Source organism: Brenneria alni, assembly GCF_003666245.1.
Classification (GTDB): Bacteria; Pseudomonadota; Gammaproteobacteria; order Enterobacterales; family Enterobacteriaceae; genus Brenneria; species Brenneria alni.
This window is the reverse complement of record NZ_MJLZ01000001.1, coordinates 57,672-115,342: the sequence shown is the minus strand read 5'-3', so window position 1 is coordinate 115,342 and position 57,671 is coordinate 57,672. Positions and strand designations below refer to the sequence as shown.

Genomic DNA, 57,671 nt, shown 5'->3' with positions numbered 1-57,671 from the left:
GCACCATTGCCGTTGAAGTTCAGGCTCCCGGCGGCAGCAAGGATTTCAAAGCCCAACTCTCCACCATCAAAGCTAAAAATGTCGATATGATCTATATGCCGATCTACTACACCGAAGCGGCGCTGATCGCGGTACAGGCCAAACAATTGGGGCTGAAAGTGCCGGTCGTCGGCGGTGATGGTCTGGCGGCTGATCCTATCTTCTTTACGCTGGGGCAGGATGCGGTTGAAGGCTATATGACGACCGACTACTACTCGCCGGATGCCAAAGAACAGACGCCGGCAGGTGAGGAATTCATCAAAGCCTGGGAAGCGAAATATAAAGAACCGACCCATACCTGGGGGGCAATGACTGCTGATGCTTACAAAATGATCGTCAATGGGATGAATCAGTGCAGCGATCCGAAAGACCGCGTTTGCGTCAATGAAAAAATCCGCGCCACCAATAATTTTACCGGTATTACCGGCACGCTGACGCTGAAGGATGGTGATGCGATCCGCAGCGCCGTCATCAACGAAGTCAAAGATGGAAAAATGGCTTTCAAGACGGCGGTTAATCCTTAATTTATATCCTTTATCTTTCAAGTTGCGGTGATGTTGGCATCTTTAAATTATCCGGTTTCTCCATGGAGTCGGGTAAACCATACCGCATCTTGAAAAAACGCCGAGAGCATGGCCCCCGGAAGCGGGCAGGATAGCCCGCCATAAATTTATTGGGTATGTATGAAAGCAAATAAGGATTGAATTTATGGATGCTGCCATTTTCTTCCAGCAAGTGGTTAACGGTATGAGTCTGGGCAGTATGTATGCGCTGATTGCTATTGGTTACACCATGGTTTACGGCGTATTACGACTGATCAACTTCGCCCATGCCGATATTATGATGGTGGGGGCGTTTCTTGCCCTGTTTGGTTCAACCACCTTTGAACTGCCTTTCGGGGCGGCTATTTTATTTGCGGTTCTTTTTTCGGCGCTGCTGGGCGTGTGTATCGATCAGATTGCCTACCGTCCTTTGCGTCAGGCTTCTAAAATATCCATGCTGATTACCGCCATTGGCGTCAGCTTCTTTTTAGAGAATCTGTTTAATGTGCTGTTTGGCGGAAGCTCACGCTTTTTTGCCGCGCCGGATTTCTTTAATCGAACCGTTTCATTCTGGGGCGTCATTATTACCAATGTGGCCTGGCTGGTGCCGCTGGTGACGTTGGTTTTACTGGGCTGCATTCTTTTTATCCTCTACCGTACCCGGCAAGGGATGGCGATTCGCGCTGTGGCGTTTGACGTGAATACCGTTCGCTTAATGGGGATCGATGCCAATCATATTATTGCCTTTGTCTTTGCGCTCGGAAGTTCGCTGGCGGCGCTCGGCGGGATTTTTTATGCCACCAGCTATCCGACCATCGATCCATTAATGGGGGTATTGATTGGCCTGAAAGCGTTTGCCGCTGCCGTATTGGGTGGAATTGGCAGCGTCACGGGGGCGGTGATCGGCGGCTTTATTCTGGGCTTCACCGAAGTGGTCGCCGTCGCGGTATTTCCTGAATTGGGCGGATATAAAGACGCCTTTGCGTTTATGTTTCTGATTTTGGTTCTGTTATTCAGACCGGTAGGCATTATGGGCGATGAAAGACTGGAAAGGAGCCGTTTCTGATGAGAATGCCAACAAATTCATTTTCGCTGTTAATCGGCTATGTCGCGCTATTTGTGATAATGCTGCTACTTCTGTTTACCTTGCAGAGCGTATTTGACGATTACGTCATTCGTATTGTCAGTAATATTTTTATTTTTATGATTCTGGCGGTGAGTTATAACCTGATTAACGGAGTAACGGGGCAGTTATCCCTTGAACCCAACGGTTTTGTGGCCGTCGGCGCCTATATTACCGCCATCCTGCTATTAAGCGCGGACACTAAACTTGAGATGTATGAGATGGCGTCCCCCAGCGCCCTGGTGCTGGCGCTGCACACCTCCTTTTTGCCCGCACTGATTATCAGTGGCGTTTGTGCCTCAGTGCTTGCGGTGTGTCTGGCGTTTCCGGTCTTCCGGGTGCGCGGCGACTACCTGGCGATTGTGACGTTAGGGTTTGGTTTTATTATTAAAATCCTGGCGATTAATAATCCGCAAATCACCAATGGCGCTATTGGTCTGAATGAAATTCCCCAGGCCAGCTACATGCTGTACTGGTGTGGCTTTATCGCCTTGATCGCGGTGCTGCTGATTTTACAGATTGTGTATTCAAAATATGGTCGGGCGATGAAAGCCGTGCGTGATGATGAAGACGCCGCGATCGCCATGGGGATTAATACCTTCAAAATCAAAACCTGTGCCTTTGCCACCAGCGCCTTTCTGGAAGGAATCGGCGGCGGTTTACTCGCTTCGTTATTGACGATTATTTCCCCCGATCTGTTTGATTTTATGCTGACGTTCCAGTTGCTGATCATCATTGTATTGGGCGGATTAGGCAGCACCACAGGCGCGATTCTGGGCACCATTGTGGTGGTGGGCAGCGGCGAGTGGCTGCGTTTCCTTGACCAGCCGCTGAGTTTGTTCGGCGAAAATCTGGGGGCTTACCCCGGTTTACGCATGGTGGTTTTTTCATTGGCATTGCTGATCATTATGCTTTTTGCCCGTGAAGGGTTGCTGGGTAAGCAGGAAATCTGGGAAGTGAACAGGAAGCGCCATCATGGAAAATAAACCTATTCTCAGTGTTGATAATGTCATCATGCAATTTGGCGGCTTACGGGCCATTGACGATGTTAGCTTTACGCTTAATCAGGCGGAAATATTTGGTCTGATTGGCCCAAATGGCGCGGGGAAAACCACATTATTTAATGTTATTACCTCAAACTATAAACCGACCTCGGGAACGGTCATGTTGGGTAATGAAAAAATCACCGGATTAAAACCGAATCAGGTGGTCAATCGCGGCATTGCCCGTACTTTCCAGAATATTCGTTTGTTCAATTCAATGACGGTGCTGGAGAACGTATTAATCGGTTTTGATCGCTTCATTCATTATTCTTTTATTGAAGCAGCATTGCATATGGGGCGCTTTTTCTCGGCAGAAAAGCAGGCTAAAACGCGGGCGATGGAGATTCTTGAATATATCGGTATCGCGGAACATGCGCATTCGCTGGCAACCAATCTGAGTTACGGCAATCAGCGTAAAGTCGAGATTGCCAGGGCATTAGCCACGTCGCCCGCGTTACTCTTATTGGATGAACCGGCTGCGGGCATGAATCCAAGGGAAACTAACGAACTGGCGCAACTGATTTTTAAAATGCGTGAAGATTATAAATTAACGGTTCTACTGATTGAACATGATATGTCTTTTGTTAACACCCTGTGTGAACGGGTTCTGGTGCTGGATTATGGCAAACCGTTATTCAGCGGGACCATCCATGAGGCAATTAATAATAAAGAGGTGATTGCCGCCTATCTTGGAGATGTCGATTATGCTTAAGGCCGAGGAGCTACGGGTATTTTATGGGCTGATTCAGGGATTAAAAGGCATCGACATTGAGGTGAATAATAGCGAAATCGTCACGTTGATTGGCAGCAACGGGGCGGGGAAAACCTCAACGCTGAACGGCATTATTAATCTGGTGAAATCGACCGGCAAAGTCGATTTTCTTAATGAAGATATATCCAACAGCCTGACCCATCAGATTGTACGTAAAGGGCTGGCATTAGTACCGGAAGGACGCAAGGTTTTTACCAATTTGACCATTGAAGAAAACCTGCGCATGGGGGCGTATAACAATCCGATTAATTTCGAGCACCTGAAAGAAAAAATGTATGCGCTGTTTCCCCGGCTGAAAGAACGGCGCAGCCAGTTGGCAGGCACCATGAGTGGCGGTGAACAGCAGATGCTGGCGATTGCCAGGGCATTGATGAGCGAACCGGTGCTGTTGATGCTGGATGAGCCAAGCCTGGGACTGGCGCCAAAGATAGTGGGCGAAATGTTCAATATTATTAAACAGTTGCAGAGGGAGAATATTACCATCCTTTTGGTTGAACAAAATGCCACCGCCGCACTGAAGATTGCCGATCGCGCCTATGTGCTGGAGAACGGCAAGATCGTGCTGAAAGGGCCGGCGCAGGATATTCTGGCCAACCCGGAAGTGAAAAAGATGTATCTGGGGGGATAGAATAAAACCTGCTGTTTTGGTTTTCCCGGCGTAAGAAATTGTGCTGAGGTGGGTGTGGCCGTCGAATGAGCGGCAGGGAAGCCGCGAAAACGAGTGCCGCGTCTGGAACGCGTCACTCGTGGTTCGAATTAAGGTCACGAACACCGAAGATATCGCGTAGCGGCACGATTTCAGCCAAAAGCCAGGGTTCATAGGGCGGTGGCGTTTGAACCGCCCTATGTCGGGCGTGGTACTTTATTTATAGAGAAATGCGGATTTTCATCACGCGCGAAATAATCCCCTCAATTTACATATTAAGATGTTGCCAATCCCGCTGTATGAGTGGTTTTTTCAAAGAAAATGATTAGTTGACGGCTTCTGCTAAGATCCAGACAATCCCTTTTTTCATAAACAATGAGCACGAATCTATGGAAGCGTGGCTGGATCATCTGGTTACTCAATCATTAGCGTATTCGCTGATCGCCGTCATGCTGGTTGCCTTTCTGGAATCTCTGGCTCTGGTTGGCCTGTTACTGCCGGGAACGTTGATGATGGCGGCGCTGGGGGCGCTGATCGGCAGCGGCCAGATGGGGCTGTATCCGGCATGGGCGGCGGGTATTATCGGCTGTTTGCTGGGGGATTGGATTTCCTATTTCATTGGCAGAAGATTTAAACAACCGCTGCACCAATGGTCTTTCCTGAAAAAACATCAGACGCTGTTGCGTAAAACGGAACATGCGCTGCATCGGCACCATATTGCGACTGTGCTGGTCGGGCGCTTTGTCGGCCCGACGCGTCCGTTGATCCCGATGGTTGCCGGTATGCTGGAATTACCGCCCTATAAATTCGCGTTGCCAAACATAATTGGTTGCCTGCTATGGCCGCCGATTTATTTTTTACCTGGCATATTGGCGGGCGTCGCCATTGATATTCCTGCCGCAACCAATAGCAGCGGTTTTAAATGGCTGCTGCTGGCTACGGCTTTATTGGTGTGGAGCGCGGCATGGCTGAGTTGGCGCTGGTGGCGGGGAGATAAAGGGAAAAAGCGCGACTGGTTCAATCAGTGGTTGCCAATAAACCGTTTACGCTGGCTGGCGCCGTTGTCGCTGGCAGCCGCAGCGGGATGTCTGACGATACTGATTCAACATCCGTTAATGCCCGTCTATCGCCACCTGCTGTGGCAGGTGCTGCACGGGTAAACCTTGCAGCGTACGGAATAAGGGGGCGGCCATGCCCCGTTCCGTAGATAGACGATCGTAACATTAGCGATAAAACTCCGCCACCTGATCGAAAATACGCATTTCATCACTGTGGCGGCGTACCCGGAGGACATCCTCTAATTTTTCTACCTGGCTTACCATCTGTTGCAGTCGCTGATCGTCCTGTACCAGTAGCCAGATGCGACTTTCGTCGCCGCCTGCCAGCGGCATACACAAGATCCCTTCAACATTAAATGCCCGGCGGGCAAACAATCCGCACACGTGAGACATCACGCCGGGGTGGTTACGCACCGATAGCTCCAAAGTCACCTGATTTGAGGCAGATTTAGTCAGCATGGTATTAATCTCCAATCATATCGATGTTAGCGGCGCCCGGCGGCACCATCGGATAAACTTTTTCATTCACATCAATTAACACATGGATCAAGGCTGGCCCCGGACGATTCAGCGCGTCAGCCAATGCGGTACGGGGGTTCTCCGCCGCATTCAGATCGCAGGCGGCAAAACCGAAACCTGCGGCGATGGCCAGAAAGTTGGTACGGTAGCGGTAATCTGCGGCAAAGATACGTTGCTGGAAGAACAGATCCTGTTGCTGATGAACCAGACCAAGGGACTGGTTATTCATCAGAATAATTTTGACGTTCAGTCCTTCTTCTGCGGCAGTCGCCATTTCCTGAATATTCATCATCAGACTGCCGTCGCCGGAAAAGCAAATTACGGTGCGTTCCGGTTCGGCCAGCGCGGCGCCAATCGCGGCGGGCAGCCCAAAACCCATCGTCCCCAGCCCACCCGAGGTCAACCACTGGCGCGGCCTGCGCATCGTATAACGGCAGGGCAGCCCCGCCGGGAATGCCTGCCACTGTGGTGATGCCCTGCTGTTCGAGCAGTCTGACAATCAACTGAGCGCCTGTATAACGCATATTCATATCCTTTCATCAGGGCCGGTGCGGTATCGGAGCGGGGAGGGTAGAGACAAGAAACCCCGCTCGGCTTGCGCCGGCGGGGTTTGAGAATCTTTGCTTGATTCGGAACCCGTTACGGCGCGTTGCCGACCACCACCACGACTACCACGCGCACGACGACAACCGCATCAACATGTGCGGTGTGTAGTGGTGCTGAAGTAGAAGTAGCGTGTCTCACGGAGTACCTTCATTGCGTGTAGGTGTAAACAAAATTATCTAAGCACGTTTAGCCAAAAGAGAACAAGCCCCTCGTGGATAAAAATTTGCGGCAGCTCACATTGCTATTAAATAAGAAACTTATGGATTTGGCGACAGATAGGGGCTTATGCGGTGTTCCACATAAGCCCCTGGAAGGGTTAGTTCAGGAGATTAGCCATCACCCTTTCGCTTTTCCTTTTTTGTCATTGTTTGCTGCTTTAGGCTCTACAGCCTGTTTAGGCGAGGCGGGGTTATCGCTATAGGGACGACCGTAGTAGGTATCCAACAGAATCTGCTTCAGTTCGGCGATTAGCGGATAACGTGGGTTAGCACCGGTACATTGGTCATCGAACGCATCTTCGGACAGTTTATCCACCCTGGCCAGAAAATCCGCTTCCGGTACGCCAAAGTCACGAATGCTGGCTGGAACATCCAGCGCTGTCTTGGTTTCGTCCAGCCAGGTCAGCAGCTTGTCGATTTTCTGTCCCACATCGTCGCCAGGGGCGCTGAGGGCAAGATAATCGGCAATTTCCGCATAGCGTTTGCGGGCCTGCGGATAAGCGTATTGGCTGAAAGTCGCCTGCTTGGTCGGTTTATCGATCGCGTTATAGCGAATGACGTTACAGATCAGCATGGCGTTGGCCAGCCCGTGCGGAATATGGAATTCGGAACCCAGCTTATGCGCCATGGAATGGCACACGCCCAGGAAGGCGTTGGCAAAGGCGATACCGGCGATAGTCGCCGCGCTGTGCACCCGTTCGCGGGCAACCGGGTTTTTCGCCCCTTGCTGATAGCTGGCGACCAGATTACCGTGCAACAGTTTCAACGCCTGCAATGCCTGACCGTCGCTGAATTCATTGGCCAGCACCGATACATAGGCTTCCGTTGCGTGGGTGATGGCATCCAGGCCGCCGAAGGCGCATAGCGATTTCGGCATACTCATCACCAGATCGGCATCGACGATCGCCATATCCGGCGTCAATGCATAGTCCGCCAGCGGATATTTTATCCCGGCGGCATCATCGGTAACGACCGCAAACGGCGTAACCTCGGAACCGGTGCCGGATGTGGTGGGAATGCAGATCATCCGAGCCTTTACCCCCATTTTCGGAAAGGTGTGGATGCGCTTACGGATATCCATAAAGCGCAGCGCCAGATCTTCGAAACGGGTTTCCGGGTGCTCATACATGACCCACATCAGTTTGGCCGCGTCCATCGGCGAGCCGCCGCCCAGTGCAATGATCACATCCGGGTTGAATGCATTTACCTGCTCTGTTCCTTTGCGGACGATGCTCAGTGTCGGGTCCGCTTCTACCTCGAAGAATACTTCGGTGGCGACGCCATGCTGTTTCAGGCGCGATATCACCAGATCGGCATAACCGTTATTGAACAGGAAACGGTCGGTTACGATAAATACGCGTTTCGCGCCATCGTTGACGACTTCGTCCAGCGCAACGGGAAGCGAGCCGCGCCGGAAATAGATGGATTTGGGAAGTTTATGCCACAACATATTTTCCGCTCGCTTGGCTACGGTTTTTATATTGAGAAGATGCTTCGGCCCCACGTTTTCCGAAACGGAGTTGCCGCCCCAGGAGCCGCAGCCCAACGTCAGAGAGGGCACCAGCTTGAAGTTGTACAAGTCGCCGATGCCGCCGTAAGAGGTCGGTGAGTTGATCAATACACGGGAGGTTTTCATCCTTTCGCCGAAATAAAGTACCCGGTGGGCTTGGTTATCCTGATCGGTATACAGGCAACTGGTATGACCGATTCCTTCCATATTGAGCAATTTTTCGGCGATATCGACCGCTTCGCTGAAATTCTGCGCTTTGTATAGCGCCAGCGTGGGAGAGAGTTTTTCGTGTGCGAAAGGTTCGGATTCGTCGGCTCTGGAGACTTCGCCGATCAGCACTTTGGTATTCGGCGGGACGCTGATACCGGCCATTTCGGCAATTTTCACCGCCGACTGTCCGACGATAGCAGCATTTAACCCACCGTTCTTCCTCAATATACTCCCCACGGCGGAAAGCTCTTCGCCTTGCAGAATATAACCGCCTTGCGCGAGGAAATTCTCACGCACCTCGTCATAAACGCTCTTGACCACGATGGCGGACTGTTCGGATGAACAGATCATGCCGTTATCGAACGTTTTCGACATCAGAATGGAGGCGACGAATCGTTTAACGTCGGCGGTTTCATCCACCACGACCGGCGTGTTGCCGGGGCCTACGCCCAGAGCCGGTTTCCCGGAGCTGTAGGCTGCTTTTACCATTCCCGGCCCGCCGGTGGCGAGAACCAGATTGATATCCGGGTGGTGCATCAACTGGTTGGTCAACTCGATAGTCGGTTCGGTAATCCAGCCGATAATATCCGCCGGGGCGCCAGCGGCGACAGCCGCTTGCAGGACGATCTCCACCGCTCTGTTGGTGGCATTTTTCGCACGCGGATGCGGCGAGAAAATAATGCCATTACGCGTTTTCAGGCTGATGAGCGCTTTGAAAATCGCGGTAGAGGTTGGGTTAGTGGTGGGGACGATACCACAGATCAGACCGATGGGGGCAGCGATGGTGATCGTGCCGTAGGCGTCATCTTCTGACAGGATGCCGCAGGTCTTCTCGTTTTTATAGGCGTTGTAGATATATTCGGAGGCGAAGTGGTTCTTGGTCACTTTATCTTCCACTACGCCCATTCCCGATTCTTCCACCGCCATTTTCGCCAGCGGAATGCGGACGGCGGCGGCGGCAAGGGCAGCGGCGTGGAAGATGTTATCCACCTGTTCCTGCGTATAATCGGCGTAGATGCGTTGGGCCTTTTTCACCCGGGCAACCAAGGAGTCAAGATCATCAATTTGTGTAGCGGTCATGGTGGTCTCCATTTAAGCAGTATATCTGCCAGGGGTTTTCCCTGAGTAAGACGGCAAGAACTCACGAGGCTGGTAACGATGCGTCGTGTACTCTGGCCTGGGCTTTTGCTTCTTCCATCTCTACGGCATAGCTTTGGGAACCGCATGTCGAGAGAAATATATTCCGTATCAAATTGATGACTTTGATTGAGATTGATAACAAGCCGCATCGGTGCTGGACTCTGTTAACTGATTTATCTGTGACCTGGGCGGAGATTAATAATAGTCAGCTTATTGTTTCGCATTGATATTATTAATTGATATGACATCAGGGTACGAAAAATCGGGATATCTTTATTACCAATCTCTATCAAAGTATTTTGTTTCACTAATGTTAATTTAAATTGTTTAATTGTTATTAAACGCCATTCTCAGCCACTTAATTTATTTACTAAAGTCTGAAAATTTGTTAGATCGCTGTCTGACTGCACCTGTAAATATATTGGATATAATATTCTTACTATGGCTAATACTGCTGTCGGTATTGCTGAATCCAGCTATATGAAAATAGTATGAGTAATAAAAACAAGGCCAGAAAAAAGAGGTTTTGCGATAGATCAGCTATCCGGAAAATCAACGGAATAACTAATTAAATCAAAGGCATTATTATTTCTGCCGATAAAACGGCGATTTCGTTACGGTTAATGTGTGACTGTTGATATATGGTAATAGTCACGTTGCTCTATGTTTATTACCAGGTAGCATATTTTATTTTTTAGCGCGTTTCACGCATCAATGTAAGGTTTTTTCCAGAATAACCGGGTGGATCACAATATGGTGCGAAGACAGGTTGGTTTATGTCGAAAAAATAGCGATTTTTCCCTCATTTCATTAACATTTTCTCTCTTTAAGTGTGTTGTCATAAATAACGAAGCGTAAACGACGGTATTGGCGAGGCCTGATCAGGCTATTTGAGAGGGGCGTTGTCGATAATACGTCCGTCGGTAATGGTGACGGCCCGGCTGGCGATATATGCTGCATCATCCAGATTATGCGAAACCATCAGCAGCGTAAGCTGGCGTTCGCGGCAGACCTTCTCAACCAATTCCAGCATCTCCAGCCGTAAGGCGGGATCAAGTGCGGAGAATGGTTCATCCAATAGCAAGATGGGCTGGTGGCGCACAAGACAACGAGCCAGTGCCGCACGCTGTCTCTGCCCCCCGGAAACCTGTGAAGGCAGGCGACTGAATAACGCAGTTAACCCAACCTGATCCGCAATACGTTTTAGCGTTTCGTGTTGGGCGGCATTAAGCCGCAAGCCGGGATTCAGCCCCAACGCGATATTTTGCTCAATAGTCAGATGTGGAAAGAGATTATTTTCCTGAAACAGAATGGATATCGGACGTTTTGCGGGTGGGGTATGACGGTGATCTTCCCCATTCAGCAATAACGTACCGCTGTCGGCCATCAGAAAACCGGCGATCAGATTCAGCAGCGTACTTTTCCCCGCTCCGCTGGGGCCAAGAATAGCAATGCGTTCCCCTGCCTGGACGCTTAAGTCAAAGCGCATGGGAAAATCTTGATAGAGGTAGGTCAGTTTATCGAGAGAGATCATGACGATCCGCCAGTTTTTCAATTAGAGTGAACAACGTGAAGCACAGCAACATCAGCAACAATGCGGTAACCGCGCCATCGGCGCTGCGATAAGCGCCGATCTGCTGATACAGGTAAAAAGGTAAGGTGCGGAACTGCTCATTGCCGAATAGCGCGATAACGCCAAAATCACCGATGGAAAGCACACTGGCAAACGCTAATGCCTGAGTCAGCGGCTGTTTCAGCGCGGTTAATTCAACAATTTTCAACCGCCGCCAACCCCGGATGTCCAGTGACAGGCACAGTTGATTATAACGTTCGGCGGCATCAACCATTGGGTTTTCCAGCACTTTGATCGCATAGGGGATAGCCATCAGCGCGTTGGTCATCACCACCAGTCCATAAGGGGAGTCAGGCAATCCCACAGTATTGTTCAGCAACAGGAAAAAACCGGTTGCCAGCACAATACCGGGCATGGCGAGGATCACCATTCCGCTCAGATTCATCAACTGGCCATATAGCAGCTGTTGGCGCAGCTTAAGCTGCCGGCTGCTCCACAATAGCATCATGGTCAGGATGATGCAGATGACGCCAGCGGCCAACGCAATACGCAGTGAGGTGAACAGTGTTTTCCACAGTGCGGGCTGCTGCAATACCGTGAGCAGGGAGCGGTTGACGCCGTCTACCACCACCGCCAGCAGTGGCGGCACAATCAACAACAACGCCGCGCCAATCAGCAGGCTATCGCATACTCGGCTGAACAGGCTATCCTGTGGATTACGCCATGCCAACTGCCGGGTATTGCCAACGGGCAGGATTCTGCCTAAACGCTGACTCAGCAGAACCAACCCCAGACAGCACGTCATCTGAATCAGCGCCAGCAGTGCTGCGCGTGACGGATCGTAATTAAAACTCAGTGCCTGATAAATAGCCAGTTCGATAGTCGTGGCCTGCGGGCCGCCGCCCAGTGACAGCACGGTGGCAAAGCTGGCGAAGCAGAGCATGAAAATCAGTGCGGCGGTGGGCAGGATCTGCCGGCGTAGCCAGGGCCATTCGACAATCCGAAAATGCTGCCAGCCGTTCATTCCCAATTGGGCCGCTAACTGGCGCTGTTCGCTGGCGATATTCTCCAGTGACTGTAACAGCAGACGGGTCGCCAGCGGCAGATTGAAAAAAATATGCGCCAGCAGAATGCCTTGCAGCCCATACGGTGAGAAGCGATAGGGCAGGCCCGCAATTTCCAGCAGTTGCGCCAGCCAGCCCTGTCGGCCATACACGCTCAACAGACCAAAAACCGCCACCAGCACCGGTAGCACCAGGGTCATGGCACATAGCCGCAATAGCCAGCGATGGCCGGGAAAACGTCTGCGATACAAGGCCCTGGCGAGGAAGATCGCCGGCAGGGTAGACAGCAGGGCAGACAAAAAGGCCTGCCAGAAGGTGAAGCGAATGACATGCCATAAATAGCTGTCATGCCATAGGGCCTGCCACTGGTTTTCCGGCGCCTGTCGCCACAGCGCAGCGAAAGCCAGCGCCGCCAGCGAGATCAACAGTATGGCGGCCAGTAATCCCGGCCACAGACTCCCCGCGGTCAGTGGCTGACGGCGCGCTGCCATGCCTGAATCCAGTTATTTCGTTGCTCGGCAACGTCATGGGCGCTGTATTGCAATGCTTTCTCCGGTACGGTGAGGGTGGCGAACCCGGCGGGCAGATCGGTTTTGATTACCGGATACATCCAGTTGGTGGTTGGGATCGCCTGCTGGAAGGCTGGTGTCAGGATGAATTGCATAAAGCGTTTTGCCAGTTGTGGATTTTTGCTGGCGGCAAGTTGCCCGGCGACTTCAATTTGCAGGTAATGCCCTTCGCTGAAGTTTGCTGCGGCGTAATTGTCTTTTTTCTCTTCAATGATGTGATACGCCGGAGACGTGGTGTAGCTAAGTACCAAATCGGCCTCGCCTTTCAGGAACAATCCGTAGGCTTCGCTCCAGCCTTTGGTGACGGTAACCGTTTTTTTCGCCAGTTTTTGCCAGGCCTGTGGCGCTTGGTCGCCATACACTTTTTGCATCCACAGCAGCAGGCCCAACCCTGGCGTGCTGGTACGCGGATCCTGATAGATCACTTTCCACGGCGCGGCGCTGTCGACCAGTTCATGCAGGCTCTTCGGCGGGTTTTTTAATTGATCTTTATTGTAGACGAACGCGAAGTAGCCATAGTCATAGGGAACAAACGTCGTATTGTCCCAGCCGCCGGGGACATTAACGGCAGCCGCCGTGTCCAACTGATGTTTGGCAAATAATCCGGTCTGTTCCGCTGCCTGTAGCAGGTTGTTATCCAGCCCCAGAATGATATCCGCTTTACTGTTTTTTCCTTCCATGCGCAGGCGGTTCAGCAGTGAGGCGCCATCTTCCAGCGCCACAAAATTCAGGTCGCATTCACACTCTTTTTCAAAAGCTGTCTTGATCACCGGGCCGGGGCCCCATTCAGACGCGAAGGAGTCATAGGTGTAGACCGTGAGCGCCGGTTTGGCGAATGCTGGCGCCGACGCCAATAGCAGGCAGGGAAGGATTTTCTTCAACATGAAAACCGGGCGTTTTGATAATGATGTCATTAACACTTTGCACTCCTGTCATATGAGGGTGGCAAAGGTCTTTGAGTCAGCAGGAGCACTCTCAAATCCCTTCGCCGGTATTAACCGGATCAGGTTCGACGGGTATATTCTCAGCGAAAAAACCTGTTAAGCGTTTTCGCACCCCGTTGAGAACGGACGTATTGTAAAGACTTCAGGATAACAGGGAAAGCCGGGTTTTAGTTTTCCGGCGGGGCGAACCAGGCGGATTTGAAGTCAAACCAGCCTAAGGTGTTCATACGAATGCCGCGCATACTGCGTTGTCCCTGAAGTTGCAGCCAGTTGTGAAACAGCGGATGCAACTGACCACGGCTGACAAGTTTCTCGTTCCATTCAGCCATCGGCAGCGCCTTGTTACGCCATAGAACGGCATCCTGGTGCAGATCTTCATCAAGACAATGTTGTATCAGCGGTAGCTCGTAAAGCATGGCAAACAGTGAGAACTCCAATGGCAGATAGCAGTTGGCGCTGCATAACCAGATGTCGCTTTGTGTGTCCCCCTGATACCAGTCCTGATAGGTCACTGTCTGGATGATGAGTTTAACATTATGTTGTTTAAGTACTTTTTTCATTATTTCCCCGATCATTTGATATTCAGGATGATCCTGATAGAACGTCAGGGTGATTTGCTTTAGCTCTTCCGGCTTTATTTGCGGTTCGTCATGGTGCCGGTAATGCCAGCGGGGAAGCAAACTATAGGCTGGCGACCAGTCTCGCTGATGCGCGGTATCGGCATGGTTGAGCAGGGCGATCGGGTTGAGTATCTGGCAGAGCCAACGGCGTACTTCCGGTCTGCTTGTCGATGCCGAACGCTTGTCGAACAGCAGGAAATAGCAGCCTTCTTCCATCCGGCTTTCCAGTTCATCATCAGATGAATCATCCGATTCCAGATGCAGGGAGCAAGGCAATACTTCGGTTGCGTCGGGCAACACCCAGATGTTGACCTCGTCAATGAGCGCCCGATAGCCGAAATAGTCGTCAAATGCCTTTATTTTTAGCTGATTACTGTTGTTGCGTATCACGGAGTACGGGCCGGTGCCAATCGGGTGTTGGACAAAATCGGGCAGGGTTCGCCACTCCTCCGGCAAGATCATGGCTGGTACGCTGCCAAGCAACCAGGGTAGCCAGTCGTCGGGGCTGGTCAGCCGGACATCAATCACGAACGGCATCGGGGTGGTCACGCTGCCAATATGTGAGAACAAGGGGAGCGCATTGAGTCTGGTGAGTGAGGTGATGACGTCCGTCATGGTGAGCTCCCGTCCGTGGTGAAAACGGATCGAAGGACGCAGATAAAACCGCCAGTGCAGCGGGGACAACATTTGCCAGTGGTGCGCCAAATCGGGTTTCAGTTCTCCATTTTCCTCATTTATGTTGGTCAGACCGCTGAAAATTTGCCGGGCAATATGCATTTCTGAACGCCGAAGCGCCGAACCCGGCAACAAATTACGCAGCGGACGATAATAAAGAATACGCAGAATATGTTTGCCCTGCCGGAAACTGCGGCCAAGATGAGCAAGCAGCATTTGTCGCACGGTTGCTTTATCACCCACCAACTGAACCAGTTGATCGATGCGATCCTGCTCCAGCAAGTCCTCGGCCCGCTGCTGTTGCAGGGCCAGTCCGGTATAGATAAAGGTGAGTTGTGAGCGTTTTCCCCGTCCTGCTTCCGCCTGCCAGATAATCCAGCCTTGTTGTTGCATAGCGCCCAGCAGTGAACGGATATGGCGGCGTGAACAGCTCAGTATGCCCGCCAGTTCTTGCAGGGTTGTGTCGGTGGTTTGCCCCTGAAAGCGTTGCCACAGGCGTATGAATTGTTGTTGCAGACGAGACGAAGACATAAAAGAGGAACTCCCCGCGCTAAAGTCATCAATTTATCTTTCCCTATATTACGTTGATACTTTCTCATAATGAAAGCGTGGAGGTGGCTTATGACAATCTCAACACTGTATCGGTTCTACCAGCTCTATCTCTCAACCTGTAAGGCGAAATGGTTGTGCTGGCTGTCCGCACAACAACGAATAGTGTTATTGCAGCAGGCGACACAGTGGCATATCGGGGAGATGTCGGAAGAGGATTACCGTCACTGGATATAGCCGCAAAGCGCGGTAAAAAAATTTCTGAGTAATGGTGTATTTCACCAGCCAGCGAAACCTTCCGCTGGTTTTTTTTATGGCGGGCTATCCTTGCCCGCCACCCTGTGGGCCATTTCTGTGCAACGTTGAAAAACGCTAACAAAAAACAGGGCGTGTCAAAAGACGGCGGAATAGGTCAGGCCGAAAGTACGACCGCGTCCTTTATATTCATACAGCGACGCCGGGCCGTAGGTCGGGCTGTATTGCAGCGGCGCCCGTTGTCCCCAGGTGGTGGTGTACTGTTTGTCCAGCAGATTTTCCACGCTGAAGCTGATTTTTCCGACCGGCAGACGGTAGCTGCCGATAAAGTCGAGGGTATTATAGCCGTTGATTTTTCGCCCATCCGCGTCGGAAAGATCGAAAGATTGCTGGCTTTGCAGGCGCAGCGACCAGTCATCGGGCGCCCAGCTAACGTAAGCGACCGCTTTGGAGGCGCTGGCGTCGCGGACATCAAGTTTGTCCCACTTGCCGTCGGTTTTCAGCTCGGATTTCACCAGGTTGCCGCTGATCCCGGCGCTCCAGTCACTGTCGTCAAAGAAGTAGTCGACCGCGCCTTCCACACCGTAGATGCGACGTTCGTTCGGTTTGACATAAATGGTCATGTCGGCGCGGTTGACTTCGACAGAACGGTCGGAAATGGAGTAGTAGGCCGATACCTGGGTACGCAGGTTGTCGCCGGTGTAGCGCCAGCCCAGTTCATAGGCGTTGACCTTGATGCCTTCCAGTTTGGACTGGCTGACGTTGACGCTGTCAAGTAGCGGTAAGTGACCATTGACACGACTACCGTAATTGCCCAATCCGTAATATTTGCCCGGATCCGGCAACTCCACCCCTTGTGAGAAGTTAAACCACGTCTGCTGTTTTTCCGTCAGATGAGCCAGGATACCGGCATTAAACAGCACATTGCTGTAGTCGGTGCTGCCGCCGGGAATGGTATCCGCCGACGTGGCGGTGCCGTTGGCAATAGCCTGCTGCTGGCTATAGCCAATAAAATCTTTCACCTTGTTTTTGGTCCACTGGTAGCGCACCCCGCCGCTGAGGGTGAACATCGGCGTAATGTCGTAACTGGTTTGGAGGAACGGCGCCAGATTGGTGATGTTGTAGCCGGGATAGCGATCGACGCTGAAAATGCGCTGGTTATTCAGCCCGCCGGACTGGTTGGCGCGCGCCAGATCAAAGAACATCTGGTTGGCGTCGAAAGTTTCGTGATCGGCGTCGACGCCGTAGGTCAGCGTCAGGTTGTCAAGCGGCGTGCTGTTAAGGGTCAGCTTGGCGCCATACTGGCTGGTATTCTGCTCGGACGACGACAGACTCCTTACCGTGCCGCCGCTGAGTGTTGGGAAGGGATAGAAGGTCAGCGATTCATCACGGTAGTAAATCTGCGCCACCAGATCCTGTCCCCAGAAATCGGTGTTGCCGTATTGCAGGCTGATCAGATGACGCTCGGTGCCGGGGATACGGTCTGAATGCAGATTGCCGCTGTTGTAGGCCTGCCCGTTACCGGTGACTGCGGAGAAGTTTTCCCCCAGATACAGCCCATGCTTGCCGTCTCCCTCGCTTTTGTAATACTGGGTGACTAACTGAAATTGCTGATGTTCATCAATCTTCAGCGTACCGGTGCCCATCACGTCAAGGCGGTCGGAATATTGCAGGCCGGTCTGGCTGTTATCCAACTGCACTTGGTTGCCTTTGCCGTCGTACCAGCCGCCAAATTTCTGATAGGCCACGGATAGCCGACCGGCGATATTATCGTTACCGCCGCTGACCGCCGCCGCCACGCGATCGTCGTGATCCCGGCTACTGCCGAAACCGGTTTTGCTGCCCAGCTCCAGTTCCACCTGGCGATCCGTCTGGCCCTTTTTGGTGACAAAGTTGATCAATCCGCCGGTGCTGCCGCCGCCGTAAAGCGACGTTGCCCCGGAAATCACTTCGATGTGGGCAATATTGAATGGATCGATGGAATCAAGCTGGCGACTGTCGGAGCGTGAAGAGTTCAGCCGCACGCCGTCGACCATCACCACAATGCTGCGCCCGCGCATATTCATGCCGTAGTTGGTACGGCCCTGACTGCTGACGTCCAGACCGGGAATCAACTGGGCCAGCGCATCTTTCAGCTCTTTGCCGCCCTGAACCTGCTGCTCAATCTGGCTCCCTTCAATTACCCAGGTGGTTTGCGCCATTTGCTCGACGGTACGCAGCGTTCGGCTGGCGCTGACCACCATCTGGTCGTTACCGGTTTGCGCCTGCCCGGCAGCCGGAACGAAGGCGGCGAATAGCGATGGGGAGATTACCCAGAGTGCTTTTTTTGTCTTTATCATTGTCATAACCCTGCATCAAAAATCAAAAAGAGTGGTGAACATGCTTGGATCCTCGTTACTGCGTGTGGTGCTGGTTTATCCCACTGCGCCATTGAATCAACGACGGCGAAGTGCTGATATCGAAATGCTCTCGTCCCAGGGCCCGGTTGAGAATGCTGGCGGAACGCCAGGCCATCAGGCTCAGTTGGGGTTCGGCAATACCGTGCTGCTGCATACTGGAGTTAACGGCGAACAGGCGGTTTTCGCCGGGGCCTTGCCAGTCCAGGGTGAAGTCGGGATTGATTTGATATTGCCCATCGGCGGTAAGGGTCAGGCGCTGATGCAGTGGCGACAACACGGCGGGCTGGGCGGAGCGATAGCCGGTGGCGAAAATCACCACCTCGCTGTTCAGCAGGTCATGGCCTTCATCCAGCTTGTGATGGAGCCGCAATTGGTAGTGAGATCCCGACTTATCCAACGTGGTGAGGGAGCGGCTTGGCAGCAGTGTGGCATTGCGCGGCTGTCGCAGCACTTCAAAGCGGTGATACAGCTCGCGATAGATTGCCAGCAGCGACTCCGTAGTAATGCCGTCCGAGGTCATTTTCTGTTCGGCCAGCATGTTCTGCTTGGTGCGTTCGTCCAGTCCAAGAAAACTGGTGACATACTCCGGGGTAAAGTATTCGTTGGCGAACGGCGCTTCATCCAGTGCGTTAAAATTGTTGCGCCGTGATACCCAGTTAACGTGCGCCGGGTTTCCCCATTCGCCGCGAAAGACGTTCAGGAACAGATCGGCGCCGCTTTGCCCGCCGCCGACGATGGTGACGGTTTTCCCCGTCAGCGACGGCTTGCGCAGGTTCATTTCACTGGCGTGGAAGCAGTCGTCGCCCACGGTGCTCACGCACGTCGGCAGGTAAGGCTGCTTGCCAATCCCGACGCAGACATGGCGTGCATACCAGACGCCCTCCGGCGTTTCGACCACGAAGAGACGGCGTTGATCATCGAAGTCGACGGCCTGTACCGTCACGTTGAAAGACAGGTTATCCATTTTCTCCGCCGCCCAGCCCAGATAGTCCGAGAATTCATCCCGTGAGACGGTGCGCATTTCGGTGGTCAGGAAACGGTAGAATTTTTTGCTCTGCACCAGATAGTTGATAAAGCTGTAAGGACTGCAAGGCGCCACCGCGCTGACCAGATCCTTCAGAAACGAGGTCTGCATATGGCAGTCGGGCACCAACATGCCGGGGTGCCAGGCGAAATGGGATTTACGCTCGAAAAAGCGGGTTCGGAAGCCAGGCAGCAACTGTGCCAGGGCGGAAATACTAAGGTTGAAAGGGCCGATACCAATGCCGATGAAATCCAGCGGTTGTTTCATTGTGCAGACTCCTGGGTGACTAACCACAGTGGGTTTGGCAAATCCTGAAGATAGTTGGGTAACATGCGGCTACCGCCGTCATGTTCTGAGAAGGTCAGTTTCACCGGGTTGAGCACCACCCGGATGATCTCCGGCTTGAAGAGATCGAACAGGGCAAAACGCTCGCTCAGTTCCGGGTGGTCGGCCATGTAGGCCCGCAGTTCGTCGGCCAGCAGTCGGTAAAAGCGCGTTTCGCTGATCCCCAGCCGCTCGGTGAGCGGAGAGACAAAACGTAACACCGTTACAAAGTGGCCGGTCTGCAAGTCATGAATCAGATAGTCGGCGCTCAGGCGTACTGTCACCTGACTGACCGCCTCGGGCAGTGTGCGCTGCTCAGGGAAATCGTCCTGCACCAGCCGCATATCGCCCTGAAAATCTTTCAACAGCACCCGCTGCGGAGTACCGTTTTGCAGCGCCAGCGTAATGTTCTGGCCGTGAGCGATCAGTGAAACGCCATAGCAACACAGCAGGTGGTAGAGCGGCACCACCGTAACGCGGAACAACCGCTGCAACCATGCCTCGGCGGAAAGCCCCGATTGTTCTATATACGCGCCTATCAGCGGCTCTCCCTGCTCATCGCACTCCATCAGCGTGGCCATCAGAATCGGCTGTTCGTCCGGGTGCAGATAGCAGGAAGGATTTTCGCGCCAGATGACGCCCAGCATTTCCTGATAGCGATAGGGTGCCTGCGCCAGCGGCTGATAACCCGTATGCGCCAGATAACCGGCGGCAGGCTCACTGAGAATAACGGCGCCGCTGGCGTTAAGCGTCGGATCGCTGGCAAAGATCTGTTGCAGCCAGCGCGAGGCGAGTGGGCCGGCGGCAATATATTTGCCGGGAATGCCGCGATAGCACGAGGTGTTATAGATAGTTAACGGCAGTTTGATATCCAGCGGTGTGCGGCGGCTGGCATTGGTCAGCGTGCGCAGCGACTGCTGCGCCAGATAGCGATCGCCGAATTCGCCCAGCGCCACGATCTCGTTTTCCGCCAGTTGAGGCAGAAAGTGCAGAGCGATTTTTTGCCGCCATTGCCACGGATGCACCGGCATCGGCAACCATTCATCGGTCAGTTCCAGCACTTGCCAGCGCTGTTGGAAACGCTGTAGTTCGACGTCATCCATAGCGCTTTGCAGCAGATCCTCTAGGGATACCGCCTCGTCGCTGCTCCATACCATCTTTTCACGCTTTACCGCCAGCCAGTGCAGGCGGAACGTTTGGCCATATTCCGGGGCGTAGCGTTGCAGGTCGTCCAGCCCCCAGCCACGGCGTCCTTTGTTGAACACAAATTTGGGGTGTCCTGAGAGCAGGCATTGCAGCGTATCGGCATCCAGCGCAATCAGGTCTTGCGCACGCATTCCCCGGCGGCTGTGCAGCAACTGGATATCGCCACGCAGCGTGGCGTACAGATCTTCCAGATGTTCGGCGATCTGCGCGTCATTCATGCCGAGTAGCGGCGCGAGCCGTTTGAGTAACGCGTCTGCCGCGATCGGCGCCTGTTCGCAGCGCAGGCTGTCGGCGTCGATCCACAGCCACCCCCAGATGCCGCGTCGGGCGGCAAAAAACCAGTCGCTTTCCGGCAGTGAAATACGCCAGTGTCCGTCGGATTCCGGCAACGCATCCAGCGTGCGTTCGTATTCCAGTTCCGCCAGCATTTTGGCGGCCAGCAGCCGGTTTACCCGCTGCCAGTCCTGACCATAATCCTTTATCACAGGCCCACCTCGTTAAAGAAGGCGTGGCGCTGATTAAGGATCAGCCGCGAACGCTTGTGCGGGAAATCGAACTCTTTGACAGCAACATAGCCCGCCTCCGGCAGATGGCGGAACAGGCGCTGATTATCCGCACGCGGTTCGGCCACCACCCGCTGGGTTTGCGGCGCGTCAAGGTAGAGGTAGTGGGTCAGCCCGCGCAGCCAACTGCGGACAAAATGTGCGCCGCGGCGATCCTGCTCGCCGACCAGCATGTGCAGGCCGCGATCGAACGGTTGCCAGCGGTAGTGACGGCCAATGCGGTCTTCGGCTGCCCAGTAAACTTCAAAATAGCCAAAAGGCCGATCGTCAAAACACCCGATTAGCGGATAGAGATGGGGATCTTCAAGTTTGCCGGTCAGGTAATCATATTGCAGGGTTTCCGGGCCGCGCTGTTCCCAGAAAAATGCCACGCGATCGTCGTTCATCCAGCGGGTAAACTGCGGTGTATCGCGATCCGGGTCGGGCAACCGGAAACTTAGCGTCCGCCGGATGCGCGGATCGTAACGGCGGTAGACTTCTCCCTCAGGCCTGGACGGGCGCGACGGATGGCAGAGCGCACGGGCATCGTCATATTGCAAGGTTGTGGTGGGCTGAGAGGGTGAACCGCGTAGCCACAGCGGCAGTTGCCAGAAAGTTTCCCGCGCCACAAAATCGCTTTGCACCTGCTCAAACAGCCGTTGTGCATCGGGATCGCCGCGCCATTCCTGCCAGGGCAGGGTCACGCCGGACAGCGAAGGCGCGGCAATAAATAACTGATCCAGCGCCTCGGTCAGCCAGCCAGCCGGCACTGCTCCGGGGGCGTGCAGTATCGCGCTGTTATCCAACCCCCAGCTAAGTGACAGGGCTTTCTCTTGTGTCTCACAGAACATTCCGTTTATGGCGTGGACGATGGTGGCCTGTGGCATCATGCCGTCTCCTGAGTTAACAAGGGGTTAGGGAAGTCGAAGTAGATCACCGCAGGATCGACGATGGTGTTTTCGTTGTGATCCTGCAAATAGCAGAAAAAGTTGCCTTTACAGTTCCATACCGGGCTGTCCAGGACATAATCCAGACAGGTGGTATCGCTAACGGTGGAGCGCAACGCGTTGAGGGCGGTGCGCACCAGCGCCATCAGCTGTGGCTCGCTGCCGAACCCGGCGGCGGCCAGTGCGGCGGTTACCGCCAGCGTGGAATTTACCAGCAGGTAATAGGGGAAGTAGCGTAGTAACTGTGGCGTGCTAAAGCGGTTTTCCGCCTCAGCTTCCCCAATCTCCGCCAGCCACGCTTGCGCCTGTTGGGTAAAGCCGCTGCCCTGGCAGTCGCGGTATAACATGCCGACAGGCAAGTCCTGCTTCATCTCCACCAGTATGTTTTGCTGGTGCGCCAGCAGTACCAGACCGTAATCCGCTTCGGCGCTGAACAACGGCGTCAGCACATACCGGCAGTAAGCCGTCAGCCAGACCTGCGCGGCACGCGCCGGGGTGATGGCCAATCGGTTGGCCAGACGCCGCACGGTGGCCGCCAGCAGGCTGTCGCCGCCATCCGGCGCCGATTGTGTCAGCGTGACCAGTACGTTGGTTTGGCTTTCAGCGTGATCAAACAGCAGGTTATTGCGCAGGACGAACAGGCTTTCGCTTTCAATCCCCCCTTCCAGATTACGCAGCCCGGCCCAGCCATCTTCTTGCATCACTCGAAAGGCAGGGTAACGGGCCTGTAAGTCCTGCCAGCGGGACGTTTGCGCCAGCCGGGCCAGCCGGATGCCGCGTTTTACCTCTTTGATGGATAGCGTGCGGATCGAATTGGTCAGCCTGACGCTAAGAGAGAATTTGATCATGTCCCGGCTGGCGGCGCAGTACAGCGAGCGGGAGGATGTAGTGGGTAGCCAGTTCTGTCCGGCTTCTCCCAGATCGTGCAATGCGCCGGCGCTGACTAGCCGTTGGCACCACGCCTGTTGCAGCAGGTAGTCTGCCTGCCACGGATGCATCGGCAGCAGCCAGACGCTGTCGGTGAAATGACCCAGCAGCTCAGGGGCGTTTTCAACGACGAAGCGCTGCATCCGTTGCTGGATAGTGATGCCGAGACTGTCTCCGGCTATGTATTGTTTGTCGACGGCGAACCAGCGCAGAGGAAAGCGGGCCGCGAAATCGGGCAGATAACGCCGAGCCTGCGCCTCATCAAAGGGTTGATGTGATTTAGGCGCGGGATGAAACGCGTGGCCTGCCAGTAGCCCTTGTTCCGCCTGGGCGAAGGTTAACGGGTGTTGGCGCAGCGACGGCCAGTCGAGCCGAAGATCGATGGCCTGATGGGTATGCCGGTAGCTTTCCATCACCCGCTGGCGAAAGCATGTCAGCACCTTGTCTGTCAGACCACCGGCGATAGACGTTTTTTCCAACAGGCAGCAAACCAGCGTGGCGAAATCAATGTCTTGTCTGTTGCCGTCGGTGACCTTCTGAGCCGGAAAACGGTAGCGGTGATGCTGGGTGGCAGAGAAATAGGTCAGTGGTAACCGGAGGGTCTGGGATGCAGACAGGGGAATAATTAATGTCTCTGGAGTTTGGGTATGCGGGGCATATTCCACATCCCAATCGTTAGTTTCTCTTAATAGTGAGTTAAGGAAACACTGAGCAGCCACATCATTGGCCTGACTTAATATCCGCATATTCATCGTGAGCAGAGGTCTCGCATATCCAATTGAGAATCTGAATTCTGACAATAATAATTCTTATTATCAATAAAAATGTTAAGATAACGTCAGTTTTTTGTATTAATACTTACACAAAAAATACGGATTACTTACATTTATGCGGTATTTACGCGATATCTGGACGACAACACCCTCGCTGCGTCCTGGTAAAAATTATTGGCCGCTGGCCCTGTGCGCTGGCTTGTTAGGCATCGGGCAGAATGGACTGCTGGTTGCACTGCCTATATTGGTTAGTGAAACTAAACTTTCACTTTCTGTCTGGGCGGGATTGCTGACGTTAGGCTCGATTCTTTTTCTTCCTGCTTCACCGTGGTGGGGGCGGCAAATCGACCGGAGCGGTTGTAAGTCCGTCGTCATGGTATCGCTGGGCGGCTATTTATTGAGTTTTATGCTGCTGGCGCTCGCCTGCGCGGGACTGGCTCTGGGATGGTTGTCAGTACCTCTCGGCCTGGGCGGGTTGATTGTGGCCAGAATCGTCTACGGGCTGACCGTATCCGGTATGGTGCCAGCTTGTCAGGTGTGGGCGTTGCAGCGGGCGGGCCCGGAACACCGCATGACGGCGTTGGCGGCCATTAGTTCCGGGTTAAGCTGCGGACGTCTGTTCGGCCCGCTATGCGCGTCCGCCGTGCTGGTGCTGCACCCGCTGGCGCCGCTGTGGCTGATGGCTTTGGCGCCGCTGCTGGCGCTGCTGGTTATCTGGCGTGAACGCCACGACCCGCCGTTGGCGTCCACGGCCCGTTTGTCGGTGCGGTTACGCCCGAATATGCTGGGGTATTTGTGCTGTGCATTATGCCTGGCCGCCGCCGTCAGCCTGATGCAACTGGGGTTGTCACCGGCTCTGCACCTACGGCTGCAAGCCAGTACGGCGGTGGTCAGCCACCATGTGGCGCTGCTGTTAAGTCTGGCGGCCATTGCCGCGCTGCTGGCGCAGTTTACCGTTCTCCGGCGGCAGCTTTTGCCGCCCTGCGTACTGTTGATGCTGTCGGGGATCGTTATGATCCTGGGGCTGGCGTTCATGGTCTGGGGGCCGTTGGCGCTATTTTACCTCGGTTGCGGGATCACCGCTTTTGGCGCGGCGTTGGCTACCCCTGCCTATCAGATCTTGTTGAATGACAGGCTTCAGGCCGGCGCCGGCGCGGGGTGGATCGCAACCAGTCATACGCTGGGCTACGGCCTGAGCGCCTGTCTGGTGCCATTGGTGACCATGAGATGGGGAGAGGCCGCGCTGATTGGTTCCGCGTTGGCGATGGCCCTGATCTTCTCTGCGGTGAGCGGGTGGCTTTGGCGTCGACATTCATCCTGCTGAAAATCCGGCGGGTAATCGGTGTGGTGAAATTCAGTCAGTCATCCCGTTGCCCCTGACAGGAGACGACGTTTTTCCGCAAATATATCTGGTGGTGAAAAGGAACCCTGTGTTTAGAAAGTGTACTTAGAGTCTGAAATTATTATGTGAGGAGAAATAATGGGACTCTGTGTATCGAAATCGTCCGCATCTGATTTTATTTCTACTGATATGGGCGGCGTTGATGGGAGCGCCAGCACATGGAGTAGCAGTAAGTCGTGGTCTGGCGTGGTGTCGAATATCAGAAACCCGGATGATGACGGCAGAGTAGAGTCTCTGATCAATATGGTAGGGATGATCTATGACGCATCAAAAACGCTTCGGGAAAGAATCAATCGTATTAGTCAGGAAGGCGGGGTTTCCTTGCGGATTGTGCCTGATGACAATATTGTCCAGAGTTTCGGACATGCGGAAGCACGGCTTTCCCGCCGGGAAGCGGTAATTGCGGAATCCACGGCACAAGGGATAAAAGGCAACCATTTTCGTCCTTTGAACATCATTCTGGTGGAATTGACGAATATGAGCAGAACCAAAGAATTCCAGCCGATTATAGCAAAATATATGCAAGGCTACGCCGGTATGGAAAGGACGGCCCATGACGCAGAAAGGATTGAATATCAAACTACGCAGGATATGGGCCGATATTACAAGGAAGCAAGATCGGTTATTCAGCAGTTGGATTACGGTTCGCCATCTTTATGGTATCTGCATGAAAGCGGAGAGGCGTTTTACCCCACCTTTGAACATTATTTCAGAGCCATGTGTGAAACAGGGCACATGGATGCTTATAGAAACAATTTGCAGCGCTACAGGGACGAACAATATTCACCATGAAGGTAGTGGAAGTTCGTCCGCAGCCGGTTCGGCGTGGCGAACGAACTCATTATCAGACGGTCAGTTAATGCAGGAATGACGGTTGCTGGCGTTCATAGTCGGCAATTGACGCCTCGTGTTGCAGCGTCAGGCCGATACTGTCCAGGCCATTGATCATGCAGTGACGGCGGAAGCTGTCGATTTCAAACGGATAGCTTTTGCCACCGGCCAATACGGTCTGGTTTTCCAGATCAACGGTGAAAGTAATGCCTTCTTCGCTATCGACCAATTTGAACAGCGTATCGACATCCGCTTCGCTCAATCGTACCGGCAGCAGTTGGTTATTGAGCGCATTGCCGTAAAAGATATCGGCAAAGCTCGGCGCAATCACCACCTTGAAGCCGTAATCGGTCAGTGCCCACGGCGCGTGTTCGCGCGATGAACCGCAGCCGAAGTTTTCACGGGCCAGCAGAATGCTGGCACCCTGATAGCGTGGTTTATTCAGCACAAAATCAGGGTTGGGCTGTTGGCCTGACTCATCCAGAAAGCGCCAGTCGTTGAACAGGTGCTGACCGAAACCGGTACGCGTCACTTTTTGCAGAAATTGCTTGGGAATAATCGCGTCGGTGTCAACATTAGCGGCATCCAGAGGAACCACCAGACCTGTATGTTGAGTAAATTTAGCCATGTCGGTTTCTCTCTTAATTCAATTCGCGGATGTCGGCAAAACGACCAGTGACGGCGGCGGCGGCGGCCATGGCCGGGCTAACCAGATGCGTGCGGCCTCCGCGGCCCTGACGGCCCTCAAAGTTACGGTTGCTGGTGGAAGCACAGCGTTCGCCGGGGTTCAGGCGGTCATTGTTCATTGCCAGACACATTGAGCAGCCGGGTAAACGCCACTCGAAACCAGCGTCGATAAACACCTTGTCCAGCCCTTCCAGTTCCGCCATCGTTTTTACCGGGCCGGAACCTGGCACTACGATAGCCTGCACGCCGTTGGCCACCTTACGCCCTTTGGCAACCTCTGCGGCGGCGCGTAAATCTTCAATGCGCGAGTTAGTACAGGAACCGATGAATACTTTATTTATCGCCACATCGGTCAGTTTGATGCCGGGTTGTAAATCCATATACGCCAGCGCTTTGGCCGCTGACGCACGTTCTACCGGATCGCTGAAGGATTCCGGCGACGGGATCGCCTGATTGACGGCGATCACCTGACCCGGATTGGTTCCCCAGGTGACCTGCGGCGCGATATCGGCGGCATTCAGCGTGACGACGCTGTCGAACCTGGCGTCAGCATCAGACTTCAGCGTACTCCAGTAAGCGACGGCGGCGTCCCAGTCTGCCGCTTGTGGGGCGAACTGACGCCCTTTCAGATAGGCGAAAGTTGTTGCGTCAGGGGCAACCAGACCGGCTTTGGCTCCCATTTCAATCGCCATGTTGCACAGCGTCATTCGGCCTTCCATGCTTAATGCCTGAATGGCTTTACCACAGAATTCGACCACATGCCCGGTGCCGCCCGCGCTGCCGGTTTTGCCGATAATCGCCAGCACGATATCTTTGGCGGTGATGCCGGGGGCGGCATCACCGATCACTTCGATCTTCATGGTTTTGGCGCGGCCTTGCTTCAGAGTCTGCGTGGCCAGAACATGTTCAACTTCTGATGTGCCGATACCAAAGGCCAGTGCGCCGAACGCGCCGTGCGTCGCGGTGTGAGAGTCACCGCAGACGATGGTCATACCCGGCAGCGTCATTCCCTGCTCTGGGCCGATAACGTGGACGATCCCCTGAAACGGGTGGTTCAGGTCATACAACTGTACGCCGAATTCAGCACAGTTCTTGATCAGTTCCTGCATCTGAATACGGGCCATTTCACCACAGGCATTAATATCTTTCGTCTGTGTGGAAACGTTGTGATCCATGGTTGCAAAGGTTTTGCCCGGTTGACGAACTTTGCGGCCCATTGCCCGCAGGCCGTCAAAGGCCTGTGGTGAGGTCACTTCATGCACCAGATGACGATCGATATACAATAAAGGCGTTTCATTTGGCGCTTCGTGGACGATGTGCGCATCGAACAGTTTTTGATATAACGTCTTGCTCATGATTATGCTCCTTGCGTCACAAACCGGGCAATCGCCGTGCCCATCTCATCAGTACCGACGGCCTGGCCTTCACTTGCCAAATCTGCTGTGCGATACCCTTCGGACAATGCCGTATTCACCGCTTTTTCAACGGCATCGGCGGCTTCATTCGCGCCCAGACTGTAACGTAACAGCAGGGACAGCGATAAAATCTGTGCAACCGGGTTGGCGATATTTTTACCCGCGATATCCGGTGCGGAACCGCCAGCAGGTTCGTACAGACCAAAACCCTGCTCGTTAAGACTGGCGGATGGCAGCATTCCCATCGAGCCGGTGATCATGGCGCACTCGTCGGACAGAATGTCGCCAAACAGGTTGGAGCACAGCATCACATCAAACTGGGATGGATCTTTAATTAACTGCATCGTGGCGTTGTCGATGTACAGATGAGACAGCTTTACATCCGGGTAATCTTTGGCGATCTCACTGACGATTTCACGCCACATAATGGAGCTTTGCAGCACGTTGGCTTTATCGATGGACGTCACAATGCTGCGGCGTTTGCGCGCAGACTCAAAAGCGATATGAGCAATTCGTTCAATCTCAAAGCGGTGATAAACCTCGGTGTCGAATGCACGTTCGTACTGACCGCTGCCTTCACGTCCTTTCGGCTGGCCAAAATAGATACCGCCGGTCAGTTCGCGCACGCACAGAATATCGAAACCTTTGGCGGCGATATCGCTGCGCAGCGGACAAAATGCTTCCAGTCCTTGATACAGACGGGCCGGGCGCAGGTTACTGAACAACCGGAAATGCTTACGCAGCGGCAGTAACGCACCGCGCTCAGGCTGTTCGGTCGGCGGAAGATGTTCCCATTGCGGGCCGCCGACCGAGCCGAACAAAATCGCATCAGCCTGCTCGCATCCGGCAATGGTTGCCTGTGGCAACGGCGTACCCTGACGGTCGATGGCGATACCGCCTACGTCGTATTCGCTGGTGGTAATCCGTATGTTGAAGCGCTGACGTACCGCGTCCAATACTTTATGAGCCTGCGCCATTACTTCTGGTCCAATACCGTCTCCGGGTAAGACGGCAACATGGTAACTTTTTGTCATCACACTGTTTCCTGACTATTTTGTTGTTTGCTGTTGTGCTGCTGCAGACGCTGAATTTCTTTTTCTACCTGCTGCGCGCGTTTGATATTGTTCAGGACATTTACCATTGCCTGAGCGGAAGATTCAACGATATCCGTCGCCAGGCCGACGCCGTGGAAACGACGTCCCTGATAATCTGCCACGATATCAACCTGGCCCAACGCATCTCTGCCTTGTCCTTTGGCGGTCAGTTGATATTTAACCAGTGAAATCTGATAGCCGGTAATACGGTTAATTGCCTGATAAACGGCGTCAACCGGGCCGTTACCGGTCGCGGCTTCAGCCTGAGTCTCATCGCCGCAGACCAGTTTGACTGAGGCGGTTGCCATCACGCTGGAACCGGATTGTACGCTGAAATAGTCCAGACGATAAAATTCTGCTTCTTCCTGCTGACGGTTGATGAAAGCCAACGCTTCCAAATCGTAATCGAATACCTGCCCTTTTTTGTCCGCGAGTTTCAGGAATGCGGTATACAGATCATCCAGGTTATAGTCGCTGTCCTGATAGCCCATTTCTTCCATACGATGTTTAACTGCCGCACGACCGGAGCGGGACGTCAGGTTCAACTGGACTTCTTTCAGGCCGATGGATTCCGGCGTCATGATTTCGTAGTTCTGGCGATTTTTCAGCACGCCATCCTGATGGATACCAGAAGAGTGGGCGAAAGCATTAGAGCCGACAATGGCTTTATTCGCCGGAATTGGCATGTTGCAAATCTGGCTGACCAACTGGCTGGTGCGGTAAATTTCCTGATGGTTGATGCCGGTGTGCACTTTCAGGATATCCGGGCGGGTTTTAATCGCCATAATCACTTCTTCCAGTGCGCTGTTACCAGCGCGTTCGCCGATACCGTTCAGCGTCCCTTCAACCTGTCGTGCGCCTGCCTGTACCGCCGCGATGGAGTTGCCCACCGCCATGCCCAGATCGTCATGGCAATGCACGGAGATAATGGCTTTGTCGATGTTGGGCACACGGTTGTACAGGGTAGTGATGATACCACTGAACTGCGTGGGCGTGGTGTAGCCGACGGTGTCTGGAATGTTGATGGTGCGGGCGCCGGCATCAATCGCCGCTTCGACGATGCGACACAGGTTATCGATTGGTGTACGGCCTGCATCTTCGCAGGAGAACTCAACGTCATCCGTATAATTACGCGCACGTTTTACCGAGTGAACGGCTTTTTCCACCACCTGTTCAAAAGACAGGCGCAGTTTAGATTCAATATGCAGCGTAGAGGTCGCCAGAAATACATGGATGCGGAATGCTTCTGCGATACGCAGTGCTTCGGCGGCTACATCAATGTCTTTATCCACGCAGCGGGCCAGGCCACAAACGCGGCTGTTTTTGATTTGACGGGCAATTGTCTGCACGGATTCAAAATCACCCGGAGAGGACACCGGAAAACCGACCTCCATCACATCAACACCCATTCTTTCCAGCGCCAGCGCAATCTGGAGTTTCTCTTTCACACTCAGACTGGCCTGAAGCGCCTGTTCGCCGTCACGTAATGTTGTATCGAAAATAATGACTTGCTGGCTCATCGGTTTGTTTCCTTGTCGTATTTACTTAGTGCCGGGCGAGTTAAAAAAAAACCCGCGCATCGGCGCGGGTTTTTTAATTGGTGGCGTGAAATCAGTTCCGAATCTTACCCACCAGCATACCGCGCAACGTAGATGCGTTTAGTAGTAGCCCTAGTAGGAAAGTGAAGTTGAACATGAAGTCTCGTCATCTGAAATTCTGTAGTGCTCTATTGATACTTAATCAGCAGGGTTATGTCAATATTTGATTTGGGTGTGATGTGCGTCAATTAAACTATAACGGTCATTATTTATCTCAGAAAGAACGTTGCGGTTTTTTATGATATCAGTAGACTGCGGCCAAAATAATATACAACTGTACGCTGAAATTTTCAGGCTAACTTTCTCTGTGGGTAGTCTTTTGCCAATGAATAATCATTTACAGCAATATCATGTAGTACGCCGGGTACAGCAGCAGATTGAACATTGTTCAGGTCGTGCAGCGTTACGGGAATGGACGCCGGACGGTGAGCGGCGGCTTACCTGGGCACAGGCGGGTAAGCGTATTCAGCGAATTGCCAGCGCCCTGTTAGCGCAAGGACTGGATGTGCAGGAACGTGCGGCAATTTTCTCTCATAACTCAATGAACTGGTCGCTGGTTGATCTGGCGATGCTGCATCTGCGCGCTATCAGCGTACCGATCTATGCGACCAACACTGCCGCACAGGCGGCATTCATTATTAATGATGCCGATATCCGTACCATTTTTGTCGGCGGCCAGACGCAGTTTGACGCCTTGCTGGCGTTACAGGAAACCTGTCCTCAATTACGCCATATTATTGTTATGGACGACGGCATGGATTTACGCGGTTGTGATATTGCCGTGTCGCTGCGCGAATTTGAAGCTCAGGCGGTAGACGCGTATTGGCGCGAGGAACTGCAACGCCGTATTGACAGCCGTGACCTCAACGATCTGTTTACGCTGATCTATACCTCCGGCACCACGGGGGAACCCAAAGGGGTGATGCTGGACTACACCAACATGGCGATGCAGCTTAAGCTGCACGATCAGCGTTTGAGTGTATCGGATGCGGATATTTCCCTGTGTTTTCTGCCGTTGTCACATGTGTTTGAACGCGCCTGGAGTTTTTTCGTCATGCACAGCGGAGCACAAAATGTGTATCTCAGCGATACCAATCAGGTTCGTGCCGCCATGCAGGCCGTTAAACCGACAGTGATGTGCGCCGTTCCCCGCTTCTACGAAAAAGTTTATCGCGCTATACATGAAAAAGTGGCTCAGTCGTCCTGGTATCGTCAGCAGTTGTTCCGCTGGGCTATCGCTCAGGGGCAACAGGTTTTTCTGCGGCGTCTTGCCGGTAAACAACCTGGCGTATTGCACAGCCTTACGCACCGCTATGCAGACCGTCTGGTGCTGGGCAAATTACGCCAGTTGCTGGGCGGGCAGGTCAGATTTCTGCCCGCCGCCGGTGCACGGTTAGACGACAAAATTATTCTGTTTTTCGAGTCTATGGGGATCCGCATTGTCTATGGCTATGGCCTGACAGAATCTTGCGCCACTGTTTCCTGTTGGGAAGAAGAGAACTTCCGGCTGGGTTCAATTGGTACGCCCTTACCGGAGATTGAGGTTAGGATCGGCGCGGATAATGAGATTCAGGTACGCGGCGCCACGGTGATGCGTGGTTATTTCCAGCGTCCGCAGGAAACGCATGATGTATTTACGGCTGATGGCTGGCTTAAAACCGGTGATGCCGGTGAGCTGGATGCTGAAGGTAATCTGTTTATTACCGAGCGCCTGAAAGATCTGATGAAAACCTCTGGCGGTAAATACATCGCGCCACAATATCTGGAAGGCACGCTCGGGCAGGATCGCTTTATTGAGCAGGTTGCGGTGATTGCCGATGCACGGAAGTACGTGTCGGCGCTGATTGTTCCCTGTTTTGAGGCGCTGGAAGAGTATGCCCGCTCTATCAATCTGAAATATCACGATCGTCTGGAACTGCTGCGTCACAGCCATATTATCGAACTGTTTGAACAGCGCCTGCGCGAAATGCAAAAAGAGCTGGCCCGCTTTGAACAGGTGAAAAAATTTACTTTGCTGTCTGCGCCATTCTCAATGGATGAGGGGGAGTTGACCCCCACATTGAAATTGCGGCGTAAGGTGATTCATCAGCGTTATCAGTTGGAAATTGATGCCATGTATCCTGAATCATGATGGTTGCCGTTGCAGAAAAGCGCTTTCTCTGAGGATAATGGTGCGTTATGTTGATGAGTTATATCTAAAACCCAGTTGTGTTAAGAGGCAAACCCATGGAGATGTTGTCAGGCGCCGAGATGGTGGTTCGATCGTTAATCGATCAGGGCGTAAAACATGTATTCGGCTATCCCGGCGGTGCGGTGCTGGATATTTACGATGCCTTGCATACGGTTGGCGGTATTGAACATATTTTGGTGCGCCACGAACAAGGTGCCGTGCATATGGCCGATGGCTATGCGCGCGCCACCGGTGAGGTTGGCGTGGTGCTGGTGACGTCTGGTCCCGGCGCGACTAACGCCATCACCGGTATCGCCACCGCCTATATGGACTCGATTCCTCTGGTGGTGCTCTCCGGTCAGGTTGCGACATCGCTGATTGGTTATGATGCCTTTCAGGAGTGCGATATGGTGGGCATTTCCCGCCCCATTGTGAAGCACAGTTTCCTGATCAAGCAGGCGGAAGACGTTCCGACCATACTGAAAAAAGCCTTTTATCTGGCATCCAGCGGTCGTCCCGGCCCGGTGGTGGTGGATTTACCTAAAGATGTTATGAATCCGGCTAATAAGCTGCCTTACGCTTATCCCGATCATGTCAGTATGCGTTCCTATAATCCGACGGTTCAGGGGCATAAAGGGCAGATTCGGCGTGCATTACAAACCCTGCTGGCGGCGGAAAAACCGATTATTTACAGCGGTGGCGGTGTGATTAACTCCGGCTGTCATCAGGAACTGCTGGCGTTGGCAGAAAAGCTCAACCTGCCGGTAACCAGTTCATTGATGGGATTGGGCGGATTCCCCGGAACACATCGTCAATGCCTGGGAATGCTGGGGATGCATGGTACTTACGAAGCCAATATGGCGATGCATAATGCCGATGTAATCTTCGCCGTGGGCGTGCGTTTTGACGATCGCACCACCAATAATCTGGCAAAATACTGCCCGGATGCCACGGTATTGCACATTGACATCGATCCGGCCTCGATCTCCAAAACGGTAAATGCGGATATTCCGATCGTCGGGGATGCCAGGCAGGTATTAACCCTGATGCTGGAGTTACTGGCGCAGGATGAAGCTCGGCAGCCGTTTGATGCATTACGTGACTGGTGGCGGGACATTGAGCAGTGGCGAGCGCGCAATTGTTTGAAGTACAGCACGGACGGCGACACCATCAAGCCACAGGCGGTGATCGAAACATTACATCGGCTGACTCACGGCAATGCTTATGTCGCATCGGATGTGGGGCAGCACCAGATGTTTGCCGCGCTTTATTATCCTTTCGATCTACCGCGTCGTTGGGTTAACTCCGGCGGTTTGGGAACCATGGGATTCGGCCTGCCTGCCGCATTGGGGATTAAGCTGGCGCTACCGCAGGAAACGGTTATCTGTGTGACCGGTGACGGCAGTATTCAGATGAACATTCAGGAGCTTTCCACCGCGCTGCAATATGACTTGCCAATAGTGGTGGTTAACCTGAACAACCGTTTCCTCGGCATGGTAAAACAGTGGCAGGACATGATTTATTCTGGCCGTCATTCCAGTTCCTATATGGAATCCCTACCGGATTTCGTCAAGCTGGCAGAGGCTTATGGGCATGTCGGTATTTCCATTGACACGCCTGACGAATTGGAAAGCAAGTTGTCGCAGGCGCTGGCGCAGAAAAACCGGCTGGTGTTTGTGGATGTCAGAATTGACAGCAGTGAGCATGTGTACCCCATGCAGATCCGTAGCGGTGGGATGGATGAAATGTGGTTAAGCAAAACGGAGAGGACCTGATCATGCGTCGGATTTTATCGGTATTACTTGAAAATGAATCAGGTGCATTATCACGCGTCGTCGGCTTGTTTTCGCAGCGTGGCTACAACATTGAAAGTCTGACGGTCGCACCCACCGACGATCCCACGTTGTCGCGCATGACTATCCAAACGGTCGGCGACGCCAAAGTGTTGGAGCAAATTGAGAAGCAACTGCATAAGCTGGTAGATGTTTTACGTGTCAGCGAACTGGGGCAGGGTTCTCACGTTGAGCGTGAAATCATGCTGGTGAAACTACAGGCGACGGGGTATGGCCGTGAAGAGGTCAAACGTTGCGCTGAGATTTTCCGCGGGCAGATTGTGGATGTCACCTCCTCGCTTTATACCGTTCAGCTGGCGGGAACCAGCGACAAGCTGGATGCGTTCCTTAATGCCGTGCGTGAAGTGGCGGAGATTGTGGAAGTGGCGCGTTCAGGGATCGTTGGCGTATCCCGTGGTGATAAAATCATGCGCTAAAGTTCTTGTTTGCTGATTTTTCGTTTTAAGAGGCTCGATAATAGCATCGGGCCTCTTAATTTTTCCGCCTATAACCTATATATGATAAAGCGGTTGCCGTTCAGTCGCTTCTGCTGTTAGATCTATGTGATATCCATGATGAGTTTATGGTCATCGCTCTATTTTATTTATCCGGCTTACTAAGGGGTCAACGTGAAACTGGATGAAATCGCGCGTCTTGCGGGTGTTTCACGCACTACTGCCAGTTATGTGATCAACGGAAAAGCAAAACAATATCGCGTCAGCGATAAGACCGTTGAGAAAGTCATGGCTGTGGTCAGGGAGCACAATTATCATCCCAACGCCGTCGCTGCCGGATTACGTGCTGGACGTACGCGCTCTATTGGATTGGTTATTCCTGATTTGGAAAATACCAGCTATACGCGGATTGCCAATTATCTGGAGCGTCAGGCCCGGCAACGCGGGTATCAATTATTAATTGCCTGCTCTGAAGATCAGCCGGATAACGAGATGCGCTGCATTGAACATCTGTTACAGCGTCAGGTCGACGCAATTATCGTGTCAACGGCATTACCACCGGAGCACCCGTTCTATCAGCGTTGGGTGAACGGTAGTTTGCCGATTATCGCCCTGGACAGGGCATTGGATCGTGAACACTTTACCAGCGTGGTCGGCGCCGATCTCGAAGACGCTGAAATGCTGGCGCAAGAGCTCAGAAAAGTGCCGGCGGAGTCCATTCTTTATCTGGGGGCATTACCTGAGCTTTCCGTCAGTTTCTTGCGTGAGCAGGGTTTTCGTCAGGCTTGGGCGAACGATCTACGGGAAGTGCATTATCTCTATGCCAATAGCTATGAGCGTGTAGCGGCGGCAGCGGTATTTGCTGAGTATCTTAAAGATCATCCTATGCCTAAGGCGCTATTTACCACCGCTTTTCCACTTTTACAGGGTGTGATGGATGTTACGTTGAAGCTGAATGGGCGCCTGCCGAGTAATCTGGCTATCGCCACCTTTGGCGATAACGAATTGCTGGACTTTCTGGAATGCCCGGTTTTGTCTGTCGCGCAGCGTCACCGTGAAGTGGCTGAACGGGTTCTGGAGCTGGTACTGGCTAGTCTGGATGAGCCAAGAAGACCTAAGCCGGGGCTTAACCGCATTCGCCGTAATCTTTATCGCCGGGGTTCACTCAGCCGACGTTAACATCGCCCTTCCATTGCGCCATATTCCCTACAATATGGCGCTTACTACTTTTCCTGCCGATGCTGCTACCCAGAGATGGCAACCCGGAATAATCGGCGGCAGTATTCGAGAAAATAGCCATACAGCACCCCCATCACCATTGAGATCACCACATTGCTGGCAACGGCAGTCAGCATTTGTGCTGAATCCGCCCCAATAGTCCAAAGAATGGCGGCATAAACCGGAGACTGGAAACTGACATAGGCAAACAGATCGGCAAGGTTGCGCATCAGAAAGTGTTGCGGGCCGTGGTGTTTGGCGAAATTGAGTACGTGGTCGCGGTAAATGCCGTATGGCCAGGCAATGACGATATTGACTGGAATAGACAGCAGACGCGAAGAGAAAGACTGTTCAACGCTCATGCCGGAAAGCCAGATCTCAATCACCATGCCGGTAATAAAGCAGTAAATGACTAAGGCGAACGTATCCGCCGTTGCACTACGCAGCCGTGATGTAGGGGAAAAAAGCATACCCATTCACTCCCATTTAAGATGACGAAGCGAACAAAAATCAGAGTAAATATGCAATGCTGGTTTTTTGTTTTGCTTTTAAAGTTTTAAATAGTTTACATCACTGCTTTATTGCTTGTTAAGTAGCTAAAAATATTTATTTTTGAGAATTTTATCGGTTTTCTCGCTACTTTATTTTTGCCAATGTGCTGATTCGTTCATTTATCATGAGATGAAGAGTAAATATGTTTATAAACAAAGAGTTGATATTTTTTGTCACGGTTCGTCCAATAAGGGATGAAAGACTTAATAAAAGGGGGAATAACGTGGTGATGTAAAGGGCGGGAAAATAGCGGCGTCTTTTTCATTGTCGTCAAACGGACGGCTACAGAGGTTAATTATTTTGTTCCGTACAAACAGAGTTTTTCTTTTTTAGTAACGGATGGAAAACGTAAGACAGGGTAAATCGGGTAATTAATAAAGAAACGATGATGTTGATGTGAATAATGTGGCATTGGGAAAATGTTAATAACAGCGGTATAATGGCGCCTGGCGAGTGAAAGCCTTGCCATGCAAGGCTTGCGGTGGTTTAAGACTATTCTTAAATATTTATATTTGGTATCAGTTTGTGACAATAAAAAATAATCAATCAATGAAAAACGATCGCCATATCTTTATGCAAGGTTATTCCACGAGTAAATTTCTCTCAAATTTTCATGACCTTAATCTTTTTTAATTATCCCTCCTTATTCCTTTTACTTTCATTTCAGCCCTAATTCATACAGAAATAATTCCAAAGCACGCCCGCTCTGGCTTGACAAGGTTTTCATACCCTCCGTACACTCATCAATGTGGGAATTTGTGGGGTAAAGTGGTGAAAAAGGTTATTAAGAGGTAACTCAGGCATGTTTCGTGGGGCTACGCTGGTTAATCTCGACAGCAAGGGGCGGCTTGCCGTACCTACCCGTTATCGGGAAACGCTGAACGGGGAATCGCAAGGTCAAATGGTTTGCACCATTGATCTTCATCAGCCGTGCCTGCTGCTTTACCCGTTGCCTGAGTGGGAAATTATTGAACAGAAACTTTCTCGCCTGTCGAGTATGAACCCTGCCGAGCGCCGCGTTCAGCGTTTGTTGTTGGGTCATGCCAGCGAGTGTCAGATGGACAATGCAGGGCGTTTATTAATTGCCAGTACGTTGCGGCAGCACGCAGGCCTTACAAAAGAAGTGATGCTGGTCGGGCAGTTCAACAAGTTTGAACTGTGGGATGAACAGACTTGGTATCAACAGGTCAAGGAAGATATCGACGCTGAACAATCGACTCAGGAACCGTTGTCTGAGCGGTTGCAGGACTTATCACTATAGTCATGCCGGAAAATTATAAACACACGACTGTGCTGTTGGATGAAGCCGTTAACGGCCTGAACATTCGCAGTAACGGAACCTATATAGACGGCACTTTTGGCCGTGGCGGCCATTCTCGCCTTATTCTTTCCCAATTGGGACCGGAAGGACGCTTACTGGCGATAGATCGCGATCCCCAGGCTATTGAAGCCGCTAAAGCGATAGGCGATCCCCGGTTTTCTATTATTCATGGCCCGTTCTCCGCGCTGGCCGACTATATGGCGGAGCGCGATCTGATCGGGCGTATTGACGGTGTGTTGTTGGATCTGGGGGTTTCTTCGCCACAGCTCGACGATCCTGAACGCGGTTTTTCATTTATGCGCGATGGCCCGCTGGATATGCGAATGGACCCGACTCGTGGGCTTTCCGCTGCCGAATGGCTAATGAAAGCGGAAGCGGAAGATATTGCCTGGGTATTAAAAACCTTCGGTGAAGAGCGCTTTGCCAAACGTATCGCCCGCGCCATCGTCGAGCGTAACCGTACCGAGCCGATGACGCGTACCAGGGAACTGGCCGAATTGATTGCTGCCGCCAGCCCGATTCGTGAAAAACATAAACATCCGGCGACGCGCAGTTTCCAGGCCATCCGAATCTATATCAACAGTGAGCTGGAAGAAATTGAACAGGCGCTGAACGGTGCGTTGAGCGTGTTGGCTCCGCATGGCCGTTTGTCTGTCATCAGTTTTCATTCGCTGGAAGACAGAATCGTTAAGCGCTTTATCCGTCATCAGAGCCGGGGGCCACAGGTTCCGGCAGGTATGCCGTTGACGGAAGAACAACTACGCAGCCAGGGCGGGCAAACGCTTAAGTCGTTAGGGAAAATGATGCCTTCTGCTGAAGAAGTGGCAGAAAACCCGCGAGCCCGCAGTTCAGTGTTGCGGTTTGCCGAGAGGTTGTCAGCATGATAGGCAATGAACGCCACGGCCTGGTCGGCGTCATCGGTGAAGATCTGCTGCGCAACGCCAAGATCCCGGTGTTGCTGCTGATCGCCGTCCTGGTTTCCGCGGTGTTTGTCGTGACGACGGCGCACAAAACCCGCTTGTTTACCGCAGAACGTGAACAGCTATTGCTGGAGCGTGATGCGTTGGATATTGAATGGCGCAACCTGATTCTGGAAGAAAACTCGTTAGGGGATCACAGCCGCGTTGAGCGGATCGCGACGGAAAAACTGCAAATGGGACATGTTGATCCGTCACAGGAAAATATTGTGATCAAGCAATGAACTAAACAGGCATCCAATTAGGTATGAAAGCAGCCCGTACAGGAAGACTGAAACGCCAGGAAGACCAAGCCAGCTTTGTTAGCTGGCGTTTTGCGTTGCTCTGTAGCTGCATTCTACTGGCGATGGTCGGCCTGATGGTTCGTACGGCTTATCTTCAGGTGATCAACCCCGATAAACTGGTGCGTGAAGGTGATATGCGTTCGCTGCGCGTGCAGGAAGTGCCGACGGCACGCGGCATGATTAGCGATCGGGCGGGGCGCCCATTGGCGGTAAGCGTGCCGGTTAATGCAGTTTGGGCCGATCCGAAAGAATTGAATGAAAATGGCGGCATCACACTGGATACGCGCTGGAAGGCGCTCTCTGATGCGCTCGAAATTCCTCTTGATCAGATGGCGGCGAAGATTAATGCCAACCCCAAAGGGCGCTTTGTCTATCTGGCCCGTCAGGTTAACCCGGCCATTGGCGAATATATTCATAAACTTAAGTTGCCTGGCATTAATCTGCGTCAGGAATCCCGCCGCTACTATCCTTCTGGTCAGGTCACGTCCCATTTGATTGGTTTCACCAATATTGACGGACAAGGTATTGAAGGCGTCGAAAAAAGTTTTGACCGTTGGCTGACCGGACAACCGGGTGAAAGAACCGTGCGTAAAGATCGGTTTGGCCGGGTGATTGAAGATATTTCCTCCGTTGACAGTCAGGCTGCACATAATCTGGTATTGAGCATTGATGAGCGTTTACAGGCGCTGGTCTATCGTGAACTGAACAACGCAGTGGCATTTAACAAAGCAGAGTCCGGTACTGCGGTGCTGGTGGATGTGAACACCGGCGAAGTGCTGGCGATGGCGAACAGCCCGTCTTATAACCCCAATAATCTGGCTGGTACCCCCAAAGATATTATGCGCAACCGCGCCATTACCGATATTTTTGAACCTGGCTCTACCGTGAAGCCTATGGTGGTAATGACGGCGCTGCAACGCGGCGTGATAAAAGAAAACAGCGTCCTCAATACCCTGCCGTATTACATTAACGGCCACGAAATTAAAGACGTGGCGCGTTACAACGAGTTAACCCTGACCGGGATCCTCCAGAAGTCGAGTAACGTCGGTGTTTCCAAACTGGCGTTAGCGATGCCGTCCTCTGCGTTAGTCGATACATACTCTCGTTTGGGATTGGGAAAAGCGACCAATTTGGGGTTGGTCGGAGAAAGCAGTGGCTTATATCCTCAAAAACAACGGTGGTCTGACATAGAGAGGGCCACCTTTTCTTTTGGCTACGGGCTGATGGTAACACCGTTACAGTTAGCGCGAGTCTACGCCACTATTGGCAGCTTCGGGGTTTATCGCCCGTTGTCGATCACCAAAGTTGATCCACCGGTAGCGGGCGAACGTGTGTTCCCTGACGCGCTGGTGCGCACCGTGGTTCATATGATGGAAAGTGTTGCACTGCCGGGCGGCGGCGGCACCAAGGCGGCCATTAAAGGCTACCGGATTGCGATTAAAACCGGGACGGCGAAAAAAGTCGGCCCGGATGGCAAATACATCAACAAATACATTGCCTACACGGCGGGTGTTGCACCCGCCAGTAACCCTCGGTTTGCCCTGGTCGTGGTTATCAACGATCCGCAGGCCGGGAAATATTACGGCGGTGCGGTTTCAGCACCGATATTTGGCGCCATTATGGGGGGGGTATTACGTACGATGAACGTAGAACCTGACGCATTGCCCACTGGTGACAAAAACGAGTTTGTAATTAACAGAAAAGAGGGTTCAGGTGGCAGATCGTAATTTGCGCGAGTTATTAGCGCCGTGGGTGCAGGATGCCCCGGCCTGTGCGCTGCGGGAAATGACATTAGACAGCCGTGTTGCGGCTGCCGGGGATCTGTTTGTCGCTATTGTCGGCCACAAAACAGATGGACGGCACTATATCCCGCAGGCCATTGCGCAAGGTGTGGCAGCGATCATTGCCGAAGCAGAAGGCGAGGCCGCCGATGGCGCGGTGCGTGAAATGCACGGCATACCTGTGGTTTACCTGAGCAATCTGAATCAACGTCTTTCCGCTCTGGCAGGACGTTTCTATCAACAGCCAGCAGAGAGATTGCAACTGGTTGGCGTGACCGGCACCAACGGTAAAACCACAACGGCACAATTATTGGCGCAGTGGAGTCAGGCACTGGGTGAAACCAGTGCCGTGATGGGAACGGTAGGGAATGGTTTGTTGGGGCGTGTTGTACCCGCAGAGAATACTACCGGATCGGCTGTGGACGTACAGCAGGTGTTGAGGCAACTGGTTGATCAAGGCGCGACGTTTGCAGCAATGGAAGTCTCTTCTCATGGTCTGGTGCAAAACCGTGTCGCCGCATTGCCGTTCGTCGCGGCGGTATTCACCAATCTGAGCCGTGACCATCTGGATTATCATGGTGACATGGAACACTATGAAGCCGCCAAATGGTCGCTGTTCGCCGACCATCGTGTGGGCCAAACGATCATCAATGCGGATGACGATGTCGGTCGCCGCTGGCTGGATAAACTGCCGGACGCCGTTGCCGTTACCCTGGAAAACAATCTCATCCCTGGCTGTCGCGGACGCTGGCTGAAAGCGACCGGCATTGATTACCACGACAGCGGCGCCACCATCCGTTTCGATTCAAGTTGGGGTAATGGCGAGATTGAAAGCCCGCTGATGGGCGCGTTTAACGTCAGTAACCTGCTACTGGCGCTGGCCACGCTGCTCTCCCTCGGTTATCCCTTGAGCCAATTGATTACTTCAGGTTCACAACTGCAACCGGTGTGCGGCAGGATGGAAGTTTTCCACGCCGAGGGCAGACCGACGGTGGTGGTGGATTATGCCCATACGCCGGATGCGCTGGAAAAAGCGCTGGAAGCGGCGAGGTTGCATTGCGGGGGGCAACTGTGGTGTGTCTTTGGCTGCGGTGGCGATCGCGATAAAGGTAAGCGCCCACTTATGGGGGGAATAGCAGAACAACTGGCCGATAAAGTGGTGGTGACTGACGATAACCCGCGCAGCGAAGAACCGTATGCCATTGTCGGGGATATCCTGGCGGGCCTGCTGGATGCCGGGCGTGTCCAGGTTATTCATGGCCGTGCCGAAGCCGTAACCAGCGCCATTATGCAAGCGAAAGAGAATGATGTAGTGCTGGTGGCCGGTAAAGGTCATGAGGATTACCAATTGGTCGGCAACCGGCGTCTGGATTATTCGGACCGCATTACTGTCGCCCGCTTATTGGGGGTCATCGCATGATTCGCGTTTCCTTACAACAGCTTGCTTCAGTGCTGAGTGCTGAATTGATTGGCGAAGATGTTGAAATCGACGATGTTTCAACCGACACGCGCAAGCTGAAAGCCGGGTGTTTATTTGTCGCGCTAAAGGGCGACAAATTTGATGCGCATGACTATGCCGCGGAGGCATTAAAAAACGGTGCGGCTGCATTGTTAGTAAGTAAGCCCTTACTCGCTAATGTGCCGCAGTTGTTGGTGAAAGATACCCGCCTGGCGCTGGGAACATTGGCAGGCTGGGTGAGGCGGCAATCAAATGCAAGAGTGGTGGCATTAACCGGATCTTCCGGAAAAACGTCTGTCAAGGAAATGACCGCCGCGATCCTGCGTCAATGCGGCAGTGTGCTTTATACCGCTGGCAACTTTAACAATGATATCGGCGTGCCATTAACGTTATTGCGTTTGACGCCGGAGTATCAGTTCGCAGTGATTGAGCTGGGGGCTAATCATATCGGTGAAATTGCTTACACTACCGATTTGGTGCGTCCGCAAAGCGCGTTGGTTAACAACCTCGCTGCCGCGCATCTGGAAGGTTTTGGATCTCTGGCTGGCGTGGCGCAGGCGAAAGGTGAAATTTTTGCCGGGCTGTCAGCCGATGGCGTGGCGATTATTAACGCGGACAGTAATGACTTCCCGCACTGGCAGGTGATGCTGAACCATAAAACCCTATGGCGTTTTTCGCCGCAGGCTGCCGGTGATACTGATTTTTTTGCCAGTGATATCAAGGTGCTTGCACAGGGTACACGATTCAATCTGCATACCCCGTTCGGACGGATTGAGGTGATGTTGCCGTTGCCAGGCCGTCACAACGTGGCGAATGCGCTGGCGGCGACGGCGCTGTCCATGTCTGTAGGTGCAACGTTAGAAGCAGTGAAAACCGGTTTGGCGCAGCTTCAGGCTGTACCGGGAAGGTTATTCCCGATTGTGCTGGCGGAAGGAAAACTGCTGCTGGATGACAGCTATAACGCGAACGTCGGGTCGATGACGGCGGCGGCGCAGGTGCTTGCCGACATGCCGGGATACCGTGTGATGGTGGTCGGGGACATGGGCGAACTGGGAGATGAGGCGCAGGAGTGCCATCGTCAGGTCGGCGAAGCCGCACGTGTCGTGGACATCGACAAAGTATTAAGCGTGGGTACGTTAAGTGAATTGATAAGCCATGCCAGCGGCAGCGGCGAGCATTTTCAGGATAAAGCCGCGCTGGTTTCACGCCTAAGCGCGCTGATTGCTGAACACAAAATAATAAGCATATTGGTTAAGGGTTCACGCAGCACTGCGATGGAGCAGGTAGTTCGCGCATTACAGGAGAATGCAACATGTTAGTGTGGCTGGCCGAGCATCTGGTCAAATTTTATTCCGGCTTCAACGTCTTTTCCTATTTGACGTTTCGCGCCATTGTCAGCCTGCTGACCGCGTTGGTGATCTCCTTATGGATGGGGCCGCATTTGATTGCCTGGCTGCAACGCTTGCAGATCGGGCAGGTGGTGCGTAATGACGGGCCGGAGTCGCATTTCAGCAAGCGGGGAACGCCGACGATGGGCGGTGTGATGATCCTGGTTTCCATCATTATTTCGGTGCTGATGTGGGTGAATCTGTCTAACCCGTATGTCTGGTGTGTGCTGGCCGTGTTGCTGGGTTATGGCGTGGTCGGCTTCATTGACGATTACCGCAAAGTGGTACGCAAAGATACCAAAGGGTTGATTGCGCGCTGGAAATATTTCTGGCAATCGCTGATTGCGCTGGCGGTTGCTTTTGTCATGTATTCGATCGGTAAGGACACGCCGGCGACCCAGCTTGTTGTGCCGTTCTTTAAAGACATCATGCCCCAGTTGGGGTTGCTGTATGTTGTGCTGGCTTACTTTGTGATTGTCGGGACCAGTAATGCGGTAAACCTGACCGATGGTCTGGACGGTCTGGCAATCATGCCGACGGTGTTTGTCGCCGCTGGGTTTGCATTGGTCGCCTGGGCAACGGGGAATATGAATTTTGCCGGTTATTTACACATTCCGTATATCCGTCATGCCAGTGAGCTGGTGATTGTGTGTACGGCCATTGTGGGCGCCGGGCTTGGCTTTTTGTGGTTTAACACCTACCCGGCCCAGGTGTTTATGGGCGATGTGGGTTCGCTGGCGTTAGGCGGTGCGCTGGGCACGATCGCGGTGTTGCTGCGTCAGGAATTTCTGCTGGTGATTATGGGCGGCGTGTTCGTGGTGGAAACGCTGTCGGTCATTTTGCAGGTCGGGTCTTTTAAATTACGTGGCCAGCGAATTTTTCGCATGGCGCCGATTCATCATCATTATGAACTTAAAGGGTGGCCGGAACCACGCGTGATTGTGCGTTTCTGGATTATTTCGCTGATGCTGGTGCTAATTGGCCTGGCAACGCTGAAGGTACGGTAAAACATGGCGGACTATCAGGGTAAAAAAGTTGTCATTATCGGGCTAGGGCTGACCGGGCTCTCCTGTGTTGATTTCTTTCTCGCACGTGGCGTGGTGCCACGCGTGGTGGATACCCGTATCAGTCCGCCAGGGGTGGATAAGTTACCGGAAAACGTGGAACGCCATTTCGGCGATCTCAACGAAAGCTGGCTGATGAGCGCAGATTTAATTGTGGCCAGCCCAGGTATCGCCCTGGCTACGCCGATACTGTGTGATGCAGCAGAGGCGGGCATTGAGATAGTCGGCGACATTGAGCTGTTTTGCCGTGAAGCGCAGGCGCCCATTGTGGCGATTACTGGTTCTAATGGTAAAAGCACGGTGACCACGTTGGTCGGCGATATGGCGCGGGCCGCCGGATGGCAGGTAGGTGTGGGGGGCAATATCGGCCTGCCTGCATTGCAGTTGCTCCAGCATGAATGCCAGCTTTATGTGCTTGAACTGTCAAGCTTTCAACTGGAGACAACCCGCAGTTTACAGGCTGCGGCGGCGACCATCCTGAATGTGACCGAAGACCATACCAATCGCTATCCGTTTGGCTTACAGCAGTATCGTGCCGCTAAGTTACGTATTTACGAACGCGCCAACGTGTGTGTTGTTAATGCTGATGATGCACTGACTATGCCGGTGCGCGGCGCCGATGAGCGCTGTGTGAGTTTCGGTGTTGACGTCGGTGATTACCACCTGAACCGCCAGCAAGGGGAAACCTGGCTACGGGTTAAAGGTGAGCGGGTACTGAACACCCGTGAAATTAAACTGGTGGGACAGCACAACTACACCAATGCGCTGGCCGCCCTGGCATTATCGGATGCCGTTGGTATTCCTCGTTCATCAGCCTTAACGGCCCTGACCGCCTTTACCGGCCTGGCGCATCGTTTCCAACTTGTATGGGAGCGCAACGGTGTGCGGTGGATTAATGATTCTAAGGCCACCAACGTCGGCAGTACCGAAGCGGCATTAAGCGGGCTAAAGGTGGAAGGCACCTTGCACCTGTTATTAGGGGGCGACGGCAAGTCGGCCGACTTTTCGCCTTTGCTGCGTTATTTTCAGGGCGACAACATCCGGCTTTACTGTTTTGGCCGTGATGGCCAGCAACTGGCGTCGCTGCGTCCAGACATTGCAGAGCAGACAGAAACGATGGAGCAATCCATGCACGTGATAGCACGGCGTGTTGCACCTGGAGACATGGTATTACTGTCGCCGGCCTGTGCCAGTCTCGATCAGTTCCGCAGTTTTGAACAACGGGGCGATGAGTTCGCCCGTCTGGCGGAGGAACTGGGCTGATGCGGTTTTTCGGGCTGGCGTTTATCGAACGTATAAAAAGCTGGGTCATGGGGACGCGGGAAAGCGATACGTTGAGCGTTGTTCTGTATGACCGTACTTTGGTGTGGCTGACGTTTGGGCTGGCTGTAATTGGTTTTGTCATGGTGACGTCCGCCTCAATGCCGATTGGACAACGCCTGGCAAGCGATCCTTTCCTGTTTGCCAAGCGTGATGCGCTGTATCTGGGGCTGGCGTTTGCGCTGGCGATGGTGACGTTGCGCATTCCGATGGAGATATGGCAGCGTTACAGCCCGGTGCTGTTGTTGGCCTCTATGGTCTTGCTGTTAGTGGTGCTGGCTGTTGGCAGTTCGGTTAACGGCGCATCCCGCTGGATTTCACTGGGGCCATTGCGCATTCAGCCCGCGGAGTTATGCAAGCTGGCGCTGTTCTGTTATCTCTCCAGCTATATGGTGCGCAAAGTGGAAGAAGTTCGTAACAACTTCTGGGGCTTTTGTAAGCCAATGGGCGTTATGGTGGTGTTGGCCGTGCTGCTGCTGGCCCAGCCGGATCTGGGAACGGTGGTGGTGCTGTTTATTACCACGCTGGCGATGCTGTTTTTAGCAGGCGCCAAACTGTGGCAGTTTCTGGCGATTATCGGCTGCGGTATTTTTGCCGTCTGCCTGCTGATTGTCGCTGAACCCTATCGTATGCGGCGCGTTACTTCTTTCTGGAACCCGTGGGAAGATCCATTCGGCAGCGGTTATCAGCTAACCCAATCCCTGATGGCGTTTGGACGTGGTGAGCTGTGGGGACAAGGCCTGGGAAATTCGGTGCAGAAGCTGGAGTATTTGCCGGAAGCGCACACCGATTTCATTTTCTCCATTTTAGGTGAAGAACTCGGCTATATCGGTGTGGTTTTAGCGCTGTTAATGATATTCTTCGTCGCTTTTCGTGCGATGTCCATCGGGCGTCGGGCGTTGGAGATTAACCAGCGTTTCTCTGGTTTTCTGGCCTGCTCTATTGGCGTCTGGTTCAGTTTTCAAACGCTGGTAAACGTCGGGGCGGCCGCGGGTATGTTGCCAACCAAGGGGCTGACATTACCCCTAATCAGTTACGGTGGTTCAAGTTTGATCATTATGTCAACGGCCATCGTTTTACTGTTACGCATTGATTTTGAAACGCGTCTGACAAAAGCGCAGGCGTTTACGAGGAGTGCCCGATGAGTGGCGAAAGCAAGCGTTTGATGGTGATGGCAGGTGGAACGGGGGGGCATGTGTTTCCCGGTCTCGCTGTTGCGCATCATCTGATGGCGCAGGGCTGGCAGGTGCGGTGGTTAGGCACTGCCGATCGTATGGAAGCGGATTTAGTGCCGCAGCATGGTATTGAAATTGATTTCATCCGTATCTCCGGGCTGCGAGGTAAGGGGCTGCGTGCCCAGTTGGTCGCACCGTTGCGTATTTTCCAGGCCGTCAGGCAGGCACGGGCGATTATGCGTCGTTATAAGCCGGATGTGGTGCTGGGGATGGGCGGTTATGTTTCCGGCCCCGGTGGTTTAGCTGCATGGCTGTGTGGCGTACCGGTTGTACTGCATGAGCAAAATGGGATTGCAGGGCTGACCAACCGTTGGTTATCGCATATCGCCAAAAAAGTTTTACAGGCTTTTCCGGGGGCGTTTGTGAAAGCTGAAGTGGTTGGCAACCCGGTCAGAGCGGATGTGCTGGCTTTGCCAGCGCCGGAGGTTCGTATGGCTGGCCGTACCGGCCCGGTTCGGGTGCTGGTGGTGGGCGGCAGTCAGGGGGCGAGGGTTCTTAACCAGACGTTGCCGGGTGTTGCCGAACGGTTAGGCGATAGCATTACGATTTGGCACCAGGTTGGTAAAGGTGCGTTGTCGGGCGTTCAGCAGGCTTACCAGCAGGCCGGGCAGACGCAGCATAAAATCACCGAGTTTATTGATGATATGGCAGCGGCTTATGCCTGGGCTGATGTGGTGGTCTGTCGCGCAGGCGCTTTGACCGTCAGTGAAATTGCCGTGGCCGGGTTGCCAGCGCTGTTTGTCCCTTTTCAGCATAAGGACAGGCAGCAGTATTGGAATGCCCTGACGCTGGAGAGAGTGGGGGCGGCAAAGATTATCGAGCAGCCGCAGTTCAATGTTGCGTCTGTAAGTGAAGCATTGGCGAGTTGGGATCGCGCCACGTTGATGACGATGGCGCAAAAAGCCCGTGCGGCGGCGATCCCCGATGCGACAGACCGGGTCTCGGCGGAAGTGAGTGCTGCAGCGGGCAGCCGGGCCGCTCGTGCAGTTCATGGTTAGCTGAACATGGTTAATGAATACAGCATTGCCGGGCGGCGCCGTCGTCTGGGAATTAAACAAGGTAGCGATAGAAAAAAGTGAATACTCAACAACTGGCGAAACTGCGTTCAATCGTGCCCGAGATGCATCGCGTCCGGCACATCCATTTTGTCGGCATCGGCGGTGCCGGCATGGGCGGTATCGCCGAAGTGTTGGCCAATGAAGGGTATGAGATAAGCGGATCCGATCTGGCGCCGAATGCCGTCACCCAGCAGTTGAGCGAACTCGGCGCACAGATTTATTTCCACCACCGTGCGGAAAATGTGCTGAACGCCAGTGTGGTGGTGGTATCCAGCGCCATTTCTGCCGATAACCCGGAGATTGTAGCGGCTCACGATGCGCGTATCCCGGTGATCCGTCGGGCAGAAATGCTGGCAGAGCTAATGCGTTTCCGTCATGGCATTGCGGTGGCGGGAACGCACGGTAAAACCACGACAACGGCGATGGTTGCCAGCATTTATGCCGAAGCGGGGTTGGACCCAACATTTGTGAATGGTGGTCTGGTGAAGGCGGCGGGAACGCACGCACGTTTGGGTTCAAGTCGTTATCTGATTGCTGAAGCGGACGAAAGCGACGCATCGTTTCTGCATTTACAGCCGATGGTGGCGATCGTGACGAACATCGAAGCCGACCATATGGACACGTATCAGGGGGATTTTGAGAACCTGAAACAGACCTTCATCAACTTTTTACACAATCTGCCGTTTTACGGTCAGGCTGTGATGTGTGTGGATGATGTGGTGGTTCGCGAACTGCTGCCTCGGGTCGGGCGTCATATTACCACCTATGGTTTTAGCGACGACGCCGATGTGCGTATCGAAAGCTATCGGCAGGCGGGCGCGCAAGGGCACTTTACGCTGGCGCGTCAGGATAAGCCGTTGCTGAATGTGATGCTGAACGCGCCTGGCCGTCACAATGCGCTGAATGCCGCCGCCGCTGTCGCGGTGGCAATGGATGACGGTATTGACGATGAGTCGATTCTGCGGGCGCTGGAGCATTTTCAGGGGACTGGCAGACGCTTTGATTTCCTGGGTGAGTACCCGTTGGAACTGGTTAACGGGCAACGCGGCAGCGCCATGCTGGTGGATGACTACGGTCACCACCCGACTGAGGTCGACGCGACAATCAAAGCAGCGCGGGCTGGCTGGCCCGATACACGGCTGGTGATGATTTTCCAGCCGCACCGCTATACGCGTACCCGTGACTTGTATGATGACTTTGCTCATGTGCTGTCGCAGGTAGATGTTTTACTGATGCTGGATGTCTATCCGGCGGGAGAGTCGCCAATCCCTGGTGCGGATAGCCGCTCTTTGTGCCGCACGATCCGTGGGCGGGGTAAGATTGATCCTATTTTGGTCACCGATGTGGATACTTTGCCTGAACTGCTGTCACAGGCGCTACGTGGCGGGGATCTGATTTTGGTTCAGGGTGCCGGTAATATTGGCAAACTGGCGCGCAAACTGGCTGACTCCAGACTGCAACCACTGATGAGCGAATGACGGGGGAACATCATGACTGAGAAAATTGCTGTATTGCTTGGTGGAACCTCTGCCGAACGTGAAGTGTCGTTACTTTCAGGCCAGGCGGTACTGGAAGGTCTGAGGGAAGCGGGGATCAATGCCCATGCTGTCGATACGCGCGAATTTCCGGTAACGCATTTAAAGGATGAGGGGTTCACTAAAGTCTTTATCGCCCTGCATGGCCGAGGTGGCGAGGATGGTTCGCTTCAGGGCGTTCTGGAGTTTTTACAACTTCCTTATACCGGCAGTGGGGTGATGGCGTCCTCGCTGACGATGGATAAATTACGCACCAAGCTGGTATGGCAGGCATTGGGACTACCGGTGTCACCTTATGTTGCTTTGAATCGCCAACAGTTTACCGCGACCAGCCAAAGCGAGTTGCTGGAGAAATTCTCGCATTTAGGTATGCCGCTGATTGTGAAGCCAAGTCGTGAAGGCTCCAGCGTGGGTATGAGTAAAGTAAATCAGGCCAGTGAATTGCCTGCCGCGCTGGCAGAAGCCTTCCGCCATGACAACGATGTGCTGGTCGAAAAGTGGTTGAGTGGCCCGGAATACACTGTCGGTATTGTTGGTGATGACGTCTTGCCGTCCATCCGTATTCAGGCTGCTGGCACATTTTACGATTACGAAGCGAAATATCTGTCGGATGAAACGCAGTATTTTTGCCCAAGCGGTCTGTCGGCTGAAAAAGAGCAGGAACTGGCCGCGTTATCAATGGCGGCTTACCGTGCGTTGGATTGCAGCGGCTGGGGCCGGGTGGATCTGATGATGGACGGCGAAGGGGCCTTTTATCTGCTGGAGGTCAACACCTCTCCGGGGATGACCAGCCACAGTCTGGTGCCGATGGCGGCTCGTCAGCGCGGCATGACTTTTTCACAACTGGTTGCCCGGATTTTGGAGTTGGCTGACTGATATGTCGCAGGCAGCGCTGAATACACGCGGACGAGAGCCTGAATCGAAAGGCGCACGCCGCAGTAATGGAAACCAGTTGGCAGGGGTGATTTTCCTGCTGATGGTAGTCGGGACGATCGTCTGGGGTGGTTGGATGGTCGTCGGTTGGATGAAGGATGCCAGCCGTCTGCCTCTGTCCAGAATGGTAGTGACGGGCGAAAGGCAATACACCACCAACGAGGATATTCGCCAGGCGATTCTTGCGCTGGGTTCACCGGGAACCTTTATGACACAGGATGTGAATGTGATCCAACAGCAGATTGAACGTCTGCCGTGGATCAAACAGGCCAGTGTTCGTAAGCAGTGGCCGGATGAATTAAAGATTCATCTGGTTGAATATGTTCCGGTAGCACGTTGGAATGACCTGCTAATGGTCGATGCGGAAGGGAATGCTTTCAGTGTGCCGGTCGAGCGCGTGGGTAACCGTAAAATGCCGTTATTGTACGGCCCGGAAGGTAGTGAAACAGATGTGCTGGAGGGTTACCGGACCATGAATCAGGTATTGGCGGCAGGAAAGTTCAGCCTAAAAATGGTGGCGATGAGTGCGCGTCATTCATGGCAACTGGGATTAGATGATGATATCCGTCTCGAACTGGGACGGGATGAACGGGCCCGGCGTCTGGCTCGCTTTATCGAGCTTTATCCGCTGTTGCAACGGCAGGCTCAGAGCGAGAGTAAACGTATTAGCTATGTAGACTTGCGTTATGACACTGGCGCAGCGGTAGGTTGGGGGCCGGCCTTGTTTGATCAGCAAAGTGTTGATCGGCAGCAAGACATTGATCAGCAACAGAAAAGTAACCAGAATCAGGCACAGGCTAAACAACAATGATCAAGTCGACGGACAGAAAACTGGTAGTTGGGCTGGAAATCGGTACAGCAAAAGTGGCTGCGCTGGTAGGGGAGATTCTGCCCGATGGCATGGTCAATATTATCGGTGTGGGCAGTTGCCCGTCACGCGGTATGGATAAAGGCGGCGTTAACGATCTCGAATCGGTCGTCAAATGTGTTCAGCGTGCGATTGATCAGGCTGAACTGATGGCAGATTGCCAGATATCGTCGGTGTATCTGGCGCTATCGGGAAAGCACATCAGTTGCCAGAATGAAATCGGGATGGTGCCTATTTCGGAAGAAGAGGTTACCCCGGAAGATGTTGAAAGCGTTGTACATACCGCCAAGTCTGTACGTGTACGCGATGAACACCGCATTCTCCATGTGATCCCACAGGAGTATGCCATTGATTACCAGGAAGGAATTAAGAATCCGGTCGGGTTATCCGGCGTGCGTATGCAAGCGAAGGTTCACCTGATCACCTGCCATAACGATATGGCGAAGAATATTGTCAAAGCCGTGGAACGTTGCGGTTTGAAGGTGGATCAGCTGATTTTCGCCGGTTTGGCATCCAGCTATGCGGTATTGACGGAAGATGAGCGCGAACTGGGTGTTTGTGTCGTGGATATCGGTGGCGGAACGATGGACATCGCGGTTTATACCGGTGGCGCCTTGCGGCATACCAAGGTGATCCCTTATGCGGGTAATGTGGTAACCAGTGATATCGCCTACGCGTTTGGCACGCCGCCGACCGATGCTGAAGCGATAAAAGTTCGCCACGGCTGCGCGTTAGGCGCGATCGTCAGTAAAGATGAAAATGTTGAGGTCCCAAGCGTAGGGGGACGTCCACCGCGCAGCTTGCAACGGCAGACGCTGGCGGAAGTGATTGAACCGCGTTACACCGAATTATTGAATTTGGTTAACGACGAACTTTTACAGTTGCAGGAGCAGTTACGTCAACAAGGCGTTAAACACCATCTGGCAGCAGGTATTGTGCTTACAGGGGGTGCTGCGCAAATAGACGGCCTGGCGGCTTGTGCACAGCGTGTGTTCCACACTCAGGTGCGCATCGGGCAGCCACTAAATATTACAGGTCTGACGGATTATGCGCAGGAACCTTACTACTCCACGGCGGTCGGGTTACTGCATTACGGCAAGGAGTCTCACCTCGGTGGTGAGCATGAGGTCGAAAAACGTGCCTCAGTGAGCAACTGGTTCAAAAGAATCAATAGCTGGCTGAGGAAAGAATTTTAATTTTATCAAAGAGATCACTTAGCACAGTTTATGATCTCGCAGTTACAGGCACAAACGGAGAGAAACTATGTTTGAACCAATGGAATTAACCAACGACGCGGTGATTAAAGTCATCGGCGTCGGCGGCGGCGGCGGTAACGCTGTCGAACACATGGTGCGTGAGCGCATCGAAGGCGTTGAATTCTTTGCTGTGAATACGGATGCTCAGGCATTGCGTAAGACAGCAGTGGGCCAAACGATTCAGATCGGTAGCGGCATCACCAAAGGTCTTGGAGCTGGCGCCAATCCGGAAGTTGGTCGTAATTCAGCAGAAGAGGATCGTGAAGCACTGCGCACGGCGCTTGAAGGTGCTGATATGGTGTTTATCGCCGCGGGTATGGGCGGGGGCACGGGTACGGGCGCAGCACCTGTGGTTGCTGAAGTAGCGAAAGACCTGGGTATTCTGACGGTTGCCGTTGTAACCAAGCCTTTCAACTTCGAAGGCAAAAAGCGTATGGCCTTCGCTGAACAGGGGATCGCCGAACTGTCTAAGCATGTCGATTCGCTGATCACCATCCCAAACGATAAGTTATTGAAAGTTCTGGGGCGTGGGATCTCTTTGCTGGATGCATTCGGTGCAGCGAACGATGTTTTAAAAGGCGCGGTTCAGGGGATCGCTGAACTGATTACCCGTCCTGGTTTGATGAACGTTGACTTTGCAGATGTTCGCACCGTGATGTCTGAAATGGGTTATGCCATGATGGGTTCAGGTGTTGCGCGTGGTGAGGATCGTGCGGAAGAAGCGGCAGAAATGGCGATCTCCAGCCCGTTGCTGGAAGATATCGACCTGTCTGGCGCACGTGGTGTGCTGGTTAACATTACGGCGGGTTTCGATCTGCGTTTGGATGAATTCGAAACGGTGGGTAACACCATTCGGGCATTTGCTTCTGACAATGCGACGGTGGTTATCGGTACGTCGCTTGATCCGGAAATGAATGACGAACTGCGCGTCACGGTGGTAGCGACGGGTATCGGTATGGACAAGCGTCCGGAAATTACCCTGGTGACAAATAAGCAAGCCAGTCAGCCTGTTATGGATCACCGTTATCAGCAGCATGGTATGACGCCACTGTCTCAGGAAAAACCGGCGGCTAAAGTGGTCAATGACCAAAATCCGCAAACCAATAAAGAGCCAGATTATCTGGATATCCCGGCGTTTCTGCGTAAGCAGGCGGACTGATACCGCTATATGACGTTGGAATCTCCGCTCTTTGTGCTAAACTGTCCCGCCGAATCTGGTATATGCTAGATCGGTAGGTTCAGTAACATGCGAGATAAAATGATGATCAAACAACGTACATTAAAACGTATTGTTCAGGCGACAGGGGTCGGTTTGCATACCGGCAAGAAAGTCACTCTGACCATGCGTCCTGCACCGGCAAATACCGGGGTCATCTATCGTCGCACTGACTTGAATCCACCGGTTGATTTTCCGGCAGATGCAAAATCCGTGCGTGATACCATGCTCTGTACTTGCCTGGTTAATGAGCATGACGTGCGCATTTCTACGGTGGAACATCTTAACGCTGCGCTGGCAGGGTTGGGAATTGACAATATTGTCATTGAAGTTGATGCACCGGAAATTCCAATTATGGACGGTAGCGCCAGTCCTTTTGTTTACCTGCTTTTAGATGCGGGTATTGAAGAACTGAACAGTGCCAAGAAATTCGTGCGTATCAAGCAACCTGTGCGGGTTGAAGATGGCGATAAATGGGCTGAACTGACGCCGTTTAACGGTTTTAGTCTGGATTTCACCATCGATTTCAATCATCCGGCTATTGATGCAGGCTCCCAGCGTTATCGTCTGGACTTTTCTGCTGATGCTTTCGTGCGTCAGATAAGCCGCGCGCGTACTTTTGGTTTTATGCGTGATATCGAATATTTGCAGTCTCGTGGGTTGTGCCTGGGCGGCAGTTTCGATTGTGCGATAGTAGTAGATGATTATCGTGTGCTAAACGAAGATGGGTTGCGTTTTGAAGATGAGTTTGTTCGCCATAAAATGCTCGACGCCATCGGCGACTTGTTTATGTGTGGTCACAATATCATCGGTGCCTTTACTGCATTTAAGTCAGGACATGCCTTGAATAATAAACTGTTGCAGGCTGTGTTGGCTAAACAGGAAGCGTGGGAATACGTCACCTTTGAAGACGACGCTGAAATGCCATTGGCATTTAAAGCTCCGTCGACTGTAATGGCTTAACGTAGTCATTTCTTATTACGACTGGTTTTACTGGTACTCTCTCCGGCCAATGAAGCCAGTCGTTCTAATATCTTGCGTAATTTCTCCGGGCTGTGATCGGCCAAACTTCTTAATGTTTCCGCACTTTGCTCACTCAACTGACGTAATGGCTTGATATCTGCCTTATCGGGTGTGTTGATGTGGCTGTTTTTCACCATTTCATGTCCCTTTGCGGCGAGCGCCGGATTAATCCTGATGTCGATTGAAGCCAATGATGGTAATATTTGGGCGCGTAATGCAGAGAGCAATGCTGGTTGTTCATAACGTAACCGCATCAACCAGTTAGCATTGGCGGTTTCCAGTACCAGCAACCCTTGCCGATAGTTAGCAACCCGGCACCAGGGATGCAATGGTGCGGGAAGTAATCCACGTACAGCTCGGTTGAGTTTTAGTAAAGCGATAGCGCGCTGCTGCACATCACGCAGTGGACCAGTACCCGCACCCGATGCGTTATCAAATAGGGATTCCAGTGATTGTGGGCGGCTATCACGCATAAATCAGGCTCCGACGGAAATTAAAATAGTGATCGGTATTCTAAATCGTTGGCGACAATTTGGCAGACGTTATTTCTGGCCGCATCTCTTATTAGGGATGGTCGCGGCGAGTCTTGGCTTGCCTAGCAGTCTGAATGAGTCACAGGAACCGGCCCCGTTACCTAATTCTGCTTCCAGCGTCAGCCGCCAGGACAGTACCTCACTCAGCCTTACCGATTTAGTGGCGTTGAAGGAAGCGCATCGTCGACCTTCTTTTGGCGTGGACTACTGGCATCAGCATGTCATCCGTACGGTAATACGTCACCTCTCTTTTGCACTTACTGCACCACAACAGATTAACGCGCCATTGGTCGATGACTTATCTTCGCATTCTCTGGTGTTATTGGATACGTTAAACGCGTTATTAACGCGTGAAGAGAAACTACCAACCATCATTCGCCAGACAGGGCGAATCTCTTCTTTTCCTCCAACACATCATCAGGCGGGGATCTGGCTGGCCCAGGTTTGCGGCATTCGTGCCGGTCCATGCTTCCAAAGCTGAAAAAGGTTTATTGCTAATTAACAGCTGTAGGATTCTCCCCCAGTCTTTTGATGTTGTACCGCCGCTGGATGAGTGGCATTTGTGAGATAAAAATTATTATGGCCTTGAATATATTAACCAAAATTTTTGGTAGTCGTAACGATCGTACTCTGCGCCGCATGCGTAAGAATGTTGAGGTGATTAATCGTCTGGAAGCCGATATGGAAAAACTTTCAGATGATGAGTTGAAAGCCAAAACGCTTGAATTCCGTGAGCGTCTGGAAAAAGGCGCATCACTGGAGAGCCTGCTGCCAGAAGCCTTTGCCGTGGTGCGTGAATCCAGTAAACGTGTGTTCGGTATGCGCCACTTTGACGTCCAGTTAATCGGCGGGATGGTGTTGAATGAGCGGTGTATTGCTGAAATGCGTACTGGTGAAGGTAAAACGCTGACGGCGACGCTACCTGCTTATCTCAATGCACTGACTGGCCGCGGCGTTCATGTCGTGACGGTGAATGATTACCTGGCGCAGCGTGATGCGGAAAATAACCGTCCACTGTTTGAGTTTCTGGGATTGAGCGTTGGCATCAACCTGCCGGGAATGCCAGCGCCCGCTAAACGTGAAGCCTATGCTGCTGATATTACTTACGGTACTAACAATGAATACGGATTCGACTATCTGCGTGACAACATGGCCTTCAGCCCGGAAGAGCGCGTACAGCGTAAACTGTATTATGCATTGGTGGATGAGGTTGACTCCATCCTGATCGATGAAGCCCGTACCCCGCTGATTATTTCCGGGCCAGCTGAAGACAGCTCTGAACTTTATATCCGTGTTAACAAAATAATTCCTCACCTGATTCGTCAGGAGAAAGAGGATTCGGATACGTT

The 57,671-nt window shown here is 52.9% G+C and carries 49 protein-coding genes, 2 pseudogenes and 1 riboswitch (2 of these 52 cut by a window edge); of the genes and pseudogenes, 31 read left to right on the top strand and 20 right to left on the bottom strand.

The annotated features are described in order from the left end of the window. From BIY29_RS00495 to BIY29_RS00465, 6 genes are all read left to right on the top strand, one after another. A protein-coding gene (locus BIY29_RS00495; protein WP_205680289.1) for an ABC transporter substrate-binding protein crosses the window boundary here: on the top strand, positions 1 to 563 show its 3' portion. It extends 553 nt beyond the left edge of the window; only the last 563 of its 1,116 coding nucleotides appear in the window; the start codon falls outside the window, past its left edge; the stop codon is at positions 561 to 563. 184 nt (positions 564 to 747) lie between these two features. After that, a complete protein-coding gene (locus BIY29_RS00490) occupies positions 748 to 1,647 on the top strand; it encodes a branched-chain amino acid ABC transporter permease (RefSeq protein ID WP_121572747.1) in 900 nt (299 codons plus the stop codon). Between the two features lie 59 nt (positions 1,648 to 1,706). Further along, complete coding sequence (locus tag BIY29_RS00485) at positions 1,707 to 2,690, top strand: branched-chain amino acid ABC transporter permease (RefSeq protein WP_240629901.1); 984 nt, start codon at positions 1,707 to 1,709, stop codon at positions 2,688 to 2,690. Further along, positions 2,677 to 3,459, top strand: a complete 783-nt coding sequence (locus tag BIY29_RS00480) for an ABC transporter ATP-binding protein (protein WP_240629898.1) — start codon at positions 2,677 to 2,679, stop codon at positions 3,457 to 3,459. Before BIY29_RS00485 ends, BIY29_RS00480 begins: the two co-directional genes overlap by 14 nt. Further along, complete coding sequence (locus BIY29_RS00475) at positions 3,452 to 4,147, top strand: ABC transporter ATP-binding protein (protein WP_121572744.1); 696 nt, start codon at positions 3,452 to 3,454, stop codon at positions 4,145 to 4,147. The genes BIY29_RS00480 and BIY29_RS00475 overlap by 8 nt, the downstream gene beginning before the upstream one ends. Before the next feature lie 407 nt (positions 4,148 to 4,554). Beyond that, a complete protein-coding gene (locus BIY29_RS00465) occupies positions 4,555 to 5,325 on the top strand; it encodes a DedA family protein (RefSeq protein ID WP_121572743.1) in 771 nt (256 codons plus the stop codon). 63 nt (positions 5,326 to 5,388) lie between these two features. Here the strand turns inward: BIY29_RS00465 and ilvN (BIY29_RS00460) are convergent, their stop codons facing one another. From ilvN (BIY29_RS00460) to sgrR, 9 genes and pseudogenes are all read right to left on the bottom strand, one after another. Beyond that, positions 5,389 to 5,682 (bottom strand): acetolactate synthase small subunit, encoded by a 294-nt coding sequence (gene ilvN, locus BIY29_RS00460; protein ID WP_121572742.1) that lies wholly within the window; start codon positions 5,680 to 5,682, stop codon positions 5,389 to 5,391. 4 nt (positions 5,683 to 5,686) lie between these two features. Then, positions 5,687 to 6,172 (bottom strand): annotated as a pseudogene (locus BIY29_RS00455) (thiamine pyrophosphate-dependent enzyme); the annotation flags it as partial. A 28-nt stretch (positions 6,173 to 6,200) separates the two neighbouring features. After that, positions 6,201 to 6,266 (bottom strand): annotated as a pseudogene (locus tag BIY29_RS21120) (hypothetical protein); the annotation flags it as partial. A gap of 115 nt (positions 6,267 to 6,381) precedes the next feature. Then, positions 6,382 to 6,486, bottom strand: coding sequence for an ilvB operon leader peptide IvbL (locus BIY29_RS00445; RefSeq protein ID WP_121572741.1), 105 nt, complete (start codon positions 6,484 to 6,486; stop codon positions 6,382 to 6,384). 198 nt (positions 6,487 to 6,684) lie between these two features. Further along, positions 6,685 to 9,366 carry a bifunctional acetaldehyde-CoA/alcohol dehydrogenase gene (gene adhE / locus BIY29_RS00440; protein WP_121572740.1) on the bottom strand — a complete coding sequence of 894 codons (2,682 nt, stop codon included), beginning with the start codon at positions 9,364 to 9,366 and terminating at the stop codon, positions 6,685 to 6,687. Positions 9,367 to 10,312: 946 nt separating this feature from the next. After that, entirely contained in the window at positions 10,313 to 10,960 is a 648-nt protein-coding gene (gene thiQ, locus BIY29_RS00435) for a thiamine ABC transporter ATP-binding protein ThiQ (RefSeq protein ID WP_121572739.1), read from the bottom strand. Further along, positions 10,944 to 12,554 carry a thiamine/thiamine pyrophosphate ABC transporter permease ThiP gene (gene thiP, locus BIY29_RS00430; RefSeq protein ID WP_121572738.1) on the bottom strand — a complete coding sequence of 537 codons (1,611 nt, stop codon included), beginning with the start codon at positions 12,552 to 12,554 and terminating at the stop codon, positions 10,944 to 10,946. The genes thiQ and thiP overlap by 17 nt, the downstream gene beginning before the upstream one ends. Continuing rightward, entirely contained in the window at positions 12,530 to 13,516 is a 987-nt protein-coding gene (gene thiB / locus BIY29_RS00425) for a thiamine ABC transporter substrate binding subunit (protein WP_121572974.1), read from the bottom strand. Before thiB ends, thiP begins: the two co-directional genes overlap by 25 nt. A 78-nt stretch (positions 13,517 to 13,594) precedes the next feature. Beyond that, a riboswitch (TPP riboswitch) is annotated at positions 13,595 to 13,702 on the bottom strand. Positions 13,703 to 13,743: 41 nt separating this feature from the next. Further along, positions 13,744 to 15,402: an HTH-type transcriptional regulator SgrR gene (gene sgrR, locus BIY29_RS00420; protein ID WP_121572737.1), complete on the bottom strand. Its 1,659-nt coding sequence runs from the start codon at positions 15,400 to 15,402 to the stop codon at positions 13,744 to 13,746. 90 nt (positions 15,403 to 15,492) lie between these two features. On the opposite strand from sgrR, the gene sgrT reads away from it, so the two are divergent. Beyond that, complete coding sequence (gene sgrT, locus BIY29_RS00415; RefSeq protein ID WP_121572736.1) at positions 15,493 to 15,657, top strand: glucose uptake inhibitor SgrT; 165 nt, start codon at positions 15,493 to 15,495, stop codon at positions 15,655 to 15,657. Positions 15,658 to 15,812: 155 nt separating this feature from the next. Here the strand turns inward: sgrT and BIY29_RS00410 are convergent, their stop codons facing one another. Genes BIY29_RS00410 through BIY29_RS00390 form a run of 5 tightly spaced genes read right to left on the bottom strand, consistent with a single transcriptional unit; the run spans position 15,813 to position 23,796 of the window. Continuing rightward, complete coding sequence (locus BIY29_RS00410; RefSeq protein WP_121572735.1) at positions 15,813 to 18,014, bottom strand: TonB-dependent siderophore receptor; 2,202 nt, start codon at positions 18,012 to 18,014, stop codon at positions 15,813 to 15,815. Positions 18,015 to 18,069: 55 nt separating this feature from the next. Beyond that, the gene (locus tag BIY29_RS00405) at positions 18,070 to 19,365 is read right to left on the bottom strand and encodes a lysine N(6)-hydroxylase/L-ornithine N(5)-oxygenase family protein (RefSeq protein WP_121572734.1); all 1,296 of its coding nucleotides are present in this window, start codon (positions 19,363 to 19,365) and stop codon (positions 18,070 to 18,072) included. Continuing rightward, positions 19,362 to 21,056: an IucA/IucC family protein gene (iucC, locus tag BIY29_RS00400; protein ID WP_121572972.1), complete on the bottom strand. Its 1,695-nt coding sequence runs from the start codon at positions 21,054 to 21,056 to the stop codon at positions 19,362 to 19,364. The genes BIY29_RS00405 and iucC overlap by 4 nt, the downstream gene beginning before the upstream one ends. A 53-nt stretch (positions 21,057 to 21,109) precedes the next feature. Next, complete coding sequence (locus tag BIY29_RS00395; protein ID WP_121572733.1) at positions 21,110 to 22,060, bottom strand: GNAT family N-acetyltransferase; 951 nt, start codon at positions 22,058 to 22,060, stop codon at positions 21,110 to 21,112. Continuing rightward, positions 22,057 to 23,796: an IucA/IucC family protein gene (locus BIY29_RS00390; protein ID WP_121572732.1), complete on the bottom strand. Its 1,740-nt coding sequence runs from the start codon at positions 23,794 to 23,796 to the stop codon at positions 22,057 to 22,059. Before BIY29_RS00390 ends, BIY29_RS00395 begins: the two co-directional genes overlap by 4 nt. 136 nt (positions 23,797 to 23,932) lie before the next feature. Here BIY29_RS00390 and BIY29_RS00385 point away from each other — a divergent pair, with 136 nt between their 5' ends. Next, the gene (locus tag BIY29_RS00385; protein ID WP_121572731.1) at positions 23,933 to 25,141 is read left to right on the top strand and encodes an MFS transporter; all 1,209 of its coding nucleotides are present in this window, start codon (positions 23,933 to 23,935) and stop codon (positions 25,139 to 25,141) included. A gap of 156 nt (positions 25,142 to 25,297) precedes the next feature. Then, the gene (locus BIY29_RS00380) at positions 25,298 to 26,011 is read left to right on the top strand and encodes a type III effector HopF2 (protein WP_121572730.1); all 714 of its coding nucleotides are present in this window, start codon (positions 25,298 to 25,300) and stop codon (positions 26,009 to 26,011) included. Between the two features lie 64 nt (positions 26,012 to 26,075). Here BIY29_RS00380 and leuD read toward each other — a convergent pair whose 3' ends face one another. Genes leuD through leuA form a run of 4 tightly spaced genes read right to left on the bottom strand, consistent with a single transcriptional unit; the run spans position 26,076 to position 30,766 of the window. Further along, positions 26,076 to 26,678: a 3-isopropylmalate dehydratase small subunit gene (gene leuD, locus BIY29_RS00375; protein ID WP_121572729.1), complete on the bottom strand. Its 603-nt coding sequence runs from the start codon at positions 26,676 to 26,678 to the stop codon at positions 26,076 to 26,078. Positions 26,679 to 26,691: 13 nt separating this feature from the next. Next, complete coding sequence (gene leuC, locus BIY29_RS00370; protein WP_121572728.1) at positions 26,692 to 28,092, bottom strand: 3-isopropylmalate dehydratase large subunit; 1,401 nt, start codon at positions 28,090 to 28,092, stop codon at positions 26,692 to 26,694. A 2-nt stretch (positions 28,093 to 28,094) separates the two neighbouring features. Then, on the bottom strand, positions 28,095 to 29,186 hold the full coding sequence (gene leuB, locus BIY29_RS00365) for a 3-isopropylmalate dehydrogenase (protein WP_121572727.1): 1,092 nt from the start codon (positions 29,184 to 29,186) through the stop codon (positions 28,095 to 28,097). Then, positions 29,186 to 30,766: a 2-isopropylmalate synthase gene (gene leuA, locus BIY29_RS00360; RefSeq protein WP_121572726.1), complete on the bottom strand. Its 1,581-nt coding sequence runs from the start codon at positions 30,764 to 30,766 to the stop codon at positions 29,186 to 29,188. Before leuA ends, leuB begins: the two co-directional genes overlap by 1 nt. A gap of 403 nt (positions 30,767 to 31,169) precedes the next feature. Between leuA and BIY29_RS00350 the strand changes: the two genes are divergently transcribed. The 4 genes from BIY29_RS00350 to cra all read left to right on the top strand — a co-directional run bounded on the left by BIY29_RS00350 (position 31,170) and on the right by cra (position 36,480). Next, positions 31,170 to 32,975, top strand: coding sequence for an AMP-dependent synthetase/ligase (locus BIY29_RS00350; protein WP_121572724.1), 1,806 nt, complete (start codon positions 31,170 to 31,172; stop codon positions 32,973 to 32,975). A gap of 95 nt (positions 32,976 to 33,070) precedes the next feature. After that, a complete protein-coding gene (gene ilvI / locus BIY29_RS00345; RefSeq protein ID WP_121572723.1) occupies positions 33,071 to 34,789 on the top strand; it encodes an acetolactate synthase 3 large subunit in 1,719 nt (572 codons plus the stop codon). 2 nt (positions 34,790 to 34,791) lie between these two features. After that, positions 34,792 to 35,283 (top strand): acetolactate synthase small subunit, encoded by a 492-nt coding sequence (gene ilvN, locus BIY29_RS00340; protein WP_170158865.1) that lies wholly within the window; start codon positions 34,792 to 34,794, stop codon positions 35,281 to 35,283. A gap of 192 nt (positions 35,284 to 35,475) precedes the next feature. Next, positions 35,476 to 36,480: a catabolite repressor/activator gene (gene cra / locus BIY29_RS00335; RefSeq protein WP_121572722.1), complete on the top strand. Its 1,005-nt coding sequence runs from the start codon at positions 35,476 to 35,478 to the stop codon at positions 36,478 to 36,480. A 65-nt stretch (positions 36,481 to 36,545) separates the two neighbouring features. On the opposite strand, the gene BIY29_RS00330 is transcribed toward cra, so the two are convergent. Further along, positions 36,546 to 36,989, bottom strand: a complete 444-nt coding sequence (locus BIY29_RS00330; RefSeq protein WP_121572968.1) for an L-alanine exporter AlaE — start codon at positions 36,987 to 36,989, stop codon at positions 36,546 to 36,548. Between the two features lie 884 nt (positions 36,990 to 37,873). Here BIY29_RS00330 and mraZ point away from each other — a divergent pair. From mraZ to lpxC, 16 genes are all read left to right on the top strand, one after another. Beyond that, the gene (gene mraZ / locus BIY29_RS00325) at positions 37,874 to 38,332 is read left to right on the top strand and encodes a division/cell wall cluster transcriptional repressor MraZ (RefSeq protein ID WP_121572721.1); all 459 of its coding nucleotides are present in this window, start codon (positions 37,874 to 37,876) and stop codon (positions 38,330 to 38,332) included. A 2-nt stretch (positions 38,333 to 38,334) separates the two neighbouring features. Further along, positions 38,335 to 39,276, top strand: coding sequence for a 16S rRNA (cytosine(1402)-N(4))-methyltransferase RsmH (gene rsmH / locus BIY29_RS00320; RefSeq protein WP_121572720.1), 942 nt, complete (start codon positions 38,335 to 38,337; stop codon positions 39,274 to 39,276). Then, positions 39,273 to 39,593, top strand: coding sequence for a cell division protein FtsL (gene ftsL, locus BIY29_RS00315; protein ID WP_121572719.1), 321 nt, complete (start codon positions 39,273 to 39,275; stop codon positions 39,591 to 39,593). The genes rsmH and ftsL overlap by 4 nt, the downstream gene beginning before the upstream one ends. 23 nt (positions 39,594 to 39,616) lie before the next feature. Next, positions 39,617 to 41,380, top strand: coding sequence for a peptidoglycan glycosyltransferase FtsI (locus BIY29_RS00310; RefSeq protein ID WP_121572718.1), 1,764 nt, complete (start codon positions 39,617 to 39,619; stop codon positions 41,378 to 41,380). Further along, positions 41,367 to 42,854 (top strand): UDP-N-acetylmuramoyl-L-alanyl-D-glutamate--2,6-diaminopimelate ligase, encoded by a 1,488-nt coding sequence (gene murE, locus BIY29_RS00305; RefSeq protein ID WP_121572717.1) that lies wholly within the window; start codon positions 41,367 to 41,369, stop codon positions 42,852 to 42,854. The genes BIY29_RS00310 and murE overlap by 14 nt, the downstream gene beginning before the upstream one ends. After that, a complete protein-coding gene (murF, locus tag BIY29_RS00300) occupies positions 42,851 to 44,212 on the top strand; it encodes a UDP-N-acetylmuramoyl-tripeptide--D-alanyl-D-alanine ligase (RefSeq protein WP_121572716.1) in 1,362 nt (453 codons plus the stop codon). Before murE ends, murF begins: the two co-directional genes overlap by 4 nt. Then, positions 44,206 to 45,288 carry a phospho-N-acetylmuramoyl-pentapeptide-transferase gene (gene mraY / locus BIY29_RS00295; protein WP_121572715.1) on the top strand — a complete coding sequence of 361 codons (1,083 nt, stop codon included), beginning with the start codon at positions 44,206 to 44,208 and terminating at the stop codon, positions 45,286 to 45,288. Before murF ends, mraY begins: the two co-directional genes overlap by 7 nt. Before the next feature lie 3 nt (positions 45,289 to 45,291). Then, complete coding sequence (gene murD, locus BIY29_RS00290) at positions 45,292 to 46,608, top strand: UDP-N-acetylmuramoyl-L-alanine--D-glutamate ligase (protein WP_121572714.1); 1,317 nt, start codon at positions 45,292 to 45,294, stop codon at positions 46,606 to 46,608. Further along, on the top strand, positions 46,608 to 47,810 hold the full coding sequence (gene ftsW / locus BIY29_RS00285; RefSeq protein WP_121572713.1) for a cell division protein FtsW: 1,203 nt from the start codon (positions 46,608 to 46,610) through the stop codon (positions 47,808 to 47,810). The genes murD and ftsW overlap by 1 nt, the downstream gene beginning before the upstream one ends. Further along, positions 47,807 to 48,898 (top strand): undecaprenyldiphospho-muramoylpentapeptide beta-N-acetylglucosaminyltransferase, encoded by a 1,092-nt coding sequence (gene murG / locus BIY29_RS00280; RefSeq protein WP_121572712.1) that lies wholly within the window; start codon positions 47,807 to 47,809, stop codon positions 48,896 to 48,898. The genes ftsW and murG overlap by 4 nt, the downstream gene beginning before the upstream one ends. 77 nt (positions 48,899 to 48,975) lie before the next feature. Beyond that, the gene (murC, locus tag BIY29_RS00275) at positions 48,976 to 50,436 is read left to right on the top strand and encodes a UDP-N-acetylmuramate--L-alanine ligase (protein WP_121572711.1); all 1,461 of its coding nucleotides are present in this window, start codon (positions 48,976 to 48,978) and stop codon (positions 50,434 to 50,436) included. A gap of 12 nt (positions 50,437 to 50,448) precedes the next feature. Continuing rightward, positions 50,449 to 51,369, top strand: coding sequence for a D-alanine--D-alanine ligase (locus BIY29_RS00270; RefSeq protein WP_121572710.1), 921 nt, complete (start codon positions 50,449 to 50,451; stop codon positions 51,367 to 51,369). Between the two features lies 1 nt (position 51,370). After that, complete coding sequence (gene ftsQ, locus BIY29_RS00265; protein ID WP_121572709.1) at positions 51,371 to 52,237, top strand: cell division protein FtsQ; 867 nt, start codon at positions 51,371 to 51,373, stop codon at positions 52,235 to 52,237. Beyond that, on the top strand, positions 52,234 to 53,490 hold the full coding sequence (gene ftsA / locus BIY29_RS00260; protein WP_121572708.1) for a cell division protein FtsA: 1,257 nt from the start codon (positions 52,234 to 52,236) through the stop codon (positions 53,488 to 53,490). The genes ftsQ and ftsA overlap by 4 nt, the downstream gene beginning before the upstream one ends. A 67-nt stretch (positions 53,491 to 53,557) precedes the next feature. After that, positions 53,558 to 54,709, top strand: a complete 1,152-nt coding sequence (gene ftsZ / locus BIY29_RS00255; RefSeq protein WP_121572707.1) for a cell division protein FtsZ — start codon at positions 53,558 to 53,560, stop codon at positions 54,707 to 54,709. Between the two features lie 102 nt (positions 54,710 to 54,811). Next, the gene (lpxC, locus tag BIY29_RS00250) at positions 54,812 to 55,729 is read left to right on the top strand and encodes a UDP-3-O-acyl-N-acetylglucosamine deacetylase (protein WP_121572966.1); all 918 of its coding nucleotides are present in this window, start codon (positions 54,812 to 54,814) and stop codon (positions 55,727 to 55,729) included. A gap of 5 nt (positions 55,730 to 55,734) precedes the next feature. Here the strand turns inward: lpxC and BIY29_RS00245 are convergent, their stop codons facing one another. Next, the gene (locus tag BIY29_RS00245) at positions 55,735 to 56,262 is read right to left on the bottom strand and encodes a DUF721 domain-containing protein (protein WP_121572706.1); all 528 of its coding nucleotides are present in this window, start codon (positions 56,260 to 56,262) and stop codon (positions 55,735 to 55,737) included. 28 nt (positions 56,263 to 56,290) lie between these two features. Here BIY29_RS00245 and secM point away from each other — a divergent pair, with 28 nt between their 5' ends. Together secM and secA are read left to right on the top strand one after the other, a co-directional pair. Beyond that, the gene (gene secM, locus BIY29_RS00240; protein WP_121572705.1) at positions 56,291 to 56,803 is read left to right on the top strand and encodes a secA translation cis-regulator SecM; all 513 of its coding nucleotides are present in this window, start codon (positions 56,291 to 56,293) and stop codon (positions 56,801 to 56,803) included. A 98-nt stretch (positions 56,804 to 56,901) separates the two neighbouring features. Next, on the top strand, positions 56,902 to 57,671 hold the 5' end (the start) of the coding sequence (secA, locus tag BIY29_RS00235; RefSeq protein WP_121572964.1) for a preprotein translocase subunit SecA. The gene runs 1,933 nt beyond the window's last position; 770 of the gene's 2,703 nt are visible here — the first part of the coding sequence; its start codon is at positions 56,902 to 56,904; its stop codon lies beyond the right edge, outside the window.

Excerpts from the sequence above, each read along its gene's own strand:
- BIY29_RS00485 (WP_240629901.1), top strand. The coding sequence starts at position 1,707 with ATGCTGCTACTTCTGTTTACCTTGCAGAGCGTATTTGACGATTACGTC.
- murG (WP_121572712.1), top strand. The coding sequence starts at position 47,807 with ATGAGTGGCGAAAGCAAGCGTTTGATGGTGATGGCAGGTGGAACGGGG.
- mraY (WP_121572715.1), top strand. The coding sequence starts at position 44,206 with ATGTTAGTGTGGCTGGCCGAGCATCTGGTCAAATTTTATTCCGGCTTC.
- BIY29_RS00385 (WP_121572731.1), top strand. The coding sequence starts at position 23,933 with ATGCGGTATTTACGCGATATCTGGACGACAACACCCTCGCTGCGTCCT.
- BIY29_RS00405 (WP_121572734.1), bottom strand. The coding sequence starts at position 19,365 with ATGAAACAACCGCTGGATTTCATCGGCATTGGTATCGGCCCTTTCAAC.
- ftsZ (WP_121572707.1), top strand. The coding sequence starts at position 53,558 with ATGTTTGAACCAATGGAATTAACCAACGACGCGGTGATTAAAGTCATC.
- ilvI (WP_121572723.1), top strand. The coding sequence starts at position 33,071 with ATGGAGATGTTGTCAGGCGCCGAGATGGTGGTTCGATCGTTAATCGAT.
- sgrR (WP_121572737.1), bottom strand. The coding sequence starts at position 15,402 with ATGTCTTCGTCTCGTCTGCAACAACAATTCATACGCCTGTGGCAACGC.
- iucC (WP_121572972.1), bottom strand. The coding sequence starts at position 21,056 with ATGCTGGCGGAACTGGAATACGAACGCACGCTGGATGCGTTGCCGGAA.
- BIY29_RS00390 (WP_121572732.1), bottom strand. The coding sequence starts at position 23,796 with ATGAATATGCGGATATTAAGTCAGGCCAATGATGTGGCTGCTCAGTGT.
- thiB (WP_121572974.1), bottom strand. The coding sequence starts at position 13,516 with ATGTTGAAGAAAATCCTTCCCTGCCTGCTATTGGCGTCGGCGCCAGCA.
- mraZ (WP_121572721.1), top strand. The coding sequence starts at position 37,874 with ATGTTTCGTGGGGCTACGCTGGTTAATCTCGACAGCAAGGGGCGGCTT.
- leuC (WP_121572728.1), bottom strand. The coding sequence starts at position 28,092 with ATGAGCAAGACGTTATATCAAAAACTGTTCGATGCGCACATCGTCCAC.
- ilvN (WP_121572742.1), bottom strand. The coding sequence starts at position 5,682 with ATGCTGACTAAATCTGCCTCAAATCAGGTGACTTTGGAGCTATCGGTG.
- BIY29_RS00330 (WP_121572968.1), bottom strand. The coding sequence starts at position 36,989 with ATGCTTTTTTCCCCTACATCACGGCTGCGTAGTGCAACGGCGGATACG.
- leuB (WP_121572727.1), bottom strand. The coding sequence starts at position 29,186 with ATGACAAAAAGTTACCATGTTGCCGTCTTACCCGGAGACGGTATTGGA.
- ftsQ (WP_121572709.1), top strand. The coding sequence starts at position 51,371 with ATGTCGCAGGCAGCGCTGAATACACGCGGACGAGAGCCTGAATCGAAA.
- BIY29_RS00310 (WP_121572718.1), top strand. The coding sequence starts at position 39,617 with ATGAAAGCAGCCCGTACAGGAAGACTGAAACGCCAGGAAGACCAAGCC.
- thiQ (WP_121572739.1), bottom strand. The coding sequence starts at position 10,960 with ATGATCTCTCTCGATAAACTGACCTACCTCTATCAAGATTTTCCCATG.
- murD (WP_121572714.1), top strand. The coding sequence starts at position 45,292 with ATGGCGGACTATCAGGGTAAAAAAGTTGTCATTATCGGGCTAGGGCTG.
- lpxC (WP_121572966.1), top strand. The coding sequence starts at position 54,812 with ATGATCAAACAACGTACATTAAAACGTATTGTTCAGGCGACAGGGGTC.
- BIY29_RS00475 (WP_121572744.1), top strand. The coding sequence starts at position 3,452 with ATGCTTAAGGCCGAGGAGCTACGGGTATTTTATGGGCTGATTCAGGGA.
- BIY29_RS00245 (WP_121572706.1), bottom strand. The coding sequence starts at position 56,262 with ATGCGTGATAGCCGCCCACAATCACTGGAATCCCTATTTGATAACGCA.
- murF (WP_121572716.1), top strand. The coding sequence starts at position 42,851 with ATGATTCGCGTTTCCTTACAACAGCTTGCTTCAGTGCTGAGTGCTGAA.
- ftsA (WP_121572708.1), top strand. The coding sequence starts at position 52,234 with ATGATCAAGTCGACGGACAGAAAACTGGTAGTTGGGCTGGAAATCGGT.
- BIY29_RS00270 (WP_121572710.1), top strand. The coding sequence starts at position 50,449 with ATGACTGAGAAAATTGCTGTATTGCTTGGTGGAACCTCTGCCGAACGT.
- ilvN (WP_170158865.1), top strand. The coding sequence starts at position 34,792 with ATGCGTCGGATTTTATCGGTATTACTTGAAAATGAATCAGGTGCATTA.
- BIY29_RS00350 (WP_121572724.1), top strand. The coding sequence starts at position 31,170 with ATGAATAATCATTTACAGCAATATCATGTAGTACGCCGGGTACAGCAG.
- ftsW (WP_121572713.1), top strand. The coding sequence starts at position 46,608 with ATGCGGTTTTTCGGGCTGGCGTTTATCGAACGTATAAAAAGCTGGGTC.
- BIY29_RS00380 (WP_121572730.1), top strand. The coding sequence starts at position 25,298 with ATGGGACTCTGTGTATCGAAATCGTCCGCATCTGATTTTATTTCTACT.
- rsmH (WP_121572720.1), top strand. The coding sequence starts at position 38,335 with ATGCCGGAAAATTATAAACACACGACTGTGCTGTTGGATGAAGCCGTT.
- BIY29_RS00465 (WP_121572743.1), top strand. The coding sequence starts at position 4,555 with ATGGAAGCGTGGCTGGATCATCTGGTTACTCAATCATTAGCGTATTCG.
- BIY29_RS00395 (WP_121572733.1), bottom strand. The coding sequence starts at position 22,060 with ATGATGCCACAGGCCACCATCGTCCACGCCATAAACGGAATGTTCTGT.
- BIY29_RS00410 (WP_121572735.1), bottom strand. The coding sequence starts at position 18,014 with ATGATAAAGACAAAAAAAGCACTCTGGGTAATCTCCCCATCGCTATTC.
- sgrT (WP_121572736.1), top strand. The coding sequence starts at position 15,493 with ATGACAATCTCAACACTGTATCGGTTCTACCAGCTCTATCTCTCAACC.
- ftsL (WP_121572719.1), top strand. The coding sequence starts at position 39,273 with ATGATAGGCAATGAACGCCACGGCCTGGTCGGCGTCATCGGTGAAGAT.
- leuA (WP_121572726.1), bottom strand. The coding sequence starts at position 30,766 with ATGAGCCAGCAAGTCATTATTTTCGATACAACATTACGTGACGGCGAA.
- BIY29_RS00490 (WP_121572747.1), top strand. The coding sequence starts at position 748 with ATGGATGCTGCCATTTTCTTCCAGCAAGTGGTTAACGGTATGAGTCTG.
- leuD (WP_121572729.1), bottom strand. The coding sequence starts at position 26,678 with ATGGCTAAATTTACTCAACATACAGGTCTGGTGGTTCCTCTGGATGCC.
- thiP (WP_121572738.1), bottom strand. The coding sequence starts at position 12,554 with ATGGCAGCGCGCCGTCAGCCACTGACCGCGGGGAGTCTGTGGCCGGGA.
- adhE (WP_121572740.1), bottom strand. The coding sequence starts at position 9,366 with ATGACCGCTACACAAATTGATGATCTTGACTCCTTGGTTGCCCGGGTG.